General features: G+C 69.2%; 58 protein-coding genes (2 of these 58 only partly in view). 30 read left to right on the top strand and 28 right to left on the bottom strand.

Annotated features, from left to right (window positions below; translation table 11 throughout):
• A protein-coding gene (locus tag AB0I38_RS16885) for an SDR family oxidoreductase (protein WP_436838754.1) crosses the window boundary here: on the top strand, positions 1-1,113 show its final stretch. Its footprint begins 5,151 nt before the window's first position; only the last 1,113 of its 6,264 coding nucleotides appear in the window; its start codon lies beyond the left edge, outside the window; its stop codon occupies positions 1,111-1,113.
• A complete protein-coding gene (ccrA, locus tag AB0I38_RS16890; protein ID WP_358467983.1) occupies positions 1,110-2,411 on the top strand; it encodes a crotonyl-CoA carboxylase/reductase in 1,302 nt (433 codons plus the stop codon). The genes AB0I38_RS16885 and ccrA overlap by 4 nt, the downstream gene beginning before the upstream one ends.
• Here the strand turns inward: ccrA and AB0I38_RS16895 are convergent.
• The 4 genes from AB0I38_RS16895 to AB0I38_RS16910 form a co-directional block, all read right to left on the bottom strand.
• A complete protein-coding gene (locus tag AB0I38_RS16895; protein WP_358467986.1) occupies positions 2,392-3,579 on the bottom strand; it encodes a helix-turn-helix domain-containing protein in 1,188 nt (395 codons plus the stop codon). The two genes, ccrA and AB0I38_RS16895, sit on opposite strands and share 20 nt — an antisense overlap.
• A gap of 63 nt (positions 3,580-3,642) precedes the next feature.
• On the bottom strand, positions 3,643-3,843 hold the full coding sequence (locus AB0I38_RS16900) for an EF-hand domain-containing protein (RefSeq protein WP_358467989.1): 201 nt from the start codon (positions 3,841-3,843) through the stop codon (positions 3,643-3,645).
• Between the two features lie 145 nt (positions 3,844-3,988).
• Complete coding sequence (locus AB0I38_RS16905; protein WP_358467991.1) at positions 3,989-4,897, bottom strand: Fic family protein; 909 nt, start codon at positions 4,895-4,897, stop codon at positions 3,989-3,991.
• 302 nt (positions 4,898-5,199) lie between these two features.
• On the bottom strand, positions 5,200-6,744 hold the full coding sequence (locus tag AB0I38_RS16910) for a M28 family metallopeptidase (protein ID WP_358467993.1): 1,545 nt from the start codon (positions 6,742-6,744) through the stop codon (positions 5,200-5,202).
• Positions 6,745-6,935: 191 nt separating this feature from the next.
• Here AB0I38_RS16910 and AB0I38_RS16915 point away from each other — a divergent pair, with 191 nt between their 5' ends.
• Positions 6,936-8,600: an alpha-amylase family protein gene (locus tag AB0I38_RS16915; protein ID WP_358467996.1), complete on the top strand. Its 1,665-nt coding sequence runs from the start codon at positions 6,936-6,938 to the stop codon at positions 8,598-8,600.
• A 493-nt stretch (positions 8,601-9,093) separates the two neighbouring features.
• Complete coding sequence (locus AB0I38_RS16920) at positions 9,094-9,246, top strand: hypothetical protein (RefSeq protein WP_358467999.1); 153 nt, start codon at positions 9,094-9,096, stop codon at positions 9,244-9,246.
• Positions 9,247-9,466: 220 nt separating this feature from the next.
• Here AB0I38_RS16920 and AB0I38_RS16925 read toward each other — a convergent pair whose 3' ends face one another.
• The 5 genes from AB0I38_RS16925 to AB0I38_RS16945 all read right to left on the bottom strand — a co-directional run bounded on the left by AB0I38_RS16925 (position 9,467) and on the right by AB0I38_RS16945 (position 13,826).
• Positions 9,467-9,892, bottom strand: coding sequence for a VOC family protein (locus AB0I38_RS16925; RefSeq protein ID WP_358468002.1), 426 nt, complete (start codon positions 9,890-9,892; stop codon positions 9,467-9,469).
• A gap of 21 nt (positions 9,893-9,913) precedes the next feature.
• Positions 9,914-10,654, bottom strand: a complete 741-nt coding sequence (locus AB0I38_RS16930; RefSeq protein WP_358468005.1) for a cytochrome d ubiquinol oxidase subunit II — start codon at positions 10,652-10,654, stop codon at positions 9,914-9,916.
• Between the two features lie 9 nt (positions 10,655-10,663).
• Positions 10,664-11,917 carry a cytochrome ubiquinol oxidase subunit I gene (locus AB0I38_RS16935; protein WP_358468008.1) on the bottom strand — a complete coding sequence of 418 codons (1,254 nt, stop codon included), beginning with the start codon at positions 11,915-11,917 and terminating at the stop codon, positions 10,664-10,666.
• A gap of 98 nt (positions 11,918-12,015) precedes the next feature.
• On the bottom strand, positions 12,016-12,684 hold the full coding sequence (locus tag AB0I38_RS16940; RefSeq protein ID WP_358468011.1) for a response regulator transcription factor: 669 nt from the start codon (positions 12,682-12,684) through the stop codon (positions 12,016-12,018).
• Complete coding sequence (locus AB0I38_RS16945; RefSeq protein WP_358468014.1) at positions 12,681-13,826, bottom strand: sensor histidine kinase; 1,146 nt, start codon at positions 13,824-13,826, stop codon at positions 12,681-12,683. The genes AB0I38_RS16940 and AB0I38_RS16945 overlap by 4 nt, the downstream gene beginning before the upstream one ends.
• Before the next feature lie 53 nt (positions 13,827-13,879).
• Here AB0I38_RS16945 and AB0I38_RS16950 point away from each other — a divergent pair, with 53 nt between their 5' ends.
• Entirely contained in the window at positions 13,880-14,092 is a 213-nt protein-coding gene (locus AB0I38_RS16950) for a hypothetical protein (RefSeq protein WP_358468017.1), read from the top strand.
• 39 nt (positions 14,093-14,131) lie between these two features.
• Here AB0I38_RS16950 and AB0I38_RS16955 read toward each other — a convergent pair whose 3' ends face one another.
• Both AB0I38_RS16955 and AB0I38_RS16960 read right to left on the bottom strand, forming a co-directional pair.
• The gene (locus AB0I38_RS16955; RefSeq protein WP_358468532.1) at positions 14,132-15,034 is read right to left on the bottom strand and encodes a fatty acid desaturase family protein; all 903 of its coding nucleotides are present in this window, start codon (positions 15,032-15,034) and stop codon (positions 14,132-14,134) included.
• Positions 15,035-15,564: 530 nt separating this feature from the next.
• Positions 15,565-16,755, bottom strand: coding sequence for an amidohydrolase family protein (locus AB0I38_RS16960; RefSeq protein ID WP_358468020.1), 1,191 nt, complete (start codon positions 16,753-16,755; stop codon positions 15,565-15,567).
• 234 nt (positions 16,756-16,989) lie between these two features.
• Here AB0I38_RS16960 and AB0I38_RS16965 point away from each other — a divergent pair, with 234 nt between their 5' ends.
• Positions 16,990-17,712: a glycosyltransferase family 2 protein gene (locus AB0I38_RS16965; protein WP_358468023.1), complete on the top strand. Its 723-nt coding sequence runs from the start codon at positions 16,990-16,992 to the stop codon at positions 17,710-17,712.
• Here AB0I38_RS16965 and AB0I38_RS16970 read toward each other — a convergent pair.
• Both AB0I38_RS16970 and AB0I38_RS16975 read right to left on the bottom strand, forming a co-directional pair.
• Complete coding sequence (locus AB0I38_RS16970; protein ID WP_358468026.1) at positions 17,701-17,913, bottom strand: hypothetical protein; 213 nt, start codon at positions 17,911-17,913, stop codon at positions 17,701-17,703. The two genes, AB0I38_RS16965 and AB0I38_RS16970, sit on opposite strands and share 12 nt — an antisense overlap.
• 105 nt (positions 17,914-18,018) lie before the next feature.
• Positions 18,019-18,555, bottom strand: a complete 537-nt coding sequence (locus AB0I38_RS16975) for a ferritin-like domain-containing protein (RefSeq protein WP_358468029.1) — start codon at positions 18,553-18,555, stop codon at positions 18,019-18,021.
• Positions 18,556-18,967: 412 nt separating this feature from the next.
• Between AB0I38_RS16975 and AB0I38_RS16980 the strand changes: the two genes are divergently transcribed.
• From AB0I38_RS16980 to AB0I38_RS16990, 3 genes are all read left to right on the top strand, one after another.
• Positions 18,968-20,842 (top strand): ABC transporter ATP-binding protein, encoded by a 1,875-nt coding sequence (locus AB0I38_RS16980; protein ID WP_358468032.1) that lies wholly within the window; start codon positions 18,968-18,970, stop codon positions 20,840-20,842.
• Between the two features lie 223 nt (positions 20,843-21,065).
• On the top strand, positions 21,066-22,175 hold the full coding sequence (locus AB0I38_RS16985; protein ID WP_358468035.1) for an alkaline phosphatase PhoX: 1,110 nt from the start codon (positions 21,066-21,068) through the stop codon (positions 22,173-22,175).
• Between the two features lie 9 nt (positions 22,176-22,184).
• Complete coding sequence (locus AB0I38_RS16990) at positions 22,185-23,033, top strand: SGNH/GDSL hydrolase family protein (RefSeq protein WP_358468038.1); 849 nt, start codon at positions 22,185-22,187, stop codon at positions 23,031-23,033.
• 52 nt (positions 23,034-23,085) lie between these two features.
• On the opposite strand, the gene AB0I38_RS16995 is transcribed toward AB0I38_RS16990, so the two are convergent.
• From AB0I38_RS16995 to AB0I38_RS17005, 3 genes are all read right to left on the bottom strand, one after another.
• A complete protein-coding gene (locus AB0I38_RS16995; RefSeq protein WP_358468041.1) occupies positions 23,086-24,267 on the bottom strand; it encodes a PucR family transcriptional regulator in 1,182 nt (393 codons plus the stop codon).
• 155 nt (positions 24,268-24,422) lie between these two features.
• Positions 24,423-24,863 carry a GbsR/MarR family transcriptional regulator gene (locus AB0I38_RS17000; protein WP_358468045.1) on the bottom strand — a complete coding sequence of 147 codons (441 nt, stop codon included), beginning with the start codon at positions 24,861-24,863 and terminating at the stop codon, positions 24,423-24,425.
• Positions 24,860-25,663: an alpha/beta fold hydrolase gene (locus AB0I38_RS17005; protein WP_358468048.1), complete on the bottom strand. Its 804-nt coding sequence runs from the start codon at positions 25,661-25,663 to the stop codon at positions 24,860-24,862. The genes AB0I38_RS17000 and AB0I38_RS17005 overlap by 4 nt, the downstream gene beginning before the upstream one ends.
• Before the next feature lie 83 nt (positions 25,664-25,746).
• Here AB0I38_RS17005 and AB0I38_RS17010 point away from each other — a divergent pair, with 83 nt between their 5' ends.
• From AB0I38_RS17010 to AB0I38_RS17025, 4 genes are all read left to right on the top strand, one after another.
• Complete coding sequence (locus AB0I38_RS17010) at positions 25,747-26,391, top strand: dienelactone hydrolase family protein (protein WP_358468051.1); 645 nt, start codon at positions 25,747-25,749, stop codon at positions 26,389-26,391.
• A gap of 314 nt (positions 26,392-26,705) precedes the next feature.
• Positions 26,706-27,638, top strand: a complete 933-nt coding sequence (locus AB0I38_RS17015) for a sugar ABC transporter substrate-binding protein (protein WP_358468054.1) — start codon at positions 26,706-26,708, stop codon at positions 27,636-27,638.
• A 34-nt stretch (positions 27,639-27,672) separates the two neighbouring features.
• Positions 27,673-29,211 (top strand): sugar ABC transporter ATP-binding protein, encoded by a 1,539-nt coding sequence (locus AB0I38_RS17020; RefSeq protein ID WP_358468057.1) that lies wholly within the window; start codon positions 27,673-27,675, stop codon positions 29,209-29,211.
• A gap of 169 nt (positions 29,212-29,380) precedes the next feature.
• Complete coding sequence (locus tag AB0I38_RS17025; protein ID WP_358468060.1) at positions 29,381-30,022, top strand: FadR/GntR family transcriptional regulator; 642 nt, start codon at positions 29,381-29,383, stop codon at positions 30,020-30,022.
• A 157-nt stretch (positions 30,023-30,179) separates the two neighbouring features.
• On the opposite strand, the gene AB0I38_RS17030 is transcribed toward AB0I38_RS17025, so the two are convergent.
• Positions 30,180-31,019 carry an FAD binding domain-containing protein gene (locus AB0I38_RS17030; RefSeq protein WP_358468064.1) on the bottom strand — a complete coding sequence of 280 codons (840 nt, stop codon included), beginning with the start codon at positions 31,017-31,019 and terminating at the stop codon, positions 30,180-30,182.
• Between the two features lie 366 nt (positions 31,020-31,385).
• Here AB0I38_RS17030 and AB0I38_RS17035 point away from each other — a divergent pair, with 366 nt between their 5' ends.
• The 9 genes from AB0I38_RS17035 (at position 31,386) to AB0I38_RS17075 (ending at position 40,243) form a co-directional block, all read left to right on the top strand.
• Positions 31,386-32,240 carry an ABC transporter permease gene (locus tag AB0I38_RS17035; RefSeq protein ID WP_358468069.1) on the top strand — a complete coding sequence of 285 codons (855 nt, stop codon included), beginning with the start codon at positions 31,386-31,388 and terminating at the stop codon, positions 32,238-32,240.
• Complete coding sequence (hydA, locus tag AB0I38_RS17040) at positions 32,237-33,652, top strand: dihydropyrimidinase (RefSeq protein WP_358468071.1); 1,416 nt, start codon at positions 32,237-32,239, stop codon at positions 33,650-33,652. Before AB0I38_RS17035 ends, hydA begins: the two co-directional genes overlap by 4 nt.
• A 12-nt stretch (positions 33,653-33,664) precedes the next feature.
• Positions 33,665-34,528, top strand: a complete 864-nt coding sequence (locus AB0I38_RS17045) for a carbon-nitrogen hydrolase family protein (RefSeq protein WP_358468073.1) — start codon at positions 33,665-33,667, stop codon at positions 34,526-34,528.
• Between the two features lie 55 nt (positions 34,529-34,583).
• Positions 34,584-36,272 (top strand): thiamine pyrophosphate-binding protein, encoded by a 1,689-nt coding sequence (locus AB0I38_RS17050; protein WP_358468075.1) that lies wholly within the window; start codon positions 34,584-34,586, stop codon positions 36,270-36,272.
• A gap of 21 nt (positions 36,273-36,293) precedes the next feature.
• Positions 36,294-36,782, top strand: coding sequence for a (2Fe-2S)-binding protein (locus AB0I38_RS17055; protein WP_358468077.1), 489 nt, complete (start codon positions 36,294-36,296; stop codon positions 36,780-36,782).
• On the top strand, positions 36,772-39,126 hold the full coding sequence (locus AB0I38_RS17060) for a xanthine dehydrogenase family protein molybdopterin-binding subunit (RefSeq protein WP_358468080.1): 2,355 nt from the start codon (positions 36,772-36,774) through the stop codon (positions 39,124-39,126). The genes AB0I38_RS17055 and AB0I38_RS17060 overlap by 11 nt, the downstream gene beginning before the upstream one ends.
• Positions 39,123-39,845 (top strand): CoxG family protein, encoded by a 723-nt coding sequence (locus AB0I38_RS17065; protein ID WP_358468083.1) that lies wholly within the window; start codon positions 39,123-39,125, stop codon positions 39,843-39,845. Before AB0I38_RS17060 ends, AB0I38_RS17065 begins: the two co-directional genes overlap by 4 nt.
• Before the next feature lie 61 nt (positions 39,846-39,906).
• The gene (locus tag AB0I38_RS17070) at positions 39,907-40,086 is read left to right on the top strand and encodes a hypothetical protein (protein ID WP_358468086.1); all 180 of its coding nucleotides are present in this window, start codon (positions 39,907-39,909) and stop codon (positions 40,084-40,086) included.
• 25 nt (positions 40,087-40,111) lie between these two features.
• The gene (locus tag AB0I38_RS17075; protein WP_358468089.1) at positions 40,112-40,243 is read left to right on the top strand and encodes a hypothetical protein; all 132 of its coding nucleotides are present in this window, start codon (positions 40,112-40,114) and stop codon (positions 40,241-40,243) included.
• Here AB0I38_RS17075 and AB0I38_RS17080 read toward each other — a convergent pair.
• Positions 40,240-40,890: a carboxymuconolactone decarboxylase family protein gene (locus AB0I38_RS17080; protein ID WP_358468092.1), complete on the bottom strand. Its 651-nt coding sequence runs from the start codon at positions 40,888-40,890 to the stop codon at positions 40,240-40,242. The two genes, AB0I38_RS17075 and AB0I38_RS17080, sit on opposite strands and share 4 nt — an antisense overlap.
• Positions 40,891-41,127: 237 nt before the next feature.
• Here AB0I38_RS17080 and AB0I38_RS17085 point away from each other — a divergent pair, with 237 nt between their 5' ends.
• Complete coding sequence (locus tag AB0I38_RS17085) at positions 41,128-41,547, top strand: nuclear transport factor 2 family protein (RefSeq protein ID WP_358468094.1); 420 nt, start codon at positions 41,128-41,130, stop codon at positions 41,545-41,547.
• Here the strand turns inward: AB0I38_RS17085 and AB0I38_RS17090 are convergent.
• Positions 41,544-42,332, bottom strand: coding sequence for a hypothetical protein (locus AB0I38_RS17090; protein ID WP_358468097.1), 789 nt, complete (start codon positions 42,330-42,332; stop codon positions 41,544-41,546). The two genes, AB0I38_RS17085 and AB0I38_RS17090, sit on opposite strands and share 4 nt — an antisense overlap.
• Before the next feature lie 12 nt (positions 42,333-42,344).
• Between AB0I38_RS17090 and AB0I38_RS17095 the strand changes: the two genes are divergently transcribed.
• The gene (locus tag AB0I38_RS17095; protein ID WP_358468100.1) at positions 42,345-42,638 is read left to right on the top strand and encodes a chorismate mutase; all 294 of its coding nucleotides are present in this window, start codon (positions 42,345-42,347) and stop codon (positions 42,636-42,638) included.
• Between the two features lie 329 nt (positions 42,639-42,967).
• Positions 42,968-43,762, top strand: a complete 795-nt coding sequence (gene ppk2, locus AB0I38_RS17100) for a polyphosphate kinase 2 (RefSeq protein ID WP_358468103.1) — start codon at positions 42,968-42,970, stop codon at positions 43,760-43,762.
• A 104-nt stretch (positions 43,763-43,866) separates the two neighbouring features.
• Here ppk2 and AB0I38_RS17105 read toward each other — a convergent pair whose 3' ends face one another.
• The 5 genes from AB0I38_RS17105 to AB0I38_RS17125 all read right to left on the bottom strand — a co-directional run bounded on the left by AB0I38_RS17105 (position 43,867) and on the right by AB0I38_RS17125 (position 48,334).
• Complete coding sequence (locus AB0I38_RS17105) at positions 43,867-44,754, bottom strand: LysR family transcriptional regulator (RefSeq protein ID WP_358468105.1); 888 nt, start codon at positions 44,752-44,754, stop codon at positions 43,867-43,869.
• Positions 44,755-44,801: 47 nt separating this feature from the next.
• Positions 44,802-45,944, bottom strand: coding sequence for an NAD(P)/FAD-dependent oxidoreductase (locus AB0I38_RS17110; RefSeq protein ID WP_358468108.1), 1,143 nt, complete (start codon positions 45,942-45,944; stop codon positions 44,802-44,804).
• A complete protein-coding gene (locus tag AB0I38_RS17115) occupies positions 45,941-46,129 on the bottom strand; it encodes a ferredoxin (protein ID WP_358468110.1) in 189 nt (62 codons plus the stop codon). The genes AB0I38_RS17110 and AB0I38_RS17115 overlap by 4 nt, the downstream gene beginning before the upstream one ends.
• Positions 46,126-47,298, bottom strand: coding sequence for a cytochrome P450 (locus AB0I38_RS17120; protein WP_358468113.1), 1,173 nt, complete (start codon positions 47,296-47,298; stop codon positions 46,126-46,128). The genes AB0I38_RS17115 and AB0I38_RS17120 overlap by 4 nt, the downstream gene beginning before the upstream one ends.
• Positions 47,299-47,884: 586 nt before the next feature.
• Positions 47,885-48,334 (bottom strand): hypothetical protein, encoded by a 450-nt coding sequence (locus tag AB0I38_RS17125; RefSeq protein WP_358468115.1) that lies wholly within the window; start codon positions 48,332-48,334, stop codon positions 47,885-47,887.
• A gap of 326 nt (positions 48,335-48,660) precedes the next feature.
• Between AB0I38_RS17125 and AB0I38_RS17130 the strand changes: the two genes are divergently transcribed.
• Positions 48,661-49,119, top strand: a complete 459-nt coding sequence (locus tag AB0I38_RS17130) for a GNAT family N-acetyltransferase (RefSeq protein WP_358468117.1) — start codon at positions 48,661-48,663, stop codon at positions 49,117-49,119.
• 265 nt (positions 49,120-49,384) lie between these two features.
• On the opposite strand, the gene AB0I38_RS17135 is transcribed toward AB0I38_RS17130, so the two are convergent.
• A complete protein-coding gene (locus AB0I38_RS17135; protein WP_358468119.1) occupies positions 49,385-50,047 on the bottom strand; it encodes a TetR/AcrR family transcriptional regulator C-terminal domain-containing protein in 663 nt (220 codons plus the stop codon).
• A 63-nt stretch (positions 50,048-50,110) separates the two neighbouring features.
• On the opposite strand from AB0I38_RS17135, the gene AB0I38_RS17140 reads away from it, so the two are divergent.
• Complete coding sequence (locus AB0I38_RS17140; protein ID WP_358468122.1) at positions 50,111-50,827, top strand: DUF998 domain-containing protein; 717 nt, start codon at positions 50,111-50,113, stop codon at positions 50,825-50,827.
• Here AB0I38_RS17140 and AB0I38_RS17145 read toward each other — a convergent pair.
• Positions 50,799-51,164 (bottom strand): helix-turn-helix domain-containing protein, encoded by a 366-nt coding sequence (locus AB0I38_RS17145; RefSeq protein ID WP_358468125.1) that lies wholly within the window; start codon positions 51,162-51,164, stop codon positions 50,799-50,801. The genes AB0I38_RS17140 and AB0I38_RS17145 overlap by 29 nt on opposite strands.
• A gap of 49 nt (positions 51,165-51,213) precedes the next feature.
• Here AB0I38_RS17145 and AB0I38_RS17150 point away from each other — a divergent pair, with 49 nt between their 5' ends.
• Both AB0I38_RS17150 and AB0I38_RS17155 read left to right on the top strand, forming a co-directional pair.
• The gene (locus AB0I38_RS17150; protein ID WP_358468127.1) at positions 51,214-51,657 is read left to right on the top strand and encodes a hypothetical protein; all 444 of its coding nucleotides are present in this window, start codon (positions 51,214-51,216) and stop codon (positions 51,655-51,657) included.
• A gap of 699 nt (positions 51,658-52,356) precedes the next feature.
• Positions 52,357-53,133, top strand: a complete 777-nt coding sequence (locus AB0I38_RS17155) for a hypothetical protein (RefSeq protein ID WP_358468130.1) — start codon at positions 52,357-52,359, stop codon at positions 53,131-53,133.
• Here AB0I38_RS17155 and AB0I38_RS17160 read toward each other — a convergent pair.
• Positions 53,111-53,566: a DUF488 domain-containing protein gene (locus AB0I38_RS17160; protein ID WP_358468133.1), complete on the bottom strand. Its 456-nt coding sequence runs from the start codon at positions 53,564-53,566 to the stop codon at positions 53,111-53,113. The two genes, AB0I38_RS17155 and AB0I38_RS17160, sit on opposite strands and share 23 nt — an antisense overlap.
• A 200-nt stretch (positions 53,567-53,766) precedes the next feature.
• On the opposite strand from AB0I38_RS17160, the gene AB0I38_RS17165 reads away from it, so the two are divergent.
• Positions 53,767-55,089, top strand: a complete 1,323-nt coding sequence (locus AB0I38_RS17165; RefSeq protein ID WP_358468136.1) for a pentapeptide repeat-containing protein — start codon at positions 53,767-53,769, stop codon at positions 55,087-55,089.
• 2 nt (positions 55,090-55,091) lie between these two features.
• Here AB0I38_RS17165 and AB0I38_RS17170 read toward each other — a convergent pair whose 3' ends face one another.
• Positions 55,092-55,308 carry the 3' portion of a MerR family transcriptional regulator gene (locus tag AB0I38_RS17170; protein WP_358468140.1) on the bottom strand. The gene runs 179 nt beyond the window's last position, so the window shows 217 of its 396 coding nt (coding positions 180-396); its start codon lies beyond the right edge, outside the window; the stop codon is at positions 55,092-55,094.

Below are 55,308 nucleotides of genomic sequence, written 5' to 3' on the forward strand. Positions count from 1 at the left end.
GGCGCCTCGACCTCGGCCACGTCGCCGGCCACGTCGCCGCCCATGTCGCCGGCCGCTCGGCCGCCACGAGTCGAGCCGGGGGACGCGGCGGAGCGGCAGGTTGAGCCGAGGGACGCGGCGGAGCGGCAGGTCGTCCGGGTGCTGGCGGGCCTGCTCGGCCGCGAGCCGTCGGTCACCGAGCCGGTGGAACCGGAGGTGCTGGCCATGGCCCTTGACCGGCTCGCCAAGGAGCTCGGCAAACCGATGGTGGGCGGCCTGAACGGCGTCAGCGCGGCCGAGATCGCGGAGGCGGTCCGGGAGGTCGAAGAGGGTGAGGCCAGGCGTGGCCTGATTCGGCGGCTGACCGAGAAGCCGGGCAGGCCGCTGTTCCTGGCGCATCCGGCCGGTGGCACGACCGGCGTCTACAGCCTGCTGGCCGACCGGCTGGGGGTCCCGGTGCTGGGGCTCGAACGGTTCGACGGAGCCGGCCGGCTGGACGTGGCCGAGCGGGCGAACCGCTACGCCGAGGCCATCCGGGAGACCTGCGCGGGGCCGTACCGGATCGGGGGGTGGTCGTTCGGGGGGATCCTGGCGTTCGAGATCGCGCGGCGGCTCGACGGCGTGGAGCTGGTGGCGATGATCGACTCAGGGCTGCCGGACCGCGTCGACGAGGAGGAGCGGCGCGAGCTGGACGCCCAGAGATATATCGATTTTTCGGGCTATCTGGGTGAGACCTACGGCGTGGACGTGCGCCTGGAGCCGGCCGAGCTGCGCGCCCTGGACGACCCCGGCCGGCTCGCCCTGGTCGAGGAACGGATCGCCGCGTCGGGCGTGCTCGGCCTGCTGAGCCCCGCCATCCTGCGCCACCAGATCACCTCCCACGAGGACACTCGGGCCATCGAGCGCTACCGGCCGGGGCCGTACCAGGGCAGGGTCGTCCTCTACCGCTCGACCGAACCCACACCCTGGGCGGTGGAGGACACCCGATACGCCCACGAGGACGACCCGGCCAGGGGCTTCGCGGCGTACAGCAGTGGGCTGGAGATCGTCGAGATCCCCGGATCGCACCACCTCAACCTGCTCGATCCCCCGTACGTAGAGGTCATCGCCGAGCACCTGGAGGCACTGTTATGACGCTGGCACAGGCCGTGGTGGCGGGCGCGGAGCCCGACGAGCTGGCCCGCCTGGAGGTGCCGTCCACCTACAACGCGGCCCACCTCCGCAAGGACGAGGTCGGCATGTTCGACGACATCAACGACAAAGATGACAAGGACGTCCGCAGGTCGATGCACGTCGGCCAGGTGCCGATGCCCGAGCTGGCGCCCGACGAGGTGCTGGTGGCCGTGATGGCCAGCGCGATCAACTACAACACGGTCTGGTCGGCGATGTTCGAGCCGATTCCGACGTTCGCGTTCCTGGAGCGGTTCGGGCGCACCGACCCGCGGCACGACCTGCCCACGCACGTGCTCGGGTCCGACGCCTCCGGGGTCGTGGTCAGGGTCGGCGCGGCCGTACGACACTGGCGGATCGGCGATCGGGTGGTGACCAGCCCGGCGTACATCGACGGCGAGGACCCGATCGTCCAGCACGACGGGATGCTGGCGGCCGACCTGCGCGCGTGGGGCTTCGAGACCAACTTCGGCGGGCTGGCCGAGTTCGCGGTGGTCAAGGCGACCCAGCTGCTGCCCAAGCCGAGGCACCTGAGCTGGGAGGAGGCGGCGTGCAACCTGCTGTGCGCGTCGACCGCCTACCGGATGCTGGTGGGCGAGCGCGGCGCGCGGATGAAGCAGGGCGACGTGGTGCTGCTGTGGGGCGCGGCGGGCGGACTCGGCGGCTACGGCGTGCAGCTCGTCAGGAACGGCGGCGGCATCCCGGTCGGCATCGTCGGCTCGCCGGAGAAGGCCGAGTTGCTCGGCCGGATGGGATGCGCGCACGTCATCGACCGCTCGCAGTTCGACGACCTGAGCGACGAGAAGGGCTGGCGCAGGCTCGGCGCTGAGGTGAGGCGGCTGGTGGGTGAGGACCCGGCGATCGTGTTCGAGCACACCGGCAGGGAGACGTTCGGCGCGTCGGTCTACGTGGCCCGGCGCGGAGGGTCCGTGGTGACCTGCGGCTCCTCCAGCGGGTACGCGCACACGTACGACAACCGGCACCTGTGGATGAAGCTCAAGCGCGTCATCGGCTCCCACGGCGCGAACTACCAGGAATGCCACGAGGTCAACCGGCTCATCTCGCTCGGCATGGTCCATCCCACGCTCTCGGCCGTCTACCCCTTGACCGGGGCCGCCGAGGCGACGCGGGCCGTACAGGTCAACCAGCACGTGGGCAAGGTCGGCGTGCTCGCGCTCGCGCCGGAGCCAGACCTCGGCATCGAGGACCACGCGCTGCGCGAGCGGGTCGGCGAGGACCGGCTCAGGCTCTTCCGCTCGTGAGCAGCGCCTGCCGGGCGCGCAGCACGATCTCCAGCTCGAAGCGGATGTCGGGGTCGGCGAGCTGGTCGCCGTAGAGCTCCTCCAGCTGGCGCAGCCGGTAGCGGACGGTCTGCGGGTGCACGTGCAGGCGCGCCGCGACCTCGCCCGCGCCCCTGCCGTGACGCAGCCAGGCCAGCAGCGTTTCGGCCAGGCGGTCCTGCTGGCCCGGCCGCAGGTGCGCGAGCGGCGCCAGCCGGGCCTCGGACAGCGTGTTGACCAGCTCCTCGTCCTTGAACACGACCAGCGCGGCCATGTGGTCGGCGCAGCGGAGCAGGCCGCGCGGCAGCACGCCGCGCCGTGACAGCTCCAGCGCCTCGCCGGCCCACCGCAGCGAGGTGGCGGCGGCGGTCAGGGACACGGCGGGACCGATGGCGGCCCGGTGCCCGCGTAGCGCGGTGTCCAGCAACTGGCCCTGGCCGGGGCCGTTGGGGTCGGGCACCAGCAGGCACGGGGTGGGCCGGTCGAGGCCGGTCAGCACGTCGGGCGGCAGGGCCGGAGCGCGGTAGGCGCCGTGCTGGTCGCCGAGCGCCACGCAGGCGATGGTCTTCGGCAGCCGCCATCCCGCGGCCTTGGCCAGGTCGGCGATGGCCTCCGGGCTCGCGGGCGGGCGGCTGAGCAGTAGGTCGAGCAGCCGGGCCCGGCGGCGCTCGACCTCGCCCGCCGCGTGCGCCCTGGCCTCGTCGAAGCCCTCGGCCGCCGCGTCGGCGAGCTGGTCGAGGTAGACGAAGATGGCCTCGCCCAGGTCGTAGAGAGACTGTGGCGAGAGCCCGAGCGGCCCGGCGAGCTCGGTCAGCCGTCGCCAGCACACACGGGCGCCGAGCCGCATCGCGGTCTGCAGGGGCTCCAAGTTGCGCCCCTCGGCGGCCTCGCCCCGGCCGATCACGCGGAACGGCTCGGGGTCCCAGGGCGCCTCGGGGTTCTCGATGTGGTCGAGGAAGCCGACGATGGCCTGCTCGACGGCGAGCCTGACCACCTTGATGTAGACCTCGTCGGATGGCCGGGCGTACTCGGGGATGCGGGCCTGGATCTCCTCGATCACCTCTTCGGAGACGCGGCCGATGCCGGCCCTGAGCGTCTTCACGATCTCCGCGGGTGTCCGGGTGTCGCTGGTGTCACTCTTGTTGGCCATCGTCCCTCCTGCCGCCATTGTGACTTAGGCGACAGAAGATTTGCATAGCAAGTGCTTGTTTTGTCACTTCTGGAGAAAGGCGCCGAACTCTGTCACGTCGATCAGCCCGTCGCCGTCCTGGTCGAGCCTCTCCACCCCGGCCTGAGCCGCCTCCAACGTGATCGGCTGCCCGAGGGCCTCCATCAGCCGGACCAGCTCGTCGGCCGAGATGCGGCCGTCCTTGTCGGCGTCGATCAGGTCGAAAGTGATCGTGTAGTCGCTCATGGGGGTCCTCCTGGGAGATCCGTGTCGGTCAGACCTTAGTGGTCACGTGACGAAGTGGGTTGTTGAATGCCCCGACTTGTCGCCTTATATCACCCCAACCCCAACGAACCACGGTCCCCGCAGGGTTAGGGAGCACCTATCAGGTTCAATTCGTGCCGTCTCCCGACTTCCTGGACCGGTGCCTGTGCTTCGAAGCGCGGTAGGCGTCTACCGACTTACGTGATGATCGCCAGACACCGTCAGCGCCTTGAGTTGCGTTGAGCCGACCCCGTTGGGCGGCCTGACGCAATGCGTGGACGGTGAACTCGTCGTCAGCCAGCGCTGCCAAGGGGACCATCCGGGCCGGACCAGCCACGTTGCGTACGATGAATCGATTAAGGTTGTCCTCCATCGCGCGGGCGATCAGTTCGCCCAACGCCCCGTAATCCCCGGTGTCGGCCTGGCGTATGGCTGACAGGTAACTGTCGCGCTGCTGCTTGAACACGATGATGGGGGGATATCCCAGCCGCACCAGAATCAGGTTGAGCACCAGCCTGCCGGTGCGCCCGTTGCCGTCGATGAAGGGATGAATCCGCTCGAAGGAGTTGTGCATCCTGGCCAGTTCCTCTGGCAGAGGGTAGCCAAGATCGTCCTGGGCCTCGATCTTCTTCCCAGATCTACAGACCTCGTCCACCCACCCCTGGGTCTGGGCCGGAACGAGAGCCCACGACGGTGGCGTCATGCCCTCGGCAAAGGGGTGGATATCGTGTTCGCGGAAGTTGCCGGGCGCCTCGCGGTCTGTGGCGTTCGGATGAGGGGCCACATCCCAAACCGGTGTCATCGACATGTGGTGGATACGGCGGAGTTCGTTCAGGCTGATCAGCTGACCGTCATGCCAGGTGTCTGGCTCCAGTGCCTGGCCATAGACCCACCGCGCGGCCGCCGCGTAGCCTTGGACCTCGTTGTACTCGCGCAGTGGCTTGGCGCCGACGGCACGTCCCTGGTCCAGTAGGGCTTGGACTTCTCGTAGCACCAGAGTGTTGCCTTCCAGCGCAGTCGAATGGTGGGCTTCCAAGTGCCAGATGTCGGCCCAGATCTCCTGTGCTTCTGTGGGGCTGGGAAGGCCGCCGTACCGTTGGTTGAGTTCCCGGAGAGCTCGGTCGAGTCTGTTGTAAACCGTGGCCCGGGTTGGGCGACCTCTGCCCGCCACTGAACTCCTTGTCCGGAAGCTGGATCCGAAGTTTGATAAGCCTTCTCGGGACTCAATTGAACTTATCAAACTCGGTGGCTCTCGCGTGGCTGATGGCCGTATCACCTGGGAGGACGTACACGCGCGTAGGCGCCCGTACCTGTCAGGTACGGGCGCCAGGGATGGGGTCAGCTCAGCGCTTCGGCCGGGGCGTGACCCCGGGCGGTCGAGGAGCGGGCCGAGGACGGGGCGGACGCGGTGGCGGCGCCGATGGTGCCGGTGTTGGCGGCGTAGGTGGCCACCAGGGTCGCGATCGCGTCGGAGTTCACGTCCAGCGCCTTGTCGCTGATGTTGCGGATGTCGTCACAGGCGCTGTGGTAGCAGGGGTCGAGCGGGATGCCCGCCGTGCCACCGAAGATGGCGGCTTCTTCGGCGGTCTTGAGCTGCTCGGCCCCGGTGAACAGGCCGCCCGCCGGGATGCCGGCGGCAATGAACGGCCCGTAGTCGGAGCGGCCGGTGAACGCAGACGCGGTGAACGGCAGGCCGCGGCCGGCGAAGAACTTCTCGAAGTCCTCCTCGATCTGCGCCGAGCCCTCAGGACCGGCGGTGCCGAAGGCGTCGCCGTCGCCGTCGTAGATGCCGAAGGTGTAGTTGGGTGAGGCGATCATGTCGAAGTTGAGGTAGAGGGCGATCTTGGCCCGCTCCTCCTCCGTCAGCGTGCTCACGTAGTGCTCGGAGCCGAGCAGCCCGAACTCCTCGGCGCCCCAGAAGGCGAAGCGCACCTGGTTCTTCGGCTTGGTCTTGGCGAACTGGAGCGCGACCTCCAGGATGCCGGCGCTGCCCGAGCCGTTGTCGTTGATGCCCGGCCCCTCCTGGACGCCGTCGAGGTGCGCGCCGACCATGACCACGTTGGCCGGGTCGCCCTTCTTCGTCTGGGCGATCACGTTGTAGGTGGTCCTGACCTCGGAGATCGGGTCCCAGTTCATCTTGACCGTGGTGCCCGCGGTGGCGGCCAGTTCCTGGCCGACGGCGAAGCTGGTGAAGAAGGACGGGATCGTCACACCGGGACCGCCGAGGACCGGGTTGAGGTCGACCTCGGTACGACCCTCCTGGCCCTCGTTGAAGACGATGGCGCCGGCGGCGCCCGCGGCCATGGCGTTGTCCACCTTGACGCGGAAGTTGCAGGTGCCGCGCTGCATGAGGGCGACGTTGCCGGGGACGAACCCGGTGAAGTCGGTCGCCTCACAGCCTGAGGTCGAGCTGTTGGCCGCCGGGCCGGGCGGCAGCACGAGGTCGACGGCCTGGATCGTGCCAGTCGCCGAGCCGGCGGGCGAGTCGCCCATGGCCACGTAGTCGCTGAAGAACCCGTAGGTGTACGCCTTGGGAGCCGGGCTGGTTCGTTCCAGGACCGGCGGCGTGACGTACCCCTCGAACTGGAACTCGAACGGCTGGATGGTCACGTTGTACCCGGCCTTGCGCAGCTTCTTGGCCACGTAGTCGCGGGAGGCGTCGAAACCTGGGGTGCCGGACACGCGCGTCCCGTTGTTGGCGTTCGCGATCGCCTGGAAGGCCCGCAGGTGCTGCTTGACGTGCTTGCCGGAGACGGCCTTGACGAGTTTGCCGACGGCGTCCTTGCCAGGGTGGGCGCTGGCCGGGCCGGCGAAGGCGACGGAGGACAGCGCGACGACGGTGACGACCGCGCCGATCATGCCCTTACGTAAGCGGGAACGCATGAATTGCTCCTCGGAAACGTTGGGGGACCCGGGTCGAAGATGCGCGCGTCTCCTGAACGTATTGATTAATCCCGTTATTGGGGAGATAGCGGATGTATCTCTTCCGTCACGGACTCAGAACGTGTCACACGAACCCGCAGGTGATCGGTAAGGACCGCATGCCCGTGCCCCAAGGGGGTAGCGGGCGGGCCATGCGACTGACCTATACCTCTGATCTGTGGTGGAAGAACGCCGTCATCTACTGCCTCGACGTGGAGACCTACAAAGACGGCAACGGCGATGGCATCGGTGATTTCCGAGGTCTGACTCAGCAGATCGACTATCTCGCCGGGCTCGGGGTGACGTGTCTCTGGCTGATGCCGTTCTTCCCGACCCCCAATCGTGACGACGGCTACGACATCACCGACTTCTACAACATCGACCCGAGGCTGGGCACGCTCGGCGACTTCGTGGAGTTCATGCGGACCGCGCACGACCGGGGGCTGCGGGTCATCGCCGACCTCGTCGTCAACCACACCTCCGACCAGCACCCGTGGTTCGTGGACGCGCGGTCCGGGAAGGACTCGCCGTACCGCGACTGGTACGTCTGGTCGGACAAGCCCGAGCCCGACCCGGAGGAGATGGTCTTCCCCGACAAGGAGGACAGCGTCTGGGAGTGGGACAAGAAGACGCGGCAGTACTACCTGCACAGCTTCTACCGCCACCAGCCCGACCTCAACGTGGGCAACCCGGCGGTGCGCGACGAGATCACCAGGATCCTCGGGTTCTGGATGGAGCTCGGGCTGTCGGGGTTCCGGGTGGACGCCGTGCCGTTCCTCATCGAGAACGTCCAGCCGAAGCTCGGCGACCCGCACGACTTCCTGGCCGACCTGCGGGCCTTCATGACCAGGCGGCAGGGCGGCTCGGTGCTGCTCGGCGAGGTCAACCTGCCCTACGACCAGCTCGTCGAGTACTTCGGCAACGGGCTCGGCGACCAGCTCAGCATGTGCTTCGACTTCATCGCCATGCAGCGCGCCTGGCTGTCGCTGGCCAGGGGCGAGGCCGAGCCGCTCGCCGCCGCGCTGCGGGAGCGGCCGAAGGCGCCGAAGGACTGCCAGTGGGCGGTGTTTCTGCGCAACCACGACGAGCTCACGCTGGACAAGCTGACCGAGGAGGAGCGTCAGGAGGTCTTCGAGGCGTTCGGCCCCGAGAAGGACATGCAGATCTTCGGCCGCGGCCTGCGCCGGCGGCTGCCGACCATGATGGGCGGCGACCTGCGGCGCATCAAGATGGCCTACAGCCTGCTCTTCTCCATGCCCGGCACCCCCGTGCTCTTCTACGGCGAGGAGATCGGCATGGGCGAGAACCTCGACGCGGAGGGGCGCATGGCGGTGCGCGTGCCCATGCAGTGGTCCGGCGACGGCGGCTTCAGCATGACCATGCCGGACCGCGAGATGACCGGCGGAGCGTTCGCGCCCGACCGCGTGAACGTGGCGGACCAGAAGCGCGACACCGACTCGCTGCTGCGCTGGTTCCAGCTGCTCATCGAGCGATACCGCGAGTGCCCCGAGCTGGCGTGGGGCGAGTACACCGTGCTGGACACGGGCAGCGCGGCGGTCCTGGCCCACCGCTGCGACGCCGACGGCGCGACGGTGGTGGTGCTGCACAACCTGAGCGACACGGCCCAGGACGTGGACCTCAAGCTCGACGGCCTGGAGAACTGCGTGCTCACCGATCTCCTGGTGGACGGCACGGCGGAGATCTCGGACCGCGGCGTCGCCCACCTGCCGCTCGGGCCGCACGGCTGCCGCTGGCTGCGCGCCTCGGAGCCGGAGATCGCCCCCGAGGACGCCTCGGCCAAGTCCAGCAACCCGTAGCCGGATAGCTGCCGACATACCGGGCAAAGGTCGAGCCGGTCACTCAGACCGGCCGGACCCACCCGATGGCCAAGGCCATGAACGCCCGTCTCGGGGCGGCCCGCCTACCAGCAGTTCGTCATCAAGACCTTGACATCCTCCCGGCTTTGAAGGGCCGGGATTCCAACCGTCGCCGGTTGGGCTTCCTGCTTCACCGCCGGTCGCCCGCCCGAGAGAGGACTCTCGTTGAGGTCTTACACCGGCTCCACAGGCGTTTCGCCTCTCCGCAAGCCCTGCGGCGAGGATGTTTCCGATCGTTCGTCCAGTGGCTTGGTCATCGCCACCGTCGAACACACTACCGAACCGTGCGGTGTCGTGCGGCGTTTTGACGGCGGTCCGCCTAGCCCTGCCCTGCTCCGCAGGGGTCCGATTCCTCCCCCGCCTGAAGGCGGGGGTGTCCTCGGAGGTTCCCGATGAAGGTCAAGGGGGAGTAGCTCGGGCTGACGAACCCGGGGTGGCCATCTGGGACAAGGCCAACGTCGAGGGCAAACTGCGCTTCACCGACCTGGTGGAGTCGGCCAGGCAGTGGGTGCCCGTCATCAGGCGGTACGGTGCCGACGTGGTCGTGGTGACCGTGCACGCCGGCGACAACGGCATGTCCTCCTAACACGCTGCTGGCGATCAAGCTGACCGGGGCGCAGCTCAAGGAGTACCTGGAGTACTCCGCCAAGTACTTCAACCAGCTGGCCCCCGGCGACCCCGTCGACGTGTCGCGGCTGACCAACGCCGGCAACACCCCGACTACAAACGCTCGGGCGCCGTCAGCCGCGCCCGGTCACCCCGGCTCCTCGGGAGCCCTGGTCACCCCAGCTCCTCGACGAGCCCGGTCACCCCAGCTCCTCGAAGAGCGTGAGCTGCAACCCGGCCGGCCCTTCCAGGCGGGAGTTGAGTGAGTTCCACGGGGTCCGGGTCGGCTCGGCGATCACCGTGGCCCCCGCCCCGGCCAGCCGGGCCGTCGCCTCTGCCGAGTCGTCCACCTCGAACGCCACCCGGATGTGCCCCGCCACCCGGCGGCCCACCTCGACCTCGTCGATGTAGGCGGCGTTCGGGGGATCGGTGATCTCCAGCGTCGCCCGCCCCGCCTCCAGGATCGTCACCCGGCCGCCGTCGGGGGAGGCGAAGGCGCCCCGCTCGGGCAGCCCGAGGGTGTCGCGGTAGAACTCCAGTGCCTGCTCATAGTCCTCGGCCGTCACGACCAGTCGTAGCTCACGTACCGTCATGTGCCTGGACAGCATCCGGACAGATCCGTTCATTCCCTCATAAGGTTCATTCGCTCATAAGTAGGACGGGCCCGTGACGCGGTGGCGGAACGTCCACCACACCCACGCCTGGGCGGCCACCAGCAGCGGGATCAGCGCGAGGATCACCGGCACCAGCACCGCGCTCGCCGAGCCGGCCGACAGCGGCAGGCGAAGGCCCGCCAGCACGCCGACCACCGCGAGCGCCGTCGCCGTCAGCGCGAAGGTGCGGGCCTCGCCCGCGCCGCCGGACAGCATGGAGGCCCTCCGGTGCGGCTCCCCGTGCAGCCGCAGCGCGGCGAACGTCAGCCCGTGCGTCGCGAACAGGGCGGCCACCACCAGCGCGGGCAGCGCCGCGAGCGGTCCGTCGATGCCGGTCAGCACGTGCCCGAGCAGCATCCCCCAGCTCAGCGCCAGCCCCCAGCTGCCGGCCACCACCGCGCCGTCGCACCAGCGCTGCCACCCCGCGGTCGGCAGCCGCCCGCGCAGCCACAGCCCCATGTCGCGGATCACCCAGGACATCAGCAGCACCACGACCAGGTTGTAGTGGCCGGTGATCAGCTCGCTTTCGAGCTCGGGGAAGAGCCCGGCGAGCACGCCGCCGGTCGCCACCAGCCACACCTCGTTGCCGAGGAAGAACGGCGCGATCGCGGCGATCACCACCCGCCGCTCGGCGCCCGAGCGGCCGAGGTAGGGCAGCAGCATGCCGACGCCGATGTCGGCCCCGGCCAGCACGAGGTAGCCGAGCGCGAAGAAGGCCAGGATGAAGATCTCCATGACGGCTCCTCAGAAGGTCAGGACGGGGGAGGGGGCGGCCTCGGCCGGCCGGTCGCCCAGCGTCACGGCCTCGGGCCCGAGCCGGGCGGCCCTGGCCAGCAGCCAGTAGTTGACCGAGACCAGCACGGCGAACACCGTGACGAACGCCGCGAGCGAGAACCTCATCTGCCCGTCCGTCACCGGCGACATCGCCTCGGCCGTGGTCAGCAGGCCGTAGACGGTCCACGGCTGGCGGCCCATCTCGCGGAAGACCCAGCCGCCGAGCATCGCGACGAACGGCAGCGGGATCATCGCGGTCAGCAGCCAGTGCCACGGCCGGAAGCCTCGGACGGCAGGGCGGAACAGCATGAGCAGCAGGCTCGGCCCCGAAACGAAGAACATGATCGCGAACGCCACCAGCATGGTGATCGCGCCACCCTGCACCCAGCCCAGGGGCGGCAGGTAGTCGCCGGGGCCGTGCGCGGCCACCATCTCCGCCTGCACCCTGGCCAGGCGCTCGGTGTCGCCCACCCAGGCGGCCATCTTGGCCGGCTGGAGGGTGTCGAAGCCGATGCCGCCGATGGCCGCGGTGAACAGCGTCGCCGGCAGCGCCACGCCGACGCCGACACGCAGCGACTTGCGGAACAGCTCCTGCTCGGCGGTGCGTTTGCGCAGGTGGTAGGCGCTCACGCCGGCCATGACGAAGCCGGCCGTCACCATCGCGCCGCCGAGCACGTGGTAGAAGGCGACCTGCGCCGCCGGGTTGGCCACCATCGCGCCCAGGTCGGTGAGCCGCAGCGTGCCGTCCACCAGCTCGTGGCCCACGGGGTTCTGCAGGAACCCGTTGGCCACCAGCACCCAGAACGCCGAGGCGTAGGCCGTCAGGGTGACCACCCAGATCACGGCCAGGTGCACCCACCGATTGAGCCGGCCCCAGCCGAAGATCCACAGGCCCAGGAAGGTGGACTCGATGAAGAACGCCACCAGCGTCTCGATCGCCAGCGCCGCGCCGAACACGCTGCCCGCGTATTCCGTCAGCCCGCTCCACGACAGCGCCAGCTGGAACTCCATCACGAGGCCGGTGACGATGCCCATCGCGTAGTTGATGACGTAGAGCTGCCCCCAGAACCTGGTCATCCGCAGGTGCACCGGACTGTTGGTGACGGTCGCCCTGGTCTGGATCACGGCCACCAGCGTCGCCAGCCCGAGCGTCAGCGCCACGAACAGGAAGTGCGCACCCGCGGTGAGCGCGAACTGCAGGCGGGCGAGGTCCACGGTTTCCATGCGCAGATCATGTCCGTACGGCTCCCGCTACCGCGTCGGACCAGGGGATGCTCTCTGCCGTACATCCTGGGGATCACCGAGCCCCCGGCGCGTACGACTCAGGGTGTAAGCCAGCCCGGGGTGATCATCCCTGCCTCGTAGGCGAGCACCACGACCTGCGCCCTGTCGCGCGCGCCGAGCTTGGTCATGATGCGGCTGACGTGCGTCTTGGCCGTGGCCGGGCTGACCACCAGCCGGGCCGCGATCTCGTCGTTGGACAGCCCGCCCGCGACCAGCGCCATGACCTCGCGTTCGCGCTCGGTCAGCGAGTGGAGCTCGGGGCCGGGCGCGGGACGCGTGACCCGGGCGGCGAACTCCGCGATGAGCCGCCGGGTGACCGAGGGCGCGATCAGCGCGTCGCCCCTGGCCACCACCCGGACCGCGTGGATCAGCTCGGCCGGCTCGGTGTCCTTGACCAGGAACCCGCTGGCCCCCGCCCGGAGCGCGCCGTAGACGTAGTCGTCGAGGTCGAACGTGGTCAGGATGATCACTCTGACGCCGTCGAGCCGGGGGTCGGCGACGATCCGCCGGGTCGCCTCCAGGCCGTCGAGCTCGGGCATCCGGATGTCCATCAGCACCACGTCGGGCCGATGCTCGCGGGCCCCGGCCACCGCCTCCAGGCCGTTGGCGGCCTCGGCCACCACCTCGATGTCGTCCTCGTCGCTCAGGATGGACCGGAACCCGGCCCGTACGAGACGCTGGTCATCGGCGAGGACCGCGCGGATCATCGGGCTCCTTTCGGGCGCGAGGCCCCGTTCAGAGGGAGGTCGGCGACGACGCGGTAGCCGCCCTCGGGCCGGGGGCCGGCCTCCAGCGTGCCGCCCAGCGCGGCGGCGCGCTCGCGCATCCCCTGTAAGCCGAATCCGCTGCCCTCGGTGTACGAGGCGCCCGGTCCATCATCTTCCACGCGGATCACAATATGTCCGGACTCGTTGGTTATGGCGAGCGTAGCGGTGGAGATTCCGGAATGCCGGGAGACGTTCGTCAGGGCCTCGCGGATGATCCGGGCCGCGGCCAGGTCCACCTCGGTGGGCAGCTCGTCCAGCGGCCCGGTCAGCTCGGTGCGCACGGTCAGCCCCGTCGCCCCGACCAGCTCGTTCACCCGGGCCAGGCTGTCGGCGGGTGCGACCGGCGCGTCCTCGTCCACCTGGCGCAGCACCCCGAGCGTGGTGCGCAGCTCGCGCAGCGTCTCCTTGCTCGTCTCCTTGATCGTGCGCAGGGCCGCCTCGGCGTCCTCCGGACGTCTCTTCAGCCCGTGCAGCGCCGCGGACGCCTGGACGTTGATCAGGGAGATGTTGTGGCCGAGTACGTCGTGCAGCTCCCTGGCGATGCGCAGCCGCTCCTCGCCGGCCCGCCGCCGGGCCTCCTCCTCCCTGCCGTGCTCGGCGTCGGCCGCCCGCCGTTCGGCCTCCTGGAGGTAGGCGCGCCGGTTGCGGGTGACGCCGCCGGACGCGATGGCCGCCACGACCCAGCCCGTGATCAGCAGGAACACGCTGTCGTCGATGTGCCTGACGTCGCCGGTCTCGCCGAGCCCCATGGCCAGCAGCGCGGCCGCCCCGGTGGCGATGGCGGCGACGAGGTGCCCCCGGTCGGCGGCGGTGAACAGCACGACGAACGGCAGGATGATGAGCGGTCCGTCGAAGGCGGCCAAGGGGTAGTAGACGACCACCGACGCCGTCACGATGATCAGCGCCGCGACGGGCTGCCGCGTGCGCAGCAGCGTGCCGACGGCCGCGGCCAGTGGCAGCAGCACGTCGAGCGGGCCGGGTCGCGCGTCACCCGGCCAGATCAGGGGGGTGAGGAACGTGCCCACGAGCGCTACGGCGACCACTACGAGCGACACGACCGTGCTGGACGACATCCTCGGCATACGCCCATTCTCCACACGCGTGCGGCGGGCCCGTAGCTGGGTAAAGCGGAGAGATGAGCACTGAGGACGAACTTCTGCAGGTCGAAGAGGATCTTGCCAGGCTACGGGCCGAGAACCGGGAGCTGCGCGAGCAGATCGGTGACATGGGAGTCACCGACCAGATCGAGACCGGCGCGATGATCGCCATGGCCGACGAGCGGGAAGAGCTGATCGCCGACCTGGAACGCCGCCGCGCCGACCTCCAGCAGCGGCTCCAGCGGAGTTGAAGCGCGTCGAGGGCGGCCGCGGCACACCCTCGAAGCGGATCAGCGGAGCGGCGCGCCGACCTCGTGCAGGTGTCGCAGCGCCTGGCCGTACGACTCGAACAGCCCTGTCTCCAGGTAGCTGACGCCGATCTCCTCGCAGTAACGCTGGACGATCGGCTGCGCCTTGCGCAGGTTGGGCGCCGGCATGTTGGGGAACAGGTGGTGCTCGATCTGGTAGTTGAGCTGGCCCAGCGCCACATCGAGGACGTGGCCGCCCTTGACGTTGCGCGAGGTGAGCACCTGCTTGCGAAGGAAGTCGAGCTTGTCGTCCTTGGTGAGGATCGGCATCCCCTTGTGGTTGGGCGCGAACGTGGAGCCCAGGTAGAGGCCGAAGACGCCCTGGTGCACCAGCAGGAACAACACGCCCAGGCCCACCGGCAGCACGGTGAAGACCAGCGCGAGGTAGGCCACGACGTGCGCGACCAGCGTGATCGCCTCCAGGCGGCGGCGCTTCATCGCGGGATTGGCCAGCGACTTGAAGCTGGCCACGTGCAGGTGCCACCCCTCCAGCGTGAGCAGCGGGAAGAACCAGAACGCCTGCCACTTGGCGATGAACCGGGGCAGACCATTGCTTCTCCGCGCCTGGTCGGTCGACCAGACGATCACCGCGGGCGAGACGTCGGGGTCGTGGTCCTCGTGGTTGGGATTGGCGTGGTGCCGGTTGTGCTTGGTGTTCCACCAGCCCCAGCCGAGCCCGATGCACAGGTTGCCGACCACCAGCCCCAGGTTGTCGCTCGGCCGGCGGGTCCTGAAGACCTGGCGGTGGCCCAGGTCGTGTCCGAGGAAACCGAACTGCGTGAAGATCACGCCCATGAGCACGGCGACGAGCAACTGCCACCAGGAGTCGCCGACCCACACGAACAGCGCCCAACCGCCGAGGTAGACGGCCGCGGCCAGGCACATGCGGACCGTGTAGTAGACCGGGCGCCGGTTGAGCAGACCCGCTTCGGTGATCTTATTGACCAGTTGAGCGAAATCACTGCCCCTGGTGTCGATCGTCACTGGATCGGCCACTGCACTCCTTTTGTCGCGGGGGAAACTGACACCAACACTGGCGCATTCTCAGCGCGGACGGAAGATCGCTATGGCGTAGGCGCTCCATGGGATGGCCTTCGCCTCGCACCAGGATGTAGCCGCTTCGCCGCCCCCGTCCTGGGAAGGCGGCCGGCGGCGCCTGGCGGCGATCCGGCAGCGGTGCCTCACACGGCGTGAGACAGGACGAACGTATGGATCGTCGGCTTCGGGCCGACGGGACTGACCTTGAATGTGATGTACGAGGACCCCGCCGCTGCCGGCGAGGTCCTGACTACAGATGGAGCATACCCATCCACGCGGAGTTACCTGGACGAATGGGTCATATAGGAAAAAAGGATAGACAAAGTCGCGGCGGTGTCGATCGTCACCGGACCGGCCACCAGAAGGGCGCGACCGGGTCAGGCGGAGACGTGCCGGCCCTGCCGGAAGACGGCCATGGGGTGGTGGAGAGCGGTGATGTCGGCCAGCGGGTCTCCGTCCACGGCGACCAGGTCGGCGTCGAACCCCGGGGCGATCCGGCCCTTCCGGTGCTCCACCCGGCAGTGGCGCGCCGCCGTCGAGGTGATCGACCGCAGCACGTCGAGCCGGGCGAAGCCGTGCTCGACCAGCATCTGCGCCCCGTACGGCAGCACGCCGTGCGGCTTGACCGGCGCGATGCCGGCGTCGGTGCCGATCACGAACGACACCCTGGCGGCGCCCAGCGCCCGCAGCGACTCCCGGAGGGCGGGCAGCAGGTGCAGCATCCGGGGCGGCAGGGGCGCGGCGGCTGGAGCCAGCCCGGCGGTGATCGACACCACGATGCCGGAAGCGGCCAGCCGGGCGAGCAGTCCGTGGTCCACCTCGATGAAGTCCTCGGTGAAGAACGAGCAGTGCTCGACCGAGTCGAAACCGGCCTCCAGCGCGTACGCGGTGCCCTCGGCGCAGTGGGTGTGCCCGGTGATGGGCAGGCCGTGCGCGTGGGCCTCGTCGGCCGCCGCCTTCAACTCGGCCGCTCCGTACTGGCGCCGGTGCGAGTGCGTGCCGGGCGTCATCTCGCCCCCGGTGACCATCATCTTGATCACGTGTACGCCGCGCCTGGCACGTTCCCGTACGGCCTCGCGGACGGCCTCCTCCCCGTCGGCCTCGCCGCCGAGGAACCAGCAGTGCCCCTTCGTGGTGGTGATCGGCGGCCCCGAGGCGAGGATCTCCGGACCCGCCGCGCCCAGCCCGAGCCGCAGGGCCAGGAAGTCCCGGTCACCCAGGTCGCGGACCGTGGTGACCCCGGCGGCGAGATGCCGGCGCGCGGCCTCCCGCATCCGGTCGATCAGCCCCGGCGCCTCCAGCCCGGCCAGCGGATCGAGGCTCGCGTCGAACGCCAGGTGGACGTGGCAGTCGATGAGACCGGGCAGCAGCGTGGCGTCCCCGAGATCGACGATCTCGGACGGGACGCCGGACCCGCCCCCGAAGTCGACCATGCCGGGCCGCCCTTGGCCGGCGACCGCGCCGCCGGGGCCGGTGACGGCGGTGATCCGCCCGTTCGCGACGGTCACCACCCGGTCGTGGTGCATGTTCCGGCCGTCGAACAGACGGCGTGCGCGAATGGTGAGCATGCCGTCACGGTGAACCTCGGTGGCGAGGCTGTCACGGGTAACCCATACCGAGATGTGCGGCGATTTTCCGGCCACTCTCGCCAGAGGGACCGGCTGGTGCGCCCTGTGTCAGCAGGGGGACCGGCTGAAAGCCGTGATCGCGACCGCGCTCATTACAGCAGACCTGGGCGTTTTAGGGGGACACGTCATGACTTTGTAAGTGTTAGCCGGAAAGCCTGGATCTACCGTTTGATCATGATCGATGTTGTGCTGCCCTGCCTCAACGAGGCCCAAACGTTGCCGTGGGTGCTGGAGCGGATGCCGGTCGGTTACCGGCCGATCGTCGTGGACAACGGCTCGACGGACGGTTCCGCCCGGATCGCCGAGTCGTACGGAGCGACGGTGGTGCGGGAGCGGCGGCGAGGGTTCGGCTCCGCCTGCCATGCGGGACTGCTGGCGGCCACGGCCGAGGTGGTCTGCTTCATGGACGCGGACGCCTCGCTGGATCCGTGCCAGTTGCCCCGCGTGGCGGACCCCGTGCTGGCAAGGGAGTACGACCTGGTCCTCGGCCGTCGCCGGCTGCGCGCCCCGGCCCGCCCGGTTTCCGCTGGGTCCGGAGGCTTCGCGAGCGCCGCGGGCTCCGCCGGCTCCGCGAGGCACGTCTGGCCGGCGCACGCCCGATTGGGGAACGCGCTGCTGGCCTGGCAACTGCGCAGGACGTCCGGGATCCCGGTGCGCGATCTCGGACCGATGCGCGCCTGTCGCCGCCGGGCGCTGCTCATGCTGGGGCTGGCCGACCGCAGGTCGGGCTATCCGCTGGAGATGGTGCTGCGCGCCTCCGCCGCCGGCTGGCGGATCACGGAGAGGGACGTCGACTACCTGCCGCGGACGGACCGGACCAAGGTGACCGGCACCGTCCGCGGCACCCTGCGCACCATCGCCGACATGCGCGCCGCCCTGGGCGGGTCAGCCGGTTGAGAGCCGGTCGAACAGCGTCACCGCCGCCTGCCGTACGTCGTCCGGGGAGAGCCCGTCGAGCGTCTTGCGGGCCTGATCGGCGTCGCGGGTGGTGGCCAGCGTGATGGCGACGGAGGTCGCCGCCACGCGGTCAAGGGATCCCGCGGGCGCCGCGTCCGCCAGTTGCTGGGCGTTCGCGGCCAGGTCGAGGTTGTCTGTCAACGGGTCTCCTCGGGTGAATACGGCTCGGCCCATTGCATCACCTGACGTGGCACTCCATCCACCATTCGATGATTTATCGGCGGTTCGCCCCCAGAACGGCCCTGGTCACGCGGAGGGGATGCGCTCCAGCAGGCTCTGCATGTCGTCGGCGTGCTCCTCCTCCTTGGCGAGCAACTCCTCGAACACGCGCCGGGTGGTGATGTCGCGGTCGCCCAGCCACTGGATGATCTCGGTGTAGCTGGCGACCGCGATGCGCTCGGCGACCAGGTCTTCCTTGATCATGTCGATCAGGCCAAGGCTCTCGTCGTAGTGGGAGTGGGCCCGGGCGGTCAACGTGTCGGGGTTGAAGTCGGGCTCCCCGCCCAGCTGGACGATCCGGGCGGCCAGCTTGTCGGCGTGCTGCTGCTCCTCGCCGGCGTGCTCCAGGAACTCCTGGGCCACGGACTCCGACTGGATTCCGGAGGCGGTGTAGTAATGCCGCTTGTAGCGCAGGACGCAGACGAGCTCGGTGGCCAGGGCCTCGTTGCACACCTGGATGACGCGTGCCAGGTCGGCGCCGTACGCGTCGGTGATGGGACCCTTGTCGATCTCGGCGCGGGCGCGCTCGCGGATGGTCTTGATGTCGGTCAGGAACTCAGCCATGTCGGCCTCCTGCCCACTTGGTGGGCGAAGACGCGCCTTGGGCGACAAAAGAGAGGTCACTTCAGGCCTCGCCTCAAACCTGGCGAACTGCCGTCAAAAGGCTGTTACTGGCCGGTAAATAGCCGTGTTTAACGTTCAATCAAAGTCGCCATCCCCCGTGGTGGCGGCCATCCGAGGCGAAGGCGGCGTGCGCGGCCGGTTATGGCGCCTTCTGTATGGAACGCGTCGAAGATTGTTTGCAGGCCATTTACCGCAATTACGCAACCAGCCTTTCTTCCTGGGGTCGCCGGTCAAGTCTCATTTAATCGGAGCAAATGGTAGTGATTTGTGTCCTTATGGGTGCTAGCGTCCCTTTTGGAAAGATCCTCGTCACTGGAGGTGGAGAGATGGCTCGCAACGGATTCCAGGCAGGGTGCGGCGGCTGGAGGCGTGGTGGTGGCTGCTGCCGCCGTCGCCGTTGGTGCGGAGGCGGCTGCGGTTGTCGCCGGCGGTGGTGGTGGTAGCCAGAACACGTGAGAGCCGGCGGGTCACCCGTCGGCTCTCGTTCTCGCTGTCCGGCAGGGGAGATCGTTCGTCGCTCGCGCCGACGGTCTCTCTGCGCCGGACCTTCCGGGAGTTCTGGCCCGGGACCCGCGGCCTGCGCCGGCTGTTCGCGGCCGGCGCGGTGTTCGCGATCCTGGCAGCGCTCTGCGAGGTCGCCGCGATCGGCCTGTTCGGCCACATCACCGACGAGGTGCTCACCACCAAGAACCTGGCGGCCTTCTGGGCCCCCGCGTTCATGTGGCTCGGACTCGCCGCCGTCGCCGGCCTCGCCTCCTTCGGGGGCACGTACCTGACGGCCCTCGGCGCCGAACGATTCCTGCTGAACCTGCGCGACCGGGTGTTCGCGCACGTCCAGACACTGACACCGGACTACTTCGAGAACCGGCGGCTCGGCGACCTGATGGCCAGGCTGACCGACGACATCGAGGCCATCGAGGAGCTCGTCGGCTCCGGCGTGGTCAAACTGATCACCACGGCCGCCAGCGTGGTCTTCTTCGCCGGCGCGGCGTTCTACGTCCGGTGGGACCTCGCGCTGGTCACCATGGCGCTGGTCCCGGCGTTCCTTCTGATCTCGAAGGTCTTCGCCAGCAGGTTCAGGACGGCCGCCGCGCGCGAGCGCCGCAGCAACGGCGCCATGAACAGCGTCATCGAGGAGAGCCTGGCCAACCAGCCGCTGGTGCAGGCCTACAACCGTCAGGACAACGAATCGGTACGCCTGAACCGCGAGGGCCAGGGCTGGCTGCGGGCCAACCTGTCACAGGCTTGGCTGTCCGGCCTGTACGGCCCGCTCGTCCAGGTGCTCGAAACCGTCTGCCTGATCATCGTCCTCGGCTTCGGCGCCTGGCAGATCGCCCAAGGACGCCTCACCCTGGGCGGCCTGCTCGCCTTCGCCGCCTACCTCGCGATGCTCTATCCGGCGGTGCAGAGCCTGGGGCAGATCGCGCTCACCGTGTCGGAGGCGGCGGCGGGCTCCGACCGGGTCCTGGAGATCCTCGACGCCCGGCCGGCCGTCACCGACCGCCCCGTCGCCGTGCCGCTCATCACCCGCAGCCACGGCCGGATCGAGTTCGACGACGTCGGCTTCACCTATCCGAACCGCAGGCGGCCGACCCTGTCGCACCTGTCCTTCGTCGCCGAGCCCGGCGAGCTCATCGTCTGCACCGGACCGAGCGGAGCGGGCAAGTCCACGCTGACCAAGCTGCTGCTCAGGTTCTACGAGCCGGGCACGGGACGCATCCTGCTGGACGGTGCCGACATCCGGGACGTGACCCGGGCCTCGCTGCGCGAGAACGTCACGATCCTGCACCAGGAGAGCATGCTGTTCTCGGGCAGCGTGCGCGAGAACATCGCCTACGGCCGCTCCGGCGCGTCGCTCGACGACGTGATCAGGGCGGCGGAACTGGCCGGGGTGCACGACTTCATCACCACGCTGCCGCGCGGGTACGAGACCCCGCTCGGCCAGCGCGGCCGGCTGGTCTCCGGCGGCCAGCGGCAACGCATCGCCATCGCCAGGGCGCTGCTGCGCGACGCGCCCGTCCTCGTCCTCGACGAGCCGATGACCGGGCTGGACGAGGCGACCGCCGCCCGCGTCATGGCGCCGCTGCGGCGGCTCATGGCCGGCCGGACGACGATCCTCATCACGCACGACCTGCGCCACGTCCCGGTGGAGGCGCGCAGGATCGTGCTGGAGCCGACCCGGCGCGTGGACCGCATCCGGATCAGACGCCTCGGGGTGCCGGTCTGAGAACCATCCGGTCCCCGCGCAGGCGGGGACCGGACTCAGAAGTCCGGCCCCACGCCGGGCACGGGGCGCGTGGGGAGGCCACCGGGCCGGACGCTCACAGCTCCCGGGCGGCTATGTGATGGGTCACAAGAATGGCCGCCACGATTTACCGCGCCGCCCTATTCACGGACGGGAGGCGGCGGCGGATGGTGTGGGGGAACTCCACTGATCACGGGAGATTCCCATGGAGCGACGCACCTTCCTCATCGCCGTGTCCGCCGCCGCCTTCTCCGGCTCGCTGTGGCAGGCCGCGGCACCCGCTTGGGCCGGGGCGAGTCCGTACGGACCGCTCGGCCCACCCGACGTCAACGGGATGGCCCTGCCCGCCGGCTTCACCAGCAGGGTCGTGGCCCGCACGGGCCAGTCGGTGGGCGGCATCCTGTGGCATCCCGCCCCCGACGGCGGCGCCTGCTTCGCCAACGGCACCGGCTGGATCTACGTGTCCAACTCCGAGGTCCCGCTGATCGGCGGGGCGTCGGCGCTGAGGTTCCGGGCCGACGGCTCGATCGAGCGGGCGTACCGGATCCTCAACAACACGAACATCAACTGCGCGGGCGGCGCGACGCCGTGGAACACCTGGCTGTCGTGCGAGGAGATCTTCCGCGGCAGGGTCTACGAGACCGACCCGTACGGCGCCCGCTCCGCCCAGGCGCGCTCGGCGATGGGCCGGTTCAAGCACGAGGCCGCGGCCTGCGACCCCGACCACCAGGTCATCTATCTGACCGAGGACGAGAGCGACGGCTGCCTCTACCGGTTCCGGCCCAACACCTGGGGCGACCTGTCCAGCGGCCGGCTCGACGTGCTGTGCGAGGGCGTCGTGTGGCGCCAGGTCCCCGACCCGTCGCCCGGCGTGTTCGAGCGGCAGACCCGGCACCAGGTGAGCTCCGCTCTGCACTTCGACGGTGGTGAAGGTTGTCACTACGCCGCCGGCGTCTGCTACTTCACGGCCAAGGGCGACCGCAAGGTCTGGGCGTACGACGCGGTCGCCGGCACGCTCTCCTCGATCTACGCGGGAGGGGGCACCCTCGACGGCATCGACAACATCACCGGCACCCGCGGCGGCGACCTCTACGTGGCCGAGGACGGCGGCAACATGGAGATCAACATCATCACTCCGGACCGGATCGTCGCGCCGGTCATGCGGCTCGACGGTCACGGCAGCTCCGAGATCACCGGTCCCGCGTTCTCCCCTGACGGCTCGCGCCTGTACTTCTCCTCGCAGCGCGGGACCAGCGGGGAGACGGCGGGCACGGGCGGCGTCACCTACGAAGTCACCGGCCCCTTCCGACGTTAGGGAGTCACCATGTTCCGCCGATTAACCCTCCTCGCCACCGCCTGCCTGCTCGCGGTCAGCCTCACGCCCGCGGCGCACGCCGCCGCCGCCGAGTCGTATGTCGCCCTGGGTGACTCGGCCGCCGCCGGGCCGCTCATCCCCAACCAGGTCCTGCCCGAGCTGGGCTGCTTCCGCTCCGACCGCAACTACGCCCACCTGACCTCGCAGAACCTTGGCGGCTCCCTGAAGGACGTCACCTGCTCGGGAGCCAAGACCAGGCACATGTACGAGTCGCAGGAGACCGACCTCGGCTCGATGCCGCCCCAGCTCAACGCGCTGTCGTCGAGCACCACCCTGGTGACCGTGCACATCGGCGCCAACGACGTCGGCCTGACCGGCTTCATCGAGGACTGCCTCAACCTGCTGCTGCCCGGCGACCCCTGCAACGACGACTACCAGCAGAACGGGCGTGACTCCTGGCGTGACGCCACCGACGCGCTCCGGCCGAAGATCGACCAGGTGATCCGCGACATCCGGGCGCGTGCCCCGCAGGCCAGGGTGTACGTGGTCGGCTACGCCACCTACGCGCCGGTCAACGGCTGCTGGCCGAGAGTGCCGGTGTTCAAGGCCGACGCCAACTACATCCGCGCCACCATCGCCTACTTCAACCTCATGCTCGCCCAGCAGGCCGCGGCCCAGGGCGTGCGCTTCATCGACCTGCAGACGCCCAGCGAGGGCCACGACCCGTGCAAGTCGTCCGGCACCCGCTGGATCGAGCCGTACATCCCGACGACCGCGGCCACACCCTTCCATCCCAACGCGCTCGGCATGCGCAACTTCGCGACCATCGTCACCGCGGCCGTGCGCGCGGCCGTATAAGCCCGCACCAACGCATAAGCCCGTACAAACGCAGTAAGCCCGTACAAAGAGGTCAGCGTCCTCTGGCGCGGCGCGCGGCCAGCGCCGCGCCGATGGACTGCAGATCCGCCGGGTCGACCGGGTCCAGCCCGGTGAGGCTCACGGCCCGGCGGAGCCGGTAGTCGACCGTGTTGGGGTGTACGTGCAGCAACTCGGCCGTACGCCTGCGGTCCAGCCCGGTCTCCAGGTAGACGGTGAGGGTGCGCAGCAGATCGGGGTTGCCGGTCAGCGGGTCGAGCAGCCCGGCCAGGTGCTCCGTCGCCTCGCTCGGCCGGGTCAGCTGATACTCCAGCAGCACGTCGGCCAGCCGGTAGAGCCCCGGCGGGTGCTGGAAGAGCTGGACCACGTCGAGGACCTCCTGGGTCAGCCGGGCGGCGTCCGCCACACCCTCCGGCGGTACGACCTCGCCCGCGGCCCGCACCTCCACCCCGGCCGCCTCGCCCATCCCGGCCACCAGCGCCTCGGCCGAGCACCAGTCGAGGTCGGGCACGAAGATCAGCCCGCCGCCCGGATCCAGCAGTGACAGCACCGGCTCGGCGGCGAACTTCTGCACCGAGTCGCCGATCCGGCGCAGCTTGCGCCGCCCCGCCACCGCCCCCGACCGCTCGTCGGGGTGGAAGCCGAACGTCACGCTCAGCACCAGATAACGGGCGGCGAACCGGATGCCGGCCGTGGCCAGCGGCTCGCCGCTGAGCAGCGCCGAGACGGCGGCGTGCCGGGCGTGCTGGTCCTGGCTGACCAGGCTCTCGCGTTCGCTCTGGTAGGCGCCGCACACGGCGGCCGTCACGGACTCGATGTAGCGGAGCATCAGCCGGCCGGCGTCCAGCGCGTCGGGCAGATCCTCCTGGCAGGCGTCGGCGAACACGTGATCCCAGATCCGGCCCGCCCCCAGATGGTAGGCGGCCAGGATCGCCTCGACCGGCACGCCCTCCTGCGCCCTGCGCGCCGCCGACCTCCGCAGCGGCTCCAGCTCGGCCGAGGTGGGCGCCCGGCGGTCGCGGAACATCCGGGCGACCAGCCTCAGGTTGTGCACGGTGATCCGCTCGATGTCGCCCGCGATCTCCTCGGCGGGTAACTGGCGGTAGACGGGGATCTCCTCGACGAACGAGCGGACGAGCTCCCGGGCCAGGCTCACCGCCTTCCGGTCCAGGAGTTCGTGTACGGCCCGCCCGGCCAGGTTGAGCGCTTCGGCCATCGTCGCTCCCGAAAGTCGTTCTGGAAGTCGTTGCTTACGCCCATCCAGTAAGGCAGAACCACGACTCCCCGTCACGACCCAGGTAAGACCGTGACTCAACCCACAACTCCGGATATATCTGGCAAGCGCCGACGAACTCGTTCACCCGGGCCCCCTCAGGGGGGTGACTCGCGGTGCCGCGCGAGCATGTCCTCGCCGACGGCGACATAGCTCTCGAACAGGCCGACGACGCTGTCCAGTCGTTCGCGCGTCGCCGGAGTCCGGGCCAGCTCGCGGCCCTGTCGCAGGGTGCCGATGAGGGTGCGGGCCCTGGCGTGGCTGGCCTCCAGGAGCGACTCGATCCCGCCGGCGGCCTCCACGACCAGGCGGCGACTGCCGGGCCGCGGGATGGTGCGGGCCAGGCCCCACGACACGAGCTGGCGTACGGCGGTGCTGACCGCGCCCTTGCTGAGGCGCAGCTCCGCTGCGATGGCGTCCAGTGAGAGGGGCTCGTCCGTGAGGAGTAGCAGCCCGTACGTGCGGCCGGTCGCGTGCGGCAGGTTCCACGACGCGAGGAGATCGCCCACCGCGGTCACGAAGCTGTCCGTTTCGGTCATGATTCGAGCCCCGTACGAAGAAACGCCAGAATCGCGGAATTGACCGCGCCTGGCGCGTCCAGGTTGACGAGGTGCCCCGCGCCCGGGATGACCGTCTCCTGGATCCCCTCGGCGCGGGCCCAGCGGGGCATCGCGGTCGCGATGTTGCCGGTGCGGTCGCGTTCGCCGCGGATCAGGCAGAGCGGCACCGGAGTCCGGTAGGCCGGATCGGGATCGACCAGCTCCACGGTCGCCCGCCACGCGGCGAGGAACTCCTGCTTCGGCAGCTGCCCGAACACCCGCAGCGCGTACGCCCGTCCTTGGTCGGTGACCGCCGAGGCGTTCGCCATCATCGCGGGCAGCCGCCGCGCCGGGATCACGGACAGGACGGGCAGCGCGGCCCTGAGCAGGACGCGCTCGGCGCGGCTGAGCGGGCCGGTGTTGCACGTCGAGTCCATCACGATCAGCCCGCGGGCCCGGCCGGGCCGCTGCCGCACGACGGCCTGGGCCAGGTTGCCGCCCAGCGACTGCCCCGCCAGCACGGGCCGCTCCAGCTCCAGGTGGTCGAGGAGCGCCACCAGGTCGCCGGCCGCCCGCTCCGCCGTGAACGGCGCGCCGCCCGGACGGGATCGCCCGTGCCCGCGCAGGTCCCAGGTCACCACCCGGTATCCGTGGCCGGCCAGGTGCTCGACCTGCGGCCGGAACATCAGATGGTCGGCCCCCGCGCCGTGCGAGAACACCACCGCGGTCCCGTCGCCGCCGGTGTCCCAGTAGTGGACGTCGCATCCCTCGACCGTGACGCTCGCCTCTATATTCAGCATGTACTAAATATAGTGAATAAATCGGGAGGCGTACGCTGAGAGCGTCATAGCAGGTCACAGGGCTGACAGCGAGGTGGGCAGGGGTGGAAGAGAGCGTACGGGTGCACGTGGCCGACGCCGTTCTGGAGGCCGATCTGGCCGTGCCCGCCGAGCCCGCGGGAGTGGTGCTGTTCGCCCACGGCAGCGGCAGTGGCCGCCACAGCCCGCGCAACCGCCACGTCGCCGGGCGCCTCCAGGACGCCGGGCTGGCCACGGTCCTCGCCGACCTGCTCACCGTGGCGGAGGACCGGCGCGACTCCCTGACCGGCGAATACCGCTTCGACATCGACCTGCTCGCCGGGCGGATGACCTGTCTGACGAACTGGGCCGTGGCCGACCCCCGCCTGGCCGGCCTCGGCATCGGCCTCTTCGGCGCCAGCACCGGCGCCGCCGCCGCGCTCGTGGCCGCCGCGCACCGCCCCGACACCGTGCGCGCCGTCGTCTCCAGGGGCGGGCGGCCCGACCTGGCCGGAGACTCCCTCGTCCGGGTCGAGTGCCCCACCCTGCTCCTCGTCGGCGGCGACGACCCGATCGTCATCGACCTCAACCGCCAGGCCCAGCGCCGGATGCCCGGTGAGACCCGGCTCGAGATCGTGCCCGGCGCCACGCACCTGTTCGAGGAGCCCGGCACGCTCGACCAGGTCGCCGACCTGGCCGCCGACTGGTTCGTCAGCTACCTGCCTGCCTGACCCTGAGCCGCGACAGCGCGCCGACCGTCGCGAACCTCGCCCGACGGCGAACATCGAACCACGGCGGTCATCCCCGTTACCCTCTGCGTGCCTTCAGGCGCCTTCAAAAATTGGTCAGGCCAAAATCTTGACAGGGGCACGGCTCGATGACACGCTCAACCGCACTAGCACCCGCCATCTAGCGAATCCCCCCTGATCAATGGAGATGGATCATGCGTCGTTGGACGATCGCGGCGGCAGGCATACTTTTCGTGCTTCCCACGGCCTGCACCTCAGCCGAGACTTCGACCGAAACTGGTAAGACCACTATCGGCATGGTGACCCAAGCGTGGGACAACCCTGCGATCAAGGACATGGCGGACGCCGCCATCGCCCAGGCCGGTAAGCATCCCGATGTGGAGTTGCTCGCCCAGGACAGCGCGAACATGCAGGACATGATCAGCAAGGTGCAGACCATGATCTCGCGTAAGGTCGACGCGCTCGGCATCGAGCCGTGGGACAAGCAGCAGATCATGCCGATGCTCCAGCAGGCCAAGCAGGCCAACATCCCGGTCTTCATCCTGCAGTCGGAGGTGCCCGGCACCCAGGGCAACGGCCTGGTCGTCTCCTCGCTCATCGGCGACGAGGTCGAGGGTGGCAAGGTGGCCGGCCGCTGGCTCGGCAAGAAGCTCGGCGGATCCGGCCGCGTCCTGGTGCTGGAGGGCGCGCCGGCCGACACACCCGGTATCGAGCGGGCCAACGGCTTCGAGCAGGGTCTGGCCGAGACCGCGCCCGACGCCAAGGTGGTCGCCCGCCAGCCCGCCGACTGGGCCCGGGACAAGGCCCTGCGCGTGACGACGGATCTGCTCACCGCCAACTCCGACATCGACGCCATCTTCGCCGACAACGACGAGATGGCGTTCGGGGCACTGTCCGCCCTGCGTGCCCGCAAGCTGGAGGGCAAGGTCACCCTCATCGGCTACAACGGCACCTGCATCGGCCTGCAGGCGACCTACCAGGGCACGTTCGCCGCCGACGGAATCCTGTTCCTGGACCAGATCGGCGCCAAGTTCATCGACGCCTCCCTCGCCACCATCAAGGGTGAGAAGGTTCCCGAAAAGATCAAGCCGCCCATCACGCTGCTGACCACCGAGCAACTCAAGGAGATCGAGCAGGGCGCGAAGAGCGTGACCGTGGACAACGCGCCGTTCGAGGTGGACGACCTGCTCCGGGCCCGCGTCGCCAAGGCCATCTCAGGGAAGTGCTGATGGCCATGGACATCCGAGCGGCAGAGGACCTCCGATGAGCGGCACGCTCGTCAGAGCCGTCGAGGTCGGCAAGGTCTACGGCAACCTCAAGGCACTGGACTCGGTGAGCTTCAGCCTTGAGCCGGGTGAGATCCACGCCCTGGTCGGGGAGAACGGTGCGGGCAAGTCAACGCTCATCAAGGTGATGACCGGCGTGCACTCCCCCGACGGGGGGCGTCTGGAGATCAACGGTGAGCAGACGGCCCTGCGCAACCCGCTGCACGCGGAGAAGCTCGGCATCTACGCCATCCACCAGCACCTGCCGCTGGTGGAGGGGCTGAGCATCCTGGAGAACTTCCTGCTGGGAAAGTCCCGGGCGGCGCAGCGCACGACCCGGTGGGGAATGCTCAACCGGCGCGATGCCAGGCCCATCGTGGCGGAGGCGCTCGCGCAGATGGGGCTGGACTTCGACGTCACGACGCCGATCTCCGCGCTGTCGGTGCCCGAGGCCCAGCTGGTGCAGATCGCCCGCGCGCTGGCCACCGACGCCAAGGTGCTGATCCTGGACGAGCCGACGGCCTCGCTGACCGCGGCCGACCGTGACGCGCTGTTCGACCGGCTGCGCGGCATGCGCGAGCGCGGCGTGGGACTGGTCTACGTCAGTCACCGGCTGGACGAGATCACCTCGCTGTGCGACCGGGCCACCGTGCTGCGCAACGGCGCCGTCGTGGAGCGGCTCGACAAGGCGAACCTGAACGTGGACTCCATGATCGCCGCGATGCTGGACCGGCCGGTCCAGGCGATGTACCCGCCGACGACGGAGCCGTCCGGCGACGCGCCGGTGCTCACGCTCTCGGACGTCGTCGTCGGCACCGCGCCCCCGCTCTCGCTGGAGGTCCGCGCCGGTGAGGTACTGGGCCTCACCGGCCTGGTCGGGGCCGGGATGGTGGAGGCCGCGGAGGCGCTGGCAGGGGTACGTCCGCTCGCCGGCGGTCAGGTCACCGTCCAGGGCAGGCAGATCCGCGTCTCCTCACCCGCGCAGGCGATGCGCGAGGGGATCGGCCTGGTCCCGGAGGACCGTTCCAAGGCCCTGGTGGCCGGTATGAGCATCGAACGCAACCTCGCGTTGACGATCGCGGCCTGCCCGACCGTACGCGGTTCGGTCCGCGGCGCCGGCGCCATGCTGCGACGGCAGCGGGTACGGCAGGCCGCGATGGCGGCGATCGCCGACTTCAACATCCAGCCGCCGGATCCGGCGGCGGTGGTGGGCGGTCTCAGCGGAGGCAACCAGCAGAAGGTGGTCATCGCGAAGGCGGTGGCGACCCAGCCGAAGGTGCTCATCCTGATCGAGCCGACGGCGGGCGTGGACGTCGGTGCCCGGGCGGAGATCTACACGATCCTGCGCGAGCTGGGCCGCAGTGGGGTGGCCGTGATCCTGGTCAGCTCCGACGGCCAGGAGATCTGCGGCATGAGCGACCGGGTGCTGGTCTTCCGTCGCGGTGCCGTCGTCGCCGAACTGCCCCGAGGGACGGAGGAAAAGGAGATCATGTTTCATGCGACGACGACCTCCTCCTCCCTGCACTCCGCGGCGTGATGTCATGACCGAAGAGGTGGGCATCGCAGATCGATCCGGGCCAGCGAAAGAGGTCGCCGGCCCGGAGCGGACACAGCCGGGTGTCAACGGCGTGTCGGTTCCCTCTCACCCTGCATCGTCGCGGCGGGCCTCCGGTACGGTGAAGACCGTGTCCGGCCCTCTCCACGATGTGAAAGAGCACGTTGTCAATCTGATTCTGAACGGCACGCTCTCCTCCGGAGACGCGCTGCCGGCCGAGCGGGAGCTCGCGATGCTGCTGGGGGTCTCCCGGCCGCTGGTGCGCGAGGCGCTGCGGAGCCTGGAGGCCGTCAACATCGTCGAGTCCAGGCGCGGCGCCGGCACCTTCGTCACGGATCTGAGCCCGGAGTTCCTCCTGGCGCCGCTGAGCTACGCGTTCAGGCTGGTCCGCGGTTCGGAGATCGACCTGTTCGAGCTGCGGCGCTTCCTTGAGCCGCAGGCCGCGGCGATGGCGGCGATTCGACTGCCGGACGACGATCTCGATGATCTCGACCAGTTGCTCGACGCGTTGGACGCCTCGGACCAGCACACCTTCCCCGAGCTGGACATTGCGTTCCACGAGTGGATCGTGCGGCGTACGAACAACCGCCTGCTGCTCAGCGTGATCCGCGGCATTCGCGATCTGGAGTATCAGGTGCTCGCGGTGACCGCGAACAGCACCGAGTCCCGGTTGCTGTCCGCCGTCGAGCACAGGACGATCGCCGCGGCCATCCGGGCGCGTGACCCGGAGCGGGCGAGGGCGGCGATGCTGCTGCACCTGGCCCGGGTCGAGGATCAGTTCCGTCCCGACTAGGGCTTACGGGAACCTCCCGGAGAGATCCGCGGCAGAGATCCGGAAAGATCGACCAGAGCAGGCGGGGCCGCAGCTACACGGCCGGTCTGTTCCCATGCACCAGCCCGGCCGACCGCCTACGCGCGCGTCCGGCCGGGACTGTCCTCATCCGTACCGATCAGACCTGCTGGTCCCCGGCCATCGCGACGGCCCGCCGCACCATCGTGCTGAGCAGACGGATTTTGGCCCGGTCCGCGACCCCCGCCTGCTCCGCGTCGTCCGACACCGCGCGCCTGAGCCTCTCCGCGTCGACCGCCGGGCCGTCGGCCAGAACCGACTCGGCCTGCGTGGCCCGGAACGGCCGATCCGCCGCGCCGAACGCGACGACGCGCGGCCGGCCGCCGGGCGGCAGCAGGCACGCGGCCCCGGCCTCGGCGAAGTCGCCGTGCCGCTGCGCGAACTCGCAGAAGCCCCAGCGCGTACCGGGCGGGGGGATCTCCAGGGAGAGCCGGACCAGGATCTCGTCCTCCTCCAGCGAGGTGGACATGAACCCCCAGAAGAAGTCCGCCGCCTCCAGGGTGCGTGACGCGGTGGCCGAGCGGACCTCGAGGCGGGCGTTGGCCAGCAGCATGACGGCCGGCATCTCCGCCGACGGGTCGGCGTGGACCACGCTTCCGCCGACGGTGCCCCGGTTGCGGATCTGGTCGTGTCCCACCCAGGTCGCCGCGTGGGCGAGCAGCGGCCAGCTGCGCCGTACCTGATCGGAGGAGGCGACGGTGGCGGTGGTCACCATGGCGCCCAGGGACAGGTGGGAGTCGCTCATCTGCACGGATGTCAGCTCCGCCACCCCGCCCAGGTCGATGAGCACCGGCGGCCGGACCAATCTGAAGTTCATCATCGGGATCAGGCTCTGACCTCCGGCGATCACCTTGCCACCGTCCTCGGCGGCCTCGGCCAGCAAGGACGCGGCGTCGTCGAGCCCGGTGGGGGCGTAGTACTCCATCATCGCGGGCTTCATGATGACCTCCAAAATCTGGACTGACCAGTTTTCTGCAGGCTAAGGATAGATTCCCTGATGAATGACCTGCAAGGTAACGAACGGTATTGCCATTTGGGAAGGATTGGTCAGGCCAATACCTTGACGGGTTCGAGCGATGTCTGCGAGGCTTCCGGCATTCCCCTCGAATCGACCCTCGGAAGGGCAGGAGGGCACGTGAAAACCCAACAGGCGTCAAGCGGGTCATCGCACACGCGGGCCCCGGCCCCCCCGGCCGGTCGCGCGGCCGGGATCCTGCGCGGCGCGCGATCCTCGGTCGGCGGGACCACTGCGGCTCTGATCATCATCTGGATCGGTCTGACAGTGGCCGCCCCGAGCTTCGCCACCGTGTCGAACCTGATGAACATCTTCCTTGCCGCCTCGACCCTGGCGATCATCGCGGGCGGGCTGACCCTGGTGCTCATCGCAGGGGAGATCGACCTGTCGCTCGGCTCGGTGGAGGCACTGGCGGGCTCGCTGGCCGCCGTTCTCATCGTGACCGTGGGACTGCCCTGGCCGGTCGCCCTGGTGCTCGGCGTGCTCGTCGGCGCCCTGGTCGGCGGGGTGAACGCGTTCTTCACCAGCAAGCTGGGCGTGCCCTCGTTCGTCACCTCCCTGGCCATGCTCAGCGTGGCCGCCGGCGCGGCCTACCTGCTCACCCAGGGCACCTCGGTGTTCGGGCTCGGCCCCCAGTTCGGCGCGATCGGCCAGGGCAGCCTGTTCGGCATCCCGGCGCCGGTCCTGATCGCCGCGGTGGTCCTGGCGGTGCTCGCCCTGCTACTGCACCGAACCTCCTTCGGCCTGAACATCTACGCCGTCGGCGGGAACCCGGACGCGGCCCGGCTGTCGGGAGTGAACGTACGGCGTACCAAGGCGGCCGTGCTCGTGATCAGCGGAAGCCTGGCGGGCGTCGCGGGCATCATCCTCGCCTCCCGGCTGGACGCCGGCTCCGGGACCGTCGGCGCCGCCGACCTCATGGCGGCGATCGCCGCGGTCGTGATCGGCGGCACCTCACTCAACGGCGGGATCGGCGGCATCGCCGGCACGGTCGTCGGAGCCATCCTGATCGCCAGCATCCAGAACGGGCTGGTGCTGCTGAACGTCACCGCATTCTGGCAGCAGGTCGCGATCGGCTCGCTGATCCTCGTCGCCGCGCTACTTGACCGTCTTTCCAAGATCAGCACTAAGGGAGTGGCCGCATGAGCGCCATTGAACAGTCCGAGGCCCAGCCCCTGGACCTCATCATCCGCAACGGCATGGTCGTCAACGCGGAGTCGATGGAGCCGATGGACGTCGGGATCAAGGACGGCGTCATCGTGGCGCTCGGCGAGATCGACGCGCCCGCCATCGAGGTCGTGGACGCCGCCGGATGCTTCGTGGTGCCCGGCGCGATCGACGTGCACACGCACTTCCACCACTGGGTGAGCTACGTCGGGTCGCACAACGCCGACGACTACGACACCGGCACCCAGGCCGCGGCCTCCGGCGGTATCACCACCATCATCAACTACGCCTTCCAGGAGAACGGCGAGTCGCTGCGGACCGCCGTCGACCGCGACCTGGAGCTGGCCAAGACCCAGTCGAACATCGACTACGGCCTGCACGTCGTCGTGACGTGCGATGCCGAGACCGCGGTGAAGGAGTTCCCCGCCCTGGCGGCCGACGGGTTCACCAGCGTCAAGGTCTTCGGCGCGGTCACCGGGTTCCAGCTGCCCGACTCGGGCATCCTGAAGGTGCTGGAGGCGGCGGCGGCCAGCAACATCCTGGTCAACGTGCACGCCGAGGACGGCGCCCTCATCGAGCACCTCACCGAGTCCTTCCGCGAGCGCGGGCAGACCGGGGTGGAATACCTGCCGCAGGCCCGGCCCGCGCAGGCCGAGGCGATCGCCACCCGGAAGATCGCCGAGTACGCGGCCTTCCTCAAGGCGCCGGTGTACTTCGTGCACCTGTCGACGGGCGCCTCGCTGGACGCGGTCCGCGAGGTGCGCAAGCGCTTCGACAAGATCTTCGTGGAGACCCGGCCGGTCTACCTCTTCCTTGAGGAGAGCGTCTACGAGCTGCCCGAGTCCGAGGGCAACAAGTTCGTGTGCCTGCCGCCGATCCGCTCCACCGAGGACAGCGACGCGCTCTGGGAGGGCCTGCGGCTGGGTGACATCGACACCTACGCCACCGACCACGCCCCGTGGCGCAGCGAGCAGAAGCTGGCCGAGGCGCCGTTCTGGAAGATCCCCGCGGGAGTGTCCAACCTGCAGACCAGCGTGCCGATGCTGTTCTCCGAGGGCGTGCGCACCGGGCGCCTGCACCCCTGCCGTTTCGTCGCGGTGACCTCCGCGAACCCGGCGAAGCTGTTCGGGATGTACCCCAAGAAGGGCGTCATCGCGGTCGGCTCGGATGCCGACATCGCCGTCATCGACCCGGCCGACGTGCGGGTGCTCACCGCCGACCAGATGCACTCCAAGGCCGACTACGACCCGTACGAGGGTTACGAGTGCCACGGCTGGCCGCGGCACGTCTACTCGCGCGGCGAGTTGGTCGCCGAGCGCGGTCAGGCCATCAGCAACCCCGGCCGCGGGCAGCTCATCCGGCGTGGTCCCAGCTTTCACGACACGGTCTGACCGGGAGGCGACGTGGTAGGCGAACGCGTACTGACGGCGGTGCAGGTCGCCGCCGGAGGGGTGGACGCGGCGACGGTGGACGCCCTGCGCCTGGCGGAGGGTCCGTACGACCTGATCGTGCTCCCGGAGATCGCGAACGTCCCCTACTTCCCGATCGCTCCCGACCTGGGCGAGTGGCTCGCCGGCACCCTGGCGGACCAGGACACCGAGAGCGTGTTCGCGCCCTACCGCCGCCTCGCGCGGCGGACGGGCAGCTACGTCGTGGCCGGTCTGTGCCTGCCGGGGCCGGACCGCGGCCGCAACGCCGCGGTCGTCTTCGACCGGGCCGGAGAGGTGCTCCCCGGCCGGGGCGTGCTGTCGGGTGACGAGGTGCCGGCCTACGACAAGACCCACCTGTGCAACGTCCGGCACTACGGCTCGGTCTTCCTGGAGGACCAGTACTTCCGGCCGGGCTCCGAACTGGTGGTGTGGGACCTCGACTTCGCCCGCCTTGGCGTGCTGATCTGCTACGACCGGCACTTCCCCGAGGCGTGGTCCACCCTGCGCGCCAACGGTGTCGGCATCGTCGCGGTCCCCACCGCGTCACCGGTGGGGACGGCACCGACCTTCCTCGCCGAGATGCAGGCGATGGCGCTTCAGCAGTCGGTGTACGCCGTGGTGGCGAACCGCGTCGGCCCGGAGTCGCTGCCGGACGGGACGACGGCCGACTACCTGGGGCGGTCGGCCGTGCTCGGCCCCGACGGGGCCGTGCTGAACGCGGCGGACCGCGGCTCCTTCGAGCAGGCCTCCGCGCCGTACGACGAGACGCGCCTCGACTCGGTGCGGGCGGCGATGGGACTGGCCACGAGCCGGCGCCCCGCCTTGTACCAGATCTAACCCCGTACATGCTATTTGCCCGATTTGCAGACGAAAACGAACAAGGAGAGCTCACGTGAGACGAGTGGCCGATGTCGTCGCCGAGACCCTGCGGGCACAGGAGATCGACATTTTCTTCATGCTGACCGGCGGTGACCCCGCACTGTGGACCGCCCTTCAGAGCGAGGGCATCAGGATGATCCCCTGCCGGAGCGAGCAGGGCGCGGCCTACATGGCCGACGGCTACGCCCGGATGACCGGTCGTCCGACCTTCGTCTACGGCCAGCACGGCCCGGGGTCGGCCAACATCGCCTCGGCGCTCGCGGACGCCTACTGGGCGATGAGCCCGGTCGTCTCGCTGACCAGCTCGGTGCCCGCGGCGACCCGCGACCGCCACGAGTACCAGTCGCTGGACCAGCTGGGGATGCACCGCCCGGTGACCCACTGGGCCGGCGAGGCGCTCCGCGGCGAGCACGTGCGGTCGATGCTGCTCCGCGCCATGCACGAGGCCACCAGCGCGCCCGGTCCGGCGCACCTGGACATCCCGCGCGACGTGCTGGCCGAGGCGCTGGCCGGCGACGGCGCGCCGGACGCCCCGGCGGCCCACCTTCGGGCCCCGCAGTACCGGGTGTCGCCCTCGCCGGACGCGATCAAGGAGATCGTGGCCCGGCTGTCCGCCGCGCGGCGGGTCGTCATCATGGCGGGCTCCGGCTCCCGGATCTCGGGGGCCACCCCCGAGGTGCAGCAGCTGGCCGACGCCCTGCAGGCGCCGGTCGTCACCTCCATCGGCGGCAAGGCGTCCATCAGCGAGGCGCACCCGCTCGCGGTGGGCGTGGTGGGCCGCTACGCGGCCGGGGTGGCCAACGACGTCGTCGCCGAGGCCGACGTCGTGCTCGTGCTCGGCAGCCGGCTGGGCAGTGTGACCAGCGACTCCTTCACGATGTTCACCTCGGACCTGATCAGGGTCGACACCCGTACGGACTCGCTGGACCCGTCGGCGGCCCTCAACGTGCTGGCGGACGTGAAGCTCACCGCGCAGGCCCTGATCGCGGCGCTCGGCGCCGACCCGCAGGCCGCGACGGGCGCGCGGGACACCGCGTGGGTGGCCTCGGTGACCGAGCGGGTCGCCGGCTGGCGCCAGGATGCGCTCAAGGTGCCCTCGACGGACGGCCAGGCCGGGCACATGCACCCCCGCGAGGTGGTGTCCTCCCTGTCCGAGTCGCTCTCGCCCAGCGACGTCGTGGTCGCCGACACCGGCTACATGGCCGCCTGGGCCGGCGTTCTCTACCAGGCGCGGGAGGCGGGAAGCACCTTCCTGCGGGCCGCGGGCTCGCTCGGCTGGGCGATCCCCGGAGCGCTCGGCGCCCAGCTGGCGGCACCTGACCGCCGGGTCGTCTGCGTCACCGGTGACGGTGGGGCCGGCTACAACATCGCCGAGCTGGAGACCGCGGTCCGGGTGGGCATCCCCGTCACGATCGTGGTGGTCAACAACGGCACCCTGGCCTTCGAGTACCACCTGCAGAAGTACGTCGAGAAGAACGTCATCCCCGAGATCAACGACTTCTCCGACCTCGACTACGGTGCGGTGGCTCGTTCGCTGGGCGCCGACGGTGTCCTGGTACGTTCCAAGGGCGAGCTGGATGACGCTCTGGCCGCGGCGCAGCGGAGCGACGCTCCCACGCTGATCGACGCCCGCGTCGACCGAGAGGCGATCGCCCCCGTCACCTCGTACGCGAAGCAGGGCATCGACCCGTCCGTCATCTGACCTGAACCGAGGAGGCCGCCGATGCCTTACGTCCGAACCACTGTCAACGGCCAGCTGGTCGAGCGCGAGGTGGAAGCCCGCCTGCTGTTGTCCGATTTCCTCCGCCATGATCTGGACCTGACCGGTACACACGTCGGCTGCGAGCACGGTGTGTGCGGTGCCTGCACCGTGCTCGTCGACGACCGGCCGGTGCGGGCCTGCCTGATGCTCGCCGTACAGGTGAACGGCAAGCCGGTGCGCACCGTGGAGTCCCTGGCGGAGCCGGGGCAGCCGCTCTCGCGCGTTCAGGCGGCCTTCAAGCGCAACCACGCCCTGCAGTGCGGATTCTGCACCCCGGGAATTCTCATGTCGCTCACCGCGGTCCTGGAAGAGGAGGGACCCCCCTCGAAGGAGCGGGCCGTTGACGCCCTGCGCGGGCACCTCTGCCGGTGCACGGGCTACCGCAACATCATGAACGCGGTCGACGAGATCTGCGCGGGACCCAAGGAGGCCTGCGGCGATGTCGGCTAACGTCGGACGGCGGATGCCGCGGCTGGAGGACGACCGGCTGCTCCGCGGGCACGGGATGTATCTCGACGACATCCACCTGTCGGGCTCGCTGCACGCGTACTTCGTCCGCAGCATGCACGCGAACGCCGAGATCACCCGCATCGACGTCGAGGAGGCTCGGCGGGCGCCGGGGGTGCGGCTGGTCCTGACCGGCCACGACCTCGGCGATGTCAACGGCCCGCTGCCGCTACTGGCCCCGCACCCTGACCTGCTGGCCCCGCGCACCCAGCGGCCGCTGGCGGTCGACCGGGTCCGCTACGTGGGCGAGGCCATCGTCATGATCGTCGCCGATGACCGCTACATCGCCGAGGACGTGGCGGACCTGATCCAGATCGACTACAAGCCGCTGCCGGAGGTCGTCGAGTTCGACGACGCCGGGCGCGACGGCCGGTCCGTGCACGACGATGTCCCCGGCAACGTTGCCGCCGTCGTGTCACAGGTCAAGGGTGATCCCGAAGGGGTGATCCGGTCCGCGCCGCACACCCTGGAGCTGACCCTGGACATCGAGCGCAGCTGCGGCAGCCCGCTGGAGGGCCGCGGTGTGCTCGCCGACTGGGATCCGCGCCGGCAGAAGCTCACTGTGTTCGACTCGACCCAGTCGCCGGTCGCGATCCGCCAGGGACTCAGCCGGATCCTGGACGTGCCGCTGGACCGGCTGGAGGTCTCCGCGCCCGACGTCGGCGGCGGGTTCGGAACCAAGATCATGCTCTTCTACCCGGAGGAGGTGCTCGTCCCCTACGCCGCGCTCCAGCTGAGCCGGCCGGTGAAGTGGACCGAGGACCGCTGGGAGCACTTCATCAGTGCCAACCAGGAACGGGGACAGCACCACCGGGCCGTCATCGCCTTCGACGACAACGGGCGGATCCTTGCGGTGAGCACCGAGTTCGATCATGACACCGGTGCCTACATTCCGTACGGGATCGCCGTGCCGGCCGTCACGGGAACCCATCTGCCCGGACAGTACGACATCGAGCACTACCGCTACAGCGGCCGGGTGCTCTACACGAACAAGCCGCCGGTGAGCCCCTACCGAGGGGCCGGTCGGCCGCAGGGTGTCTTCGTCATGGAGCGCCTGATCGCGGCGGTCGCCAAGCGACTCGGCGTGGAGCCGTGGCGGGTGCGCCGCGCCAACCTCATCCCCTCCGGCGCCTTCCCCTACGACACCGGGCTCGACCTGCACGACGGCAGCCGGGCGATCTACGACAGCGGCAGCTACGTGGAGGGCGTCGACCGGATGCTCTCGCACGTCGACGTCAAGGCGTTCCGGGAGCGGCAGCGCGCGGCCCGGGCCGAGGGCCGCCACCTCGGCCTGGGCATGGCCACCTATGTCGAGGGAACCGGCGTCGGCCCGTACGAGGGCTGCGCCGCGACGTTGAACAGCAGCGGGCGCATCGTGCTGGAGGTCTCGGTCCCGTCCCAGGGCCAGGGCCATGCCACCACCTTCGCCCAGATCGCCGCGGACGTCCTCGGCTGCTCGGCCGAGAACATCCAGGTGGTCACCGTGGCGGGCGGCCCCACCGCGGTGGGTCACGGCACGTTCGGCAGCCGGGCCGCGGTGATGAGCGGCAACGCGGTCGCCGCCGCCGCCAAGACCCTGCGGGTGAAGATCCTCGAAACCGCGTCGGTCCTGCTCGAATGCTCCCCCGACGACCTGGAGACCGGGGACGGGAACGTCTTCGTCCGCGGTGACGCGAGGTCCCGGGTGAGCCTCGCCGACATCGCCAGCGGTTCCAACCCCATCCGCTACCCCGGAACGGAGCGGCCCGTCCCCTGGGTCTCCCGGGAGCCCGGCTCCGAGGCACCCGTCTCGCTGTCGGCCACCGAGTACTTCCGCAGCGGTCAGTGGGTGTTCGGCAGCGGGGCCCACGGTGTGATGGTGGAGGTCGATCCGGGAACCGGACGGGTCACCATCGACCAGTACGTCGTCGTGCACGACTGCGGGCGGGTCATCAACCCGCTGGTCGTGGACGGTCAGGTGGTCGGCGGGCTGATCCAGGGCATCGGAGGCGCGCTGCTGGAACGGCTGACCTTCTCCGACAACGGCCAGCCCACCACCACCAGCTTCCTCAACTTCCACCTGCCGAGCGTCGACGACCTGCCACCACTGGTCCTCGACCACCTGGAAACCCCCTCCCCGTGGAACCCGCTCGGCATCAAGGGCACCGGAGAGGCGGGCATCATCCCGGTCGCCGCGGCGATCGCCGAGGCCATCGAGGACGCGCTCTCCCCGTTCGAGGTCTCCGTCACCTCGATGCCTCTCTTCCCGGCGGAGATCCTCGCCGCCATCGATAAGGACCAGACATGAAGCTCGAACACAGTTTCGATATCATGGCGGAGCCGGATGTGGCCTTCGCCTACCTGATGGACGTGAACCGCGTGGCGACCTGCGTACCGGGCGTAAGCCTGCAGGAAGCGCTGGACGAGAACACCTACCGGGGCACCCTGAAGGTCAAGGTCGGTCCCGTCACGGTGAAGTATGGCGGCGTCGCCCGCATCCTGTCGGCGGACCCGGTCACCAGGGTCGCCACCATCGAGGCGGAGGGCGAGGAGAGCGGTACCGCCGGATCGGTGCGCGCCAACGCCACGATGTCGGTGGTCCCCGCGGCAGGCGGATCGCGCGTCACGGTGAGCACCGACCTCGCCCTCACCGGTCGGGTCGCCACCATGGGCAAGGGCGTGATCGAGCAGGTCGGCAACCGGATGGTGGCCCAGACCTCCAAGCGGATCGAGCAGGCCATCCTGGAGTCGGTCGCGGCCGCCGAGCCCGCCGCCGCGGCTCCTCCAGTGGCGGACGTCCCCGGCCCGCTGACCGCGGAGAGCGCACACGCCGCCCGGCAGGCTCCCACCCGCCCGACTCCGGCCCCCGCCGCTCCGGCCCGCTCGGCTCCCGCCGAGGAGGAGTCGCTGAGGGTGATGCCACTGCTGGGATCCCTCATCGCCGACTGGGTCCGCCGGACCTTCGGCAAGATCTTCGGTACTCGCAAGAAGCGTGCGAGCCACACCTCCCGCGGAGAGCGGAAATGACGCACACGACCCACTGAATCGACGGTAGCCGTGGGCCGGCACCGGTGAGCGCACCGGCGAGGTGTTCGACCCCGCCACCGGCCAGGTGACCGGGCACGTCGACATGGAGCGGCTGCGGATCGGCGACGGCCGACGCGGATGCGACATGGGACCGCTGGTCATCCTGGCCCACCGCGACCGGGTGGCGTCCTACCTCGACGCGGACGTCAAGGCGGGCGAGATGGTCAGTGGCCGTAGGTGATCAACGTCCTTCACGGCTCGAGATCGTGCCCGGCGCCACGCACCTGTTCGAGGAGCCCGGCACGCTCGACCAGGTCGCTGATCTGGCCGCCGACTGGTTCGTCAGCCACCTGCCTCCCCTGCCCGGCGACCTCACCCAGGAGGGCCAGGCCGGTTAGAGACGCGGGGGCGCCCCGCGCCCCGTGGTGGGGTCCTGCTCGGGGGAGGGCTCGGGGGAGGGACGGTCGAAGACCGGGGGCTCGCCGGCCGGGAGGGGTGTGCGGAAGGCGCTGAGTGACAGGACGAGGGTGTCGTAGTAGCCGACGAGGACGACGAGCTCGTACAGCATGTGCTCGCCGAGGTCGGCCGTGGCGCGCGCGTAGAGGGCGTCGTCAAGGGAGCGGTCGGTCAGAAGGGCCCGGCAGACCGCCCGGAGGGTGCGCTCGGTTTCGTCGAAGGTGACGGCGTCGGCCCCTGTGGAGAGGGCGGCCAGCTCTTCCCCGGTGAGCCCGACGCCGCGGCCGACCCGTTCGTGCGCGTACCACTCGAAGTCGCAGCGGCGCACCGCGGCGACCTCGAGGATGGCGATCTCCCGCGAGCGGTCCGGCAGGGAGGTGGCGTACCTGATGGCGGCGCCGAGCCGCTGGAGGGGGCCGCCGACACCCGGTGCGGTGAGCATCGCGTTGAACGGTCCTTCGAGTCTCCCGGCCGGGCCGGTCAACTGGAAGGGCCCGCCGGCACGCGGCCCGGCCACGATCTCGTCGTAGACCGCGCGTTGTTCCGGAGTCAGGGTCGTGCGTTCATGCCAGGGAATGCGTCCGTGCATAGGGCCTCTCCAGCGCACAAAGCGACATGTGTCATACGGACGACGAAGCTAGCAGGCCCGGGTAACCCGGACGCCGCGCGGAAGGGGAGCGACACCGACGATGATGCGAAACGTTCCTTAGGCCCACGTATGCGGTTGTCTGTCATAAATTCTGTTACCTGGGAGGTAATCGCGCCACGTGGGCGTATTGGAAAGGATGTGATCCCACCGCAGGTTCCTGATCAGGAGAAATACCCCATGTCTACGCGCGAGGTCGTCGAAGAACTGCTGCGTCGGATCGGCGACGGCGACTCCGGGCGCATTGCCGAGATGTACGCCGAGCACAGCGACTGGAAACTGGACTGGCCGGAGGCCGAGCACGGGCGCGCCGCCACGCCATGGATCCGGCACCGCGCCACCCGCGCCGACGCCGGCGCCCACTTCCGGCAGATCGCCGAGCACCACGTGCCCGAAGAGGCGGGCACCGTGATCGAACGCGTTCTCGTGGACGGCGACGACGCGGTCGTCCTCGGCGAGATCCGCCAGACCGCCCGCTCCACCGGACGTGCCTACCGGGCAAGGTTCGCCCTGCACCTCACGGTCGAAGGCGGCCTCGTCACCCGGCACCACATCTACGAGGACAGCCTCGCCGTCGCCCAGGCCTTCAACCGGCCCTAGGCGTCGCCGAAGACCTCCCAGACCTCCAGCAACTGCCTGCTGACCTGGTCGTACGCGACCTTGGCCAGAACCGGATACTCGGCCCGCTTCAGCGCCCGGGTGAAGGACGCCGTGCCGCACGCCCGGGTGCCGAGACCGTCGCGGTCCGCGTGGGTGTGATCGGCCAGCCAGCGGTCGCCGCACTTCCTGGTGACCCGGTGGAAGTCGGCGAAGGTGTAGTGGAACCGCACCGAGGTCCGGCCCTTCGTGAAGATCACCGTGGTGTCGTTCACGCGCTTGATCGTGCCGTAGGCGGCGCGCGGCTTCCTGGGCGTCGCGAGGAACTCGCGGACCTCCGTCGTCGCGCCCAGCGAGATCCGCACCGGCGCCGGCCCGAGCTTCAGCACGAAGGCGAGGTCGGTGGCGTCGCACCTGGTCGTGCCCAGGCCCTCGCGGTCGAGCCGGACGACGCCCTCGGTCTCCTTCAGGTCGCAGGCGGCGGTGATCCTGCGGAACCCGGCGCCGGAGTGGACGATCCGCCGTTCCTTCGCGCCCGGGATGGGGGTGAGCCGGTAGCGCCGGATCCCGTACTCCTTGACCATGGTCGCCTTCGCCGGCGTGATCCGCAGCGCGTTCCCGCCGTCGGCCCAGGCGTAGCCGTACAGGACCGCCGTCGCGTGCGGCGTGTCGATGCCGCTGGGCAGTGTGCCCGGCCCCCTCCTGTCCGCCGCCCGGTCGGCCAGGCCGACGGATAGGTTCTGCGAGACTCTTTCCCCGAGTACTTTGCGAGCCTTCCCTTCGAGCACAAGGAGAGCCCGGTGTCCGAACCGACCAGCCTGGCCGAGGTCCGCGCCCGGATCGACGCGCTCGACGGCGAGCTGATCCGCCTCCTGGCCGATCGGCAGGCCCTGGTCCGGCGAGCGGCCGCGTTCAAGAAGGACGAGCAGGCCGTACGCGCTCCCGGCCGGGTGGAACACGTGGTCACGGCGGCCCGCGAACGCGCCGCGAGCGCCGGCCTGTCCCCGGACGTGGCCGAGAGTGTGTGGCGGGCCATGATCGACGCCTTCATCGAGCTCGAACTGACCGAACACCGGGCCGCCGAACGAACGTGAACGTGACGCCGGCGCCGGACACCCGCCGGGCGGTGGACGCGTACGTTCGCCGAGTCGGGCGGGGTGACCGACGCGGACGTGTCCAGGCGTGGCGACTGGCATCTCGTAGCGGCATCACGTAGTCCCCGTACTGCGAAGCGCTCGCACACGGCATCCCCACGCCGATCGCCCTGTTCGTCAGCGCGGGCGATGACCCCGACCGATGCCGCCGATCAGTTCAGCGCGGCCGGGCACGGCCATGAGTCCCCGACGCGCCCACGTGACGGCGGGTCGATCACCGCGCATCCTGGTACTCACCAGCCGCGAGGCATCAGGGAGAATCGATCCGCATGGCTGTCCAGAAGCTGAGGCGCAAGCCGTACGAGAAAGAGCTGCTTCGCCTGCAGGCGGAGCTGGTCAAGGTGCAGGAGTGGGTGCGAGCCGAGGGACAGCGGCTGGTCGTGCTCTTCGAGGGCCGTGACGCCGCGGGCAAGGGCGGCACGATCAAGCGGGTCACCGAGTATCTCAACCCCCGGATCACCCAGATCGTCGCCCTGCCGGCGCCGACCGAGCGGGAGCGGACGCAGTGGTATTTCCAGCGCTACGTGGAGCACCTGCCGGCCGCCGGGAACATCGTGCTGTTCGACCGGAGCTGGTACAACCGGGCCGGTGTCGAGCGGGTGATGGGATTCTGCACCCAGGAGGAATACACCAGGTTCCTGCACCAGTGCCCCATCTTCGAGCGGCTGCTGGTGGAGGACGGCATCCTGCTGCGCAAATACTGGTTCTCGGTGAGCGACGCCGAGCAGGAACGCCGCTTCCGCGCCAGGCTGGACGACCCGATGCGGCACTGGAAGCTGTCGCGGATGGACCTGGAGTCGATCACCCGCTGGGAGGAATACTCGCGGGCCAAGGACGAGATGCTGATCCACACCCACATCCCCGAGGCGCCCTGGTACGACGTGGAGAGCGAGGACAAGCGCCGGGCCAGGATCAACATGATCAGCCACCTGCTGTCGACGATCCCGTACGAGGAGGTCGAGCGGCCGTCCATGGAGATCCCCGAACGCCCGCCGAGCACCGGCTACCGGCGCCCGCCGCGAAGGCTGGACACATCCGTCCCGGACGTGACGACCGGCCTCTGACGCCGGCCGCGGGAAGGAGAATCTCAAGCCAGATCGTGGCAAATGTCCAGGCCAGAGGTTGGACGACAAGCCAAGGCCGGTACGCGGCTTGGATCAGGCTGACATCAGAGACCCGTCGCGACGTCGAACAGCAGCGCCCGAAGCCATTCGATGAAGTACTGGTCAGCCAGCCGAGGGTTCCAGACCATGTCGATCCCGAGCCCGGGAAGCGGGAACGGGAACTCCTCGATCCGCAGGTCGGCGAGTGTCAGCATGGTGGCGGCGACCTGGTAGCGAAAGAGCGCGACGCCACCCGCGCGGGCGACCAGGAAAGGCACCAGCAGAAAGTCGGAGACCAACTGGCCGACCCGGTAGGAGATCCCCTTCTCCTCCAGCACCGAATACGGGAAGACCCGCCGTTCGGTGTCGACGACGATGTGCGGCTGGGTGGTCAGCAGGTCGAGCCCGTTCGCGTCCGGTGGCGTGTCCGGTGAGGCCACCACCACAATGCGGTCGTCGTAGAGGCGCTCGCGCGGATACGGCGAGAAGTGCCCCTCGGAGAGCAGCACGACGTCGACGCCCTTGTCGGTGAAAGTGGCCTCGGTCGGCACCGTGATCGTACGGATCCGCAACGTGGCGCGAGGAGCCTGCTCGGCGAGGAGCCGCGCCAGTCGAGGGCCGAGGACGAACGCCGTGTTGTTGGTCATGGCGATCGTGATGACGCGCTGATCCGCGGCGGGGTCGAAGGAGGGGAAGTTCACGATGCGTGCCGTCTGCTGCAGGGCACTGCGCAGCGGCGCGATCAGCTCCTGTGCCCGCGGGGTCAGGGTGACGCCTGCCCCCTGCCGGACGACGAGGTCGTCACCCAGCAGCCGCCGCATTCTCGTGAGGGCGTGGCTCATCGCCGGCTGTGACAGCCCGACTCGTTGCGCCGCCCTGGTCACCGACCGCTCTTCCAGGAGCGCGAGGAGGGGCACCAACAGGTTGAGGTTGACCGATGCTAGCCGGTCCAACCCCGAACCTGTGACGTCCTGTCCGTCGTGTCCCATCGAGAAGGACTTTACGCGGCCACCTGACACATACGACGCAGCCGGGGAATCGCGACCCGGTAGTTGAGCGCCGCGGCGACACCGGCCCCGCCATCGTGTGACCAGCGCATCAACGCCGGCCCGCCACCGGACTCTCCCTCGACGTACGTCGGTTCCCCTTCCAGCGGTAGATAGCCCACCGCCTTGAGGCTCAGCCCGAACTGCTCGGTCCAGAAGTACGGCTGGAACCGGAGCGGCGGCGCGTCCTCGCCGTGGACAAGTGCCCGGGCGGCGACCTTCGCCTGCTCGATCGCACTGCTCCAGAGGGGGATGCGGCGCAAGCCGTACGGAGTGGGGAAGGCCGCCAGGTCGCCGACGGCCGCGACGTCGGGCCGGACCAGCCCACGCGAGTCGACCGGGATGACGCCCTTCGCCGCGAGTCCGGTGTCCGCGAGCCATTCCGTGTTGGGTACGTCGCCGACGGCGGTGATGATCATCTCTGCCTCGCGGACCGCGCCCTCGTCAAGGACGACCCGCGCGCTCCCCTCACGCCGTTCGAGCCGGGCCGACCCGGTCTCGACGATGGTGAGTCCTTGGTCCAGCGCGGCCTTGACGAAGACGTCGGCGAGGTAGGGGCCGAGCTGGAGGATCAGCGGCACGCCCTGGGAGACGAGGGTGACCTGACAGCCGGCGGCCAGGCACCCGGAGGCGATCTCCATGCCGAGCGGGCCTCCGCCCACCACGATGACCGACGGTCTGGCCGCCAGCCGGCCACGCAGGGACAGCGCGTCATCGAGCCCGCGCAGGGTGAGCTCCTCGGAAAGGCCGGACAACCGTCGCGCCCGAGAACCGGTGGCCAGGACGACGCGGTCGTACGGCAGAGCCGTGCCGTCGTCGAGGCTGACGAGCCGGCGATCGAGGTCGAGCGCGGTCGCGCGTACGCCCAGCAGTTCGATCGCCCCGTGGCCGGTCGGCGGAAGCTCGTGCGACGACAGGTCGTCGCCGTCGAGCAGGAGCGCCTTCGACAGGGCCGGGCGGCTGTACGCCGGGCGCGGCTCGTCGCCGACGACGGTCAGCTCGCCGTCGAAGCCGGCCTCGCGGAGCGTGTCGGCCGCGGTCAGCCCGGCGATCCCGTTGCCGACGACAACGACGCGGTTGATCGTGCCGCCACTCATGCGATCCTCAGCGCCGCGACCGGACACACGCGGACGGCGGCGTTCGCCAGGGCGGCGTCGGCCTCGTCGATCTCCTCTCGGTCCAGCACGAGCTCGCCGTCGTCGTCGAGGTGCATGAGCCGCGGCGCGGCCTCCTCGCACAGGCCGTGACCCTCACAGCGGGGGCGGTCAAGAACGATCTTCACGCGGGGATCACCTCCAGGACGGGGAGCTCCTCGATGCTCCGGGTGATGTTGCTGGGAACACGGACCTCGGGTCCGGCGACGAGGCGCTTGGCGCGCCGGGAAAGCGCTTCGATCACAGCGTGAGCCTCCAGGCGCGCGAGACCCTGGCCCGCGCAGCCGTGGGGGCCGTAGCCGAACGACAGATGGTCGACCGGATTGCGCTCGACGAGGAAGGCGTCCGGGTTCTCGTAGTGCCGGGGGTCGCGGTTGCCGGCGCCGAGCAGGACCGCGATCTGCGCGCCCGCCGGGATGACGGTCCCGTCGATGTCGACGTCCCTGGTGGCGCGCCGGCCCCAGGCGTTGACGGGAGGCCAGAAGCGCAGCACCTCGTTGAACGCCGCCGGCACCAGTGACGGGTTCTCGCGGACCAGATCGAGCTGATCGGGGTGCGCGGCGAAGAGGGCGACGATGTTGCCGATCGCCGCCACGGTGGTGTCGACGCCGGCACCGAGGTACTGGTGGATGATGTGGCCGGCCGTGTCCGGCGGAATGTCGCCCCGTGCCTCGGCGTCGAAGATGCCGCGGCCAACGGACCCTTCGGCCAGGTCGGAGGCGTTGACCTGGGAGCACCAGGCGTAGAGCTCGCCGGCGATCGGGAAGCTCTCGGCCGTGCGCTGGTTCATCGGACCGAGGACCTGCATGGCGGCCTGTCCCCAGCGCAGCATGTTGTCGCGCACGTGGCCCGTGAAGCCGATCAGGTCCGCCACGACCTCCAGCGGGAAGGCCCGCGCGAGGGCGTCGATGGCCTCGAAGGAGCCCTTCTCGACGAGTTCGGCGACGAGAACGTCCGCCTTCGCCTCGATCCGGCCTTTGAGCCCGCGCAGCGCACGCGGTGAGAGGTTCTCGGTGAGCGTGGCGCGCAGCTGGGTGTGCACCGGCGGATCGGACGCGAGCGAGGTGCCGGTGAGCGCCTCGTTGGCCATCGGATTGAACGCGATCGAGGTCGAGGAGAACGACTCCCAGTCCAGGAGCGCATCACGGATGGCGGTGTACCGCGTCAGCGCGTAGACATCGTTCTTCCGGAGGTGGACGACGGTGCCGCGCTCCCGCAGTTCGGCGTAGACGGGGTACGGGTCGAGGACGACCTCGTCTGCGAAGAGGTCGACGTCGGAGGTAGGCGGGGTGGTCATGCCCTCAGTGAAGTGGCTGACCTTACATCGAGCAAGTGAATGTTTTACATGCCGTTACATGCACGACATGCATGCTTCATGGAACGGCGCCAACGGCCCGCCGCCTCTGCGCCAAAAACCAGCGCAACGCGTACGGATACTCCATGCGGGCCGCCGCCCACACCAAGCGCTACAAGTGCGTCCGGTACCCCAACAACACCTGGCACTGGAAGCCCATCAAGGCATAACGCGTCCAGTGCCGCCCGTTCTGTCCGGCCTGCGCCGGACACGGGCAACCGGGCCAGCGAGGCCGGCGGCCTCAACCCGGCGAATCACCGAGGGCAGGAAGGCGCGGGGCAGTACGCCGCGATAACGCACGAACCCTGGAGAGCGATAACACGCACCCCATTTGTTAGGTCTTGTCACTATGGTGTTCCTGCTTCACACTGAGCAAATTCCGTGACCTGACCAGGAGGCGTCATGCGCAAACTGTTCTTTGTCCTGCTCGCCGCAGTTACCCTCACGGCTCTGCTTGCTGGGCCTGCGTCAGCGGCGTTCATGATCTACTAGCGGCCGTCCAGGGCCGACCAGGAAGAAGGCGACCCGCTCACAGTGGCTGGAGAACCCGGAAGGGCGCCTGGAGCACCTCCGGCCACCGGATGCCGGTCAGGCGTGGGATCAGGTCCAGGACGTGATCCTCGGTCGCGGAGTGGGGCAGGTTCTCCTCTTCGGGAAGCCGATCGCCCATTTCATCCTGGACTTCACCCTCCAGGTACAAGGCCCGCCGCGACAGATGGCCGTCCCGGTAAAGGGCGAACCCATAGACCGAGGACACCGAGTGGACAAGAAACGCGAGCGCCCGTCGCTGCACCGACAGCAGTTCGCCCAACTTCCGGTCGTAGACGAGCTGCATGCCGGGATCGGATACCACCGTCCACTCGCCGACCACGCCGATGCTGTACTCGTGGTCAAGTCTCATGCTCAGTGCTTCGTAGCCGCTGATCCGCTCACCACTGTCGCGCAGGTCTCCGGGCAGAGCCGAGACGACGGACTCCAACGGCGCGTTGTGCACCAGAAGTCCGGCAGCATGCCATCCCATGGCAGGAGGCTACTACCGCAAGCACGGGGCGACGGACACGATCACTCGACAGAACCCGCGCCCAGCGCGAGAGATTGTCACGCTCCGTTGGTTGGAGCCCTTCGGTGGGTTGGCTGCGGTGAGGTTGGTCCAGCCGATGAGGCGGGCCAGGCCGATGGCCAGGTTGCGGAGGCCGGCCATGATTCGGGGTGCGGTGCCGGCGCGACTTTGCCGGCGTCTTCGCGGTAGGTGACGTCGCGGACCGCAGATGCGACCCACGAGCTCAGCCTCATAGCCTCGGACTCATGAACGATCGTGCTCTCGTCCCCGACGACTTCGCCGTCCCTCCATGCCTGGCCACCCCGCAGTTCCGTCTGGAACCCCTGGGACCCCAGCACAACTCCGCCGACCACGCTGCCTGGACCAGCAGCATCGAGCACATCCGCGCGACCCCGGGCTTCCCGGACGGAGACTGGCCCCCCGTGGGCGGCATGACCCTGGAGGCGAACCTCGCCGACCTGCGGCGCCACGCGGACGACTTCGTTCAGCGCCGCGGATTCACCTACACCGTCCTCGATCCGGCCGGTGGCGAGGTGATCGGATGCGTCTACATCTATCCCTCCCGCAGCGACGACCACGACGCTGAGGTGTCCTCCTGGGTCCGGGCCGACCGAGCCGAACTGGACGTGCCCTTGTACGAAGCCGTGACAGCCTGGCTGTCTACGGATTGGCCCCTCGGGACGCTCAACTATCACCCGCGCTGAGACCACGTCATCCCGCCGGGAACGAGCCAAGGACGCCGAACGCCCAGCCGGGTGACCACGGGGTCACGATGACGCCGCCCGGCCGCACTCTGCCCCTGACGTGGTTGCGCTACGGCGGCTCGGCCATCTACTGGGGCTGGCCATCCACACCCCGGCAACGACCGCTACGAGGCCGCACCCTGGGTCACCGGCACCCCGCGAGAAGCTCTGAAGCTCGGCTGCGACCTGTATGTCACGGGCGAGGGGTTCCTTGGCAGGCCAGGTGTCAGTGGGGGGTGGAGCGCTGGAGCGCGGTGGCCGTGCCGTCGATCAGGGTGCGAAGGCCGTGGTCGAAGGCTTCGTCCCCGAGCGTGCTGCCGCCTTCGCGGATAGCCAGGAGGAAGGTGGCGTCCATTCCGCGCTCCAGCAGGGCGGCCACCGCCGCGAGCCGCTGTGACGGGTCGTCCGCGCTCTCTTGCCGCTCGGCCTGCTCCCGGAGGACGAAGCCGTTGATGTAGCTGGTGCAGCTCGAGATCGTACGCAGCGCGAGTGCTGGGGTGAATCCGCAGCCGACCAGCGCGGTGAGCTCCTCGTCGAACAGTCTGATCGTCGCCGGGCTCAGGCCGGCCGCGTTGGCGACCAGGCGGGCACCGTCGCGGTGCGCGAGCAGCGAGGCCCGGTAGGCGTGAGCTCGGCGGGTGAGCCAGTCCTGCCAGCTCTCGCCTTCGCGGGGCGGGCCCATCCCAGCGGCCAGGATGATCGCGTCGGCCATGCCGTCGAGCAGTTCCTGCTTGGTGCGGATGTGCCAGTAGAGCGCCGGGGACTTCACGCCCAGCTCGGTGGCGAGCCTGCGTACGGTCAGCCCGTCGAGGCCGACTTGGTCGACCAGGCGAAGCGCTGTTTCGATCAGGGTGTGCCTGCTGAGTGCCGGGCGCTTGGTCTCACTCATCGATTGACAGCTTAGCAGCGCTAAGGCATCATGATGGCCTTAGCGCTGCTAAGGAGATAAGCGATGCGGCTGACCAGGTCCTTGCTGGCATGCGGCGCTGTCGCCGGCCCGCTGTTCATCGTTCTGGTTCTTATTCAGGACTACACGCGTCCCGGCTTCGACCCCCGGCGGCAGCCGCTCAGCCTGTTGAGCTTGGGTGACCTCGGCTGGATTCAGATCGCCAACTTCGTGGTCACCGGACTGCTGTACGTCGCGTTCGCCGTGGGGATGCGGCGCGTGCTGCATCCCGGCCGCGGTGGAACGTGGGGACCACTGCTGATGGGCGCCTTCGGAAGTGGTCTGGTCATCGCGGGGGTCTTCCGCACCGCCCCTGGGTGGGGCTACCCGCAGGGAGCGCCGACCGGCGTGCCCACCGACGCCGGCGTGAGCCACGTGTTGCACGGCGTCGGCTTCTTCGTGGTGCTGGTCTCGCTGATCGCGGTCTGCTTCGTGTTCACCCGGCGGTTTGCCGCGCTGGGCGAACGGCGATGGGCGGTCTCGTGTGCGGTTACCGGGCTGGCCCTGCCGACGATCTACGTGCTGTCCGGCGTGCTGTCGGAGCGCGGTGAGAACTCGGAGCCCCTGAGCCTCCTGCTTCGCCTCGTTGCCTTGGTGGGCTGGGGCTGGGCTTCGCTCCTGGCGGTACGGCTACGCCGGGAAAGCACGGCCGGACGGGACCGGGTGGTGCGACCAGGGCAAGAGTTGTCCGGGCTCAAGCCAGGTCGAACTCGCCGTCCTTGACCGGCGAATGCGCTATTTGCCTAAACAAACCGACGAAATGCCCGTCAAGGTGAAAGGCGTGATCCAGGGCTTCGGCGAAGTCGAGCGTGGGCGGTCGTCGTCCGCGTTCCAGATGACTGATGAGAGACGTGTGGCAGCGCATCCTGGTGCTCAGCGCGGCCTGGGACATTCCCGCTTCCTTGCGTTGTTGCGCCAGATCCAGGGCGAAGCGCGCCCGAGGGGACATCTGGTCGCGTGACCGGCCAGCAGCACCATGTACGCCAGGCCATGGCCTCACCCTCATTCCACCCGACCGCCCCGAGCCGTCGAAGATCCCGGAACCGCCCCGCACCTGCATGGTCCTGCTGGGTCACCCGGTCTCGGTCACGATCGCCCGCGGACACGTCGTGCGCGTGCTTGCCGCCTGGAGCCGCGAGGACCTGATCGAGAACGCCCGGCTCGTGACGAGCGAGCTGGTGACCAACGCCATCAAGGCGACATGCCCCCAACTCGCCCCACACCCACCCGGCCGCACCGGCCGGCTCACGACCCGCCTCGACTGGACCGCCGAACGCCCACACCGCGCCCGCGTCCTGGACTACACCTGCTCGTGCCGCACGATCGTCTACGAACTCCTCGCGTCCGGCGGCACGTACGTGATCCGCCGCACGCACCAGACCGCACCGCCAAGAGAGACGTACGCCGGCCCCTGGACCCGCCGCGAGGCGGATCGAACGTGGACCCTGATCCTCACGGAGATGCGAACTTATGTTGTCACTGCTTGGGAGGTATCCCTGGAGTGCTGGCTGACGACCGAGTCAGGCCGCCCACTTCATCAAGGAGCTTGTTGAGCAGAGGACGGAGTCTCGGTGTTCCGAGAGCTTCCAGCAATCTCGGCACGTTGACGCCGACACAGGTGAGCTTGGCCACGGGAACGCCATCAAGGCGGCGCAAGACGACATGGTCCGGCTCGATGTCGCGATCGCCGGCGAACACGATGTACGGGGTCGGAGGCTCGCTGCCGCCCAACGCCTGGCCGTAGGCGAAGCTCTGGTAAAGATCGGCAGGCGTGACCGTCCGGTCGGCGTAGAGCTTGTACTTGACGTCGACCGAACGTCGCCAAGCGCTTGGTCCGTCGGGGGTGGGCCATCAGGCGCCGACGATGCTGTGATCCTTGGTGTGACGGACCGAATGATGGTTTGCGGCGCTTCTGTAATACCTATATCACCGAACGAGGACATCTGGTGGTCGCTCGTTGGCGCACTCCTCCACCCAACGATCTCGTCATGTCCGGCCGGGCTGATCAGCGTTGAACGATGTGACGAGTCCAGAATGTCCGTCACTCATCGCACGCATGCTGCATGTTCGAAAGTGGAACCTGATTACCTCTCTTAAACACACGCTTTGCAGTTACGCTTCGGGGACGGCTCAGGAGCCGCACGGTCATTCAGAACGAAGGATCCATAGTGGGACAACACTCTCTCTTTGGCCCAGAGCTTGGAACGAGCCAGCCTAAGCCGGCCAGGCCTGACTATCGGCGGCTTCGGGTGTTGATCACTGTGAAGGCCGCGCCGAACCCTTCCGAAACTTACGGTGAAACAGTATGCGTCGCTGCTCTAAGTCTCGATCTTAACAAGCCGGGTTGGATACGGCTGTATCCGATCAACTTTCGCGAGCTGGACGGGGATAGCAAGTTCAAGAAGTACGACATTGTCTTGGTGGATGCCAAGCCGAATACGAGCGATCCACGGGCGGAGAGTTGGCGCCCTCGCGCGGACAGTTTCGTAGTAGAGACGCAGGTCAAGGGCTGGGATAGGCGCATGTCCTACGTTGACGACTACGTCGAGGAATCGATGTGCGATCTCATCAACGCCGTTCGGGACCGACCAAGTGCACGCTCGCTGGCGGCGATCCGGCCAAGGGAGATCCTCAAGTTGGACATTAGGCCCCACCCCGGTTGGACGCCTGAGGAACAAGCGAAGATCGACCGATATGTGCAACAGCTTGATCTTTTGGATACAGGACCTCGTACTGCCCTGCAGGCTCCCCGTTTCAAAGCGTGGTACCAGTACCGATGTCACTCGGCCACCTGCACTACGCATCGTCAAGGAATCTACGACTGGGAGCTCGTAGCCCTGCAGCGTCGATTCACCGATCGCGACGACGAAGGTCTGAAGCAGCTCATTCGGGAGAAATTCTGGGACATGATGTGTTCGCCGAACCGTGACACGATCTTCTATGTCGGCAACCAGCAAGCGCACCCACGGAGCTTCATCGTCCTGGGCGTTGTCTACCCTGAACGTCCTACGCTGAGATCGCGAAGCTGAGCTGTTCGTGAATCGCGTCCAAGACCAAGTCCCGATGGCAGCGGGACTCATCAGCCTCGAAGCACATCACCGCCACTCGCTGATTTCGGGCAGCGAAGGCGATCCGCTCCAAACAGGTACGAGCGTCGTCGTCATGCAGGGTTTGAGCGTAGAAGCCTCGAGCGGCTCCTAGCTCTGCGGGGCTACCGCCGAACCCGGGGCGGTTCCATTTCGGATTGCCCAGTTCGCGCATGTGCTCATAGGCAATCTCGGCGTCGGCCAAGGCGGTGGATAGGGCCGTCTTGCTGAACCCACGCTTGCGGGAGATCGGATTGAGCCGCACGTCGACCAGCCTCGTCACGCCCTCGCCGCGTAGCTGCCGGATGAACTCATCGAGGTCGCGTCCTTCGTAGCCGACGCCGACCACTCCAGCTGACTGATCGTCTGTAGACATGCCCTGCACTCTTCCACGCCTGGTCGCAGCCGTCACCTTGTTCGTGGAACACGCCGTAGCGATTCGATTCCCTTCATCAGAGTCACCTGGACGAGCGGTGAAGTCGAATCGATCATCAAAATCCCCGTACGAACAGCGTGGCCAGAGGCGACGGTTTCCGTCACCTTGGTGGAATGAAACCCGCCACGATCATCGTCGCTGTGAGCGGACTGCTGTTGAGCGTGTCGATCGGCTGGATACTCGGGCCGGGTGCGCCCTGGTGGCTGACGCACGTCGATGGGGTGCACGGGCTGCGGGGGGACCAGCTCGCGGCGGCGCTGGACGCGATCAGAGGCCGAGCGCTGGCCGTCGGCACCGGCCTGGCCGCGCTCGTGGCTGTGTTCTACACCGCGCGCAACGCCGACACCGCGCGGCGCACGTTCCAGCTCGGCCAACGAGGCCACGACACCGACAGGTACGGCAAGGCCGCCGAACAACTGGGCCATGTCCAGGCCCCGGTCCGGCTGGCCGGGCTCTACGCGCTGGAGCAACTGGCCCAGAACACGCCTGTACTACGGCAGACGATCGTGGACGTGATCTGCGCGTACCTGCGCATGCCCTACCACGAGGCCTTATCAGGGGACCGGTACACCAGGATCCGGGCAGCACAACGAACCGCCCGCGCCCGCGTGCCTGTCGAGCGCCCGACCGGTCGCGACGCGCGGGAGGAGCGGGAGGTACGCCTCACCGCGCAACGCATCCTGGCCGATCACCTCCGCTACCGGGAGCCGCCGAAGACGCGATGGGGGAGAACGGCCGATCCCGATCCACGGTTCTGGCCCGGTATCCGACTCGACCTGACCGGCGCTGTCCTGTGCGACGCCAACTTCGTGAGCTGCCGCATCGCCGAGGCCGCGTTCACCGGGGCCACCTTCAACGGCGACGCGAGGTTCGGCGGAGTGGTCTTCACCGGCGCGGCCCACTTCGACACGGCGTCCTTCACCGGCGACACCGAATTCGGCGAGGCAAGTTTCCTCGGCGCCGCGGAGTTCACCTCGGCGACCTTCCGGGGCGCGGCCAGATTCGGCGGGGCCGCCTTCGAGCGCGGCGCCAACTTCGGGTTCGCTTCCTTCGAGGGGCAGGCGGGCTTCAGCGAGGTGGTCTTCGGCGGGCACGCCTCGTTCGGCATCGTGAACTTCGGAGGCAACGCCAGGTTCACCGGAGCGATCTTCCACGGCAACGCCGGGTTCGCCGCGGCCACGTTCACCGGTCTGTCCGGGTTCGTCGAGGCCACGTTCCACCAGCAGGCGATGTTCAAGGGCGCGACCTTCACCAGCGCCACCTCGTTCGACCGAGCCATGTTCGAGGGGCCGGCCGACTTCGCGTACTCGCACGGGGCTGAGCACGTGCGGCTACACGAAGCGACCGTGGCCCGACCCGCCGACACCCACAGGTGGCCGCCCGGCTGGAGACTGGAGAGCGAGTCCAACGGGCACGCCGTGCTGAGCGCCGTCGGCCCAGGCGGGTCTGCTCACCCTCAATAAGCTCAGGGCGCACAGTCTGGGACGTTGTCCCGCAAACCCAGACGGCCCTCGTAGATGGCCACCTTGTGGGTGATCAACTTGAGGCACTCGTTGAGTTCATGCATCTGGGCGAGCACTCGTTCCTGATGTCCGCGCAACACCTCCAGCCGTTCCGCCTCGTTGCCTTGGCCCGCCCTGACGAGTTCGGTGTAGCGCCGGATGTCGGTCAGAGGCATGCCG

The organism is Nonomuraea cavernae, from assembly GCF_040655715.1.
GTDB classification, from domain to species: Bacteria; Actinomycetota; Actinomycetes; order Streptosporangiales; family Streptosporangiaceae; genus Nonomuraea; species Nonomuraea cavernae_A.

Coding starts and splice junctions, on each gene's coding strand:
- ccrA (WP_358467983.1), top strand. CDS start 1,110: ATGACGCTGGCACAGGCCGTGGTGGCGGGCGCGGAGCCCGACGAGCTG.
- AB0I38_RS16895 (WP_358467986.1), bottom strand. CDS start 3,579: ATGGCCAACAAGAGTGACACCAGCGACACCCGGACACCCGCGGAGATC.
- AB0I38_RS16900 (WP_358467989.1), bottom strand. CDS start 3,843: ATGAGCGACTACACGATCACTTTCGACCTGATCGACGCCGACAAGGAC.
- AB0I38_RS16910 (WP_358467993.1), bottom strand. CDS start 6,744: ATGCGTTCCCGCTTACGTAAGGGCATGATCGGCGCGGTCGTCACCGTC.
- AB0I38_RS16915 (WP_358467996.1), top strand. CDS start 6,936: ATGCGACTGACCTATACCTCTGATCTGTGGTGGAAGAACGCCGTCATC.
- AB0I38_RS16925 (WP_358468002.1), bottom strand. CDS start 9,892: ATGAACGGATCTGTCCGGATGCTGTCCAGGCACATGACGGTACGTGAG.
- AB0I38_RS16930 (WP_358468005.1), bottom strand. CDS start 10,654: ATGGAGATCTTCATCCTGGCCTTCTTCGCGCTCGGCTACCTCGTGCTG.
- AB0I38_RS16935 (WP_358468008.1), bottom strand. CDS start 11,917: ATGGAAACCGTGGACCTCGCCCGCCTGCAGTTCGCGCTCACCGCGGGT.
- AB0I38_RS16940 (WP_358468011.1), bottom strand. CDS start 12,684: ATGATCCGCGCGGTCCTCGCCGATGACCAGCGTCTCGTACGGGCCGGG.
- AB0I38_RS16945 (WP_358468014.1), bottom strand. CDS start 13,826: ATGCCGAGGATGTCGTCCAGCACGGTCGTGTCGCTCGTAGTGGTCGCC.
- AB0I38_RS16950 (WP_358468017.1), top strand. CDS start 13,880: ATGAGCACTGAGGACGAACTTCTGCAGGTCGAAGAGGATCTTGCCAGG.
- AB0I38_RS16955 (WP_358468532.1), bottom strand. CDS start 15,034: ATGTGCCTGGCCGCGGCCGTCTACCTCGGCGGTTGGGCGCTGTTCGTG.
- AB0I38_RS16960 (WP_358468020.1), bottom strand. CDS start 16,755: ATGCTCACCATTCGCGCACGCCGTCTGTTCGACGGCCGGAACATGCAC.
- AB0I38_RS16965 (WP_358468023.1), top strand. CDS start 16,990: ATGATCGATGTTGTGCTGCCCTGCCTCAACGAGGCCCAAACGTTGCCG.
- AB0I38_RS16975 (WP_358468029.1), bottom strand. CDS start 18,555: ATGGCTGAGTTCCTGACCGACATCAAGACCATCCGCGAGCGCGCCCGC.
- AB0I38_RS16985 (WP_358468035.1), top strand. CDS start 21,066: ATGGAGCGACGCACCTTCCTCATCGCCGTGTCCGCCGCCGCCTTCTCC.
- AB0I38_RS16990 (WP_358468038.1), top strand. CDS start 22,185: ATGTTCCGCCGATTAACCCTCCTCGCCACCGCCTGCCTGCTCGCGGTC.
- AB0I38_RS16995 (WP_358468041.1), bottom strand. CDS start 24,267: ATGGCCGAAGCGCTCAACCTGGCCGGGCGGGCCGTACACGAACTCCTG.
- AB0I38_RS17000 (WP_358468045.1), bottom strand. CDS start 24,863: ATGACCGAAACGGACAGCTTCGTGACCGCGGTGGGCGATCTCCTCGCG.
- AB0I38_RS17005 (WP_358468048.1), bottom strand. CDS start 25,663: ATGCTGAATATAGAGGCGAGCGTCACGGTCGAGGGATGCGACGTCCAC.
- AB0I38_RS17015 (WP_358468054.1), top strand. CDS start 26,706: ATGGTGACCCAAGCGTGGGACAACCCTGCGATCAAGGACATGGCGGAC.
- AB0I38_RS17020 (WP_358468057.1), top strand. CDS start 27,673: ATGAGCGGCACGCTCGTCAGAGCCGTCGAGGTCGGCAAGGTCTACGGC.
- AB0I38_RS17030 (WP_358468064.1), bottom strand. CDS start 31,019: ATGAAGCCCGCGATGATGGAGTACTACGCCCCCACCGGGCTCGACGAC.
- hydA (WP_358468071.1), top strand. CDS start 32,237: ATGAGCGCCATTGAACAGTCCGAGGCCCAGCCCCTGGACCTCATCATC.
- AB0I38_RS17055 (WP_358468077.1), top strand. CDS start 36,294: ATGCCTTACGTCCGAACCACTGTCAACGGCCAGCTGGTCGAGCGCGAG.
- AB0I38_RS17060 (WP_358468080.1), top strand. CDS start 36,772: ATGTCGGCTAACGTCGGACGGCGGATGCCGCGGCTGGAGGACGACCGG.
- AB0I38_RS17065 (WP_358468083.1), top strand. CDS start 39,123: ATGAAGCTCGAACACAGTTTCGATATCATGGCGGAGCCGGATGTGGCC.
- AB0I38_RS17080 (WP_358468092.1), bottom strand. CDS start 40,890: ATGCACGGACGCATTCCCTGGCATGAACGCACGACCCTGACTCCGGAA.
- AB0I38_RS17085 (WP_358468094.1), top strand. CDS start 41,128: ATGTCTACGCGCGAGGTCGTCGAAGAACTGCTGCGTCGGATCGGCGAC.
- ppk2 (WP_358468103.1), top strand. CDS start 42,968: ATGGCTGTCCAGAAGCTGAGGCGCAAGCCGTACGAGAAAGAGCTGCTT.
- AB0I38_RS17110 (WP_358468108.1), bottom strand. CDS start 45,944: ATGAGTGGCGGCACGATCAACCGCGTCGTTGTCGTCGGCAACGGGATC.
- AB0I38_RS17120 (WP_358468113.1), bottom strand. CDS start 47,298: ATGACCACCCCGCCTACCTCCGACGTCGACCTCTTCGCAGACGAGGTC.
- AB0I38_RS17130 (WP_358468117.1), top strand. CDS start 48,661: ATGAACGATCGTGCTCTCGTCCCCGACGACTTCGCCGTCCCTCCATGC.
- AB0I38_RS17135 (WP_358468119.1), bottom strand. CDS start 50,047: ATGAGTGAGACCAAGCGCCCGGCACTCAGCAGGCACACCCTGATCGAA.
- AB0I38_RS17140 (WP_358468122.1), top strand. CDS start 50,111: ATGCGGCTGACCAGGTCCTTGCTGGCATGCGGCGCTGTCGCCGGCCCG.
- AB0I38_RS17145 (WP_358468125.1), bottom strand. CDS start 51,164: ATGCAGGTGCGGGGCGGTTCCGGGATCTTCGACGGCTCGGGGCGGTCG.
- AB0I38_RS17160 (WP_358468133.1), bottom strand. CDS start 53,566: ATGTCTACAGACGATCAGTCAGCTGGAGTGGTCGGCGTCGGCTACGAA.